This window comes from Achromobacter sp. ES-001 (assembly GCF_019448355.1).
GTDB lineage: Bacteria > Pseudomonadota > Gammaproteobacteria > Burkholderiales > Burkholderiaceae_B > Achromobacter > Achromobacter spanius_B.
Map to the genome: position 1 here is coordinate 4,179,888 of NZ_CP079940.1, position 57,671 is coordinate 4,237,558.

The 57,671-nt window shown below is 65.3% G+C and carries 45 protein-coding genes (2 of these 45 cut by a window edge); 27 read left to right on the forward strand and 18 right to left on the reverse strand.

Going from position 1 to position 57,671, the window contains the following annotated elements; translation table 11 throughout:
* From KYT87_RS18760 to KYT87_RS18790, 7 genes are all read right to left on the reverse strand, one after another.
* Positions 1-537, reverse strand: partial view of an ABC transporter ATP-binding protein gene (locus KYT87_RS18760; protein WP_219990569.1) — the start only. 1,152 nt of this gene lie to the left of the window's left edge; the window shows 537 of its 1,689 coding nt (coding positions 1-537); the start codon lies at positions 535-537; its stop codon lies off the left edge, out of view.
* The gene (locus tag KYT87_RS18765) at positions 534-2,042 is read right to left on the reverse strand and encodes an ABC transporter permease (protein WP_219990570.1); all 1,509 of its coding nucleotides are present in this window, start codon (positions 2,040-2,042) and stop codon (positions 534-536) included. Before KYT87_RS18765 ends, KYT87_RS18760 begins: the two co-directional genes overlap by 4 nt.
* Positions 2,043-2,047: 5 nt before the next feature.
* On the reverse strand, positions 2,048-3,025 hold the full coding sequence (locus KYT87_RS18770; protein WP_104144273.1) for an ABC transporter permease: 978 nt from the start codon (positions 3,023-3,025) through the stop codon (positions 2,048-2,050).
* Positions 3,022-5,256, reverse strand: coding sequence for an ABC transporter substrate-binding protein (locus tag KYT87_RS18775; RefSeq protein ID WP_219990571.1), 2,235 nt, complete (start codon positions 5,254-5,256; stop codon positions 3,022-3,024). Before KYT87_RS18775 ends, KYT87_RS18770 begins: the two co-directional genes overlap by 4 nt.
* A gap of 104 nt (positions 5,257-5,360) precedes the next feature.
* Positions 5,361-6,011 carry a thermonuclease family protein gene (locus KYT87_RS18780; RefSeq protein ID WP_219990572.1) on the reverse strand — a complete coding sequence of 217 codons (651 nt, stop codon included), beginning with the start codon at positions 6,009-6,011 and terminating at the stop codon, positions 5,361-5,363.
* 170 nt (positions 6,012-6,181) lie between these two features.
* A complete protein-coding gene (locus KYT87_RS18785) occupies positions 6,182-7,270 on the reverse strand; it encodes a magnesium and cobalt transport protein CorA (protein ID WP_120156364.1) in 1,089 nt (362 codons plus the stop codon).
* A gap of 64 nt (positions 7,271-7,334) precedes the next feature.
* Positions 7,335-9,458, reverse strand: coding sequence for an ATP-dependent helicase (locus KYT87_RS18790; RefSeq protein WP_219990573.1), 2,124 nt, complete (start codon positions 9,456-9,458; stop codon positions 7,335-7,337).
* Between the two features lie 91 nt (positions 9,459-9,549).
* On the opposite strand from KYT87_RS18790, the gene KYT87_RS18795 reads away from it, so the two are divergent.
* The gene (locus tag KYT87_RS18795) at positions 9,550-10,446 is read left to right on the forward strand and encodes a DUF72 domain-containing protein (protein ID WP_046804102.1); all 897 of its coding nucleotides are present in this window, start codon (positions 9,550-9,552) and stop codon (positions 10,444-10,446) included.
* 10 nt (positions 10,447-10,456) lie between these two features.
* Here the strand turns inward: KYT87_RS18795 and KYT87_RS18800 are convergent, their stop codons facing one another.
* A complete protein-coding gene (locus KYT87_RS18800) occupies positions 10,457-11,950 on the reverse strand; it encodes a PLP-dependent aminotransferase family protein (RefSeq protein WP_370638719.1) in 1,494 nt (497 codons plus the stop codon).
* A gap of 96 nt (positions 11,951-12,046) precedes the next feature.
* Between KYT87_RS18800 and KYT87_RS18805 the strand changes: the two genes are divergently transcribed.
* From KYT87_RS18805 to KYT87_RS18815, 3 genes are all read left to right on the forward strand, one after another.
* Positions 12,047-13,309 carry a 4-aminobutyrate--2-oxoglutarate transaminase gene (locus KYT87_RS18805; RefSeq protein ID WP_046804103.1) on the forward strand — a complete coding sequence of 421 codons (1,263 nt, stop codon included), beginning with the start codon at positions 12,047-12,049 and terminating at the stop codon, positions 13,307-13,309.
* A gap of 171 nt (positions 13,310-13,480) precedes the next feature.
* On the forward strand, positions 13,481-14,950 hold the full coding sequence (locus KYT87_RS18810; protein WP_219990574.1) for an NAD-dependent succinate-semialdehyde dehydrogenase: 1,470 nt from the start codon (positions 13,481-13,483) through the stop codon (positions 14,948-14,950).
* A gap of 197 nt (positions 14,951-15,147) precedes the next feature.
* Entirely contained in the window at positions 15,148-16,005 is an 858-nt protein-coding gene (locus KYT87_RS18815; RefSeq protein WP_104144270.1) for an inositol monophosphatase family protein, read from the forward strand.
* Positions 16,006-16,147: 142 nt separating this feature from the next.
* On the opposite strand, the gene KYT87_RS18820 is transcribed toward KYT87_RS18815, so the two are convergent.
* The 7 genes from KYT87_RS18820 to KYT87_RS18850 form a co-directional block, all read right to left on the reverse strand.
* On the reverse strand, positions 16,148-16,966 hold the full coding sequence (locus KYT87_RS18820; RefSeq protein ID WP_120156368.1) for an NAD-dependent protein deacetylase: 819 nt from the start codon (positions 16,964-16,966) through the stop codon (positions 16,148-16,150).
* A 19-nt stretch (positions 16,967-16,985) separates the two neighbouring features.
* Complete coding sequence (gene epsC, locus KYT87_RS18825) at positions 16,986-17,933, reverse strand: serine O-acetyltransferase EpsC (RefSeq protein WP_046804107.1); 948 nt, start codon at positions 17,931-17,933, stop codon at positions 16,986-16,988.
* A 148-nt stretch (positions 17,934-18,081) separates the two neighbouring features.
* On the reverse strand, positions 18,082-19,155 hold the full coding sequence (galE, locus tag KYT87_RS18830; RefSeq protein ID WP_219990575.1) for a UDP-glucose 4-epimerase GalE: 1,074 nt from the start codon (positions 19,153-19,155) through the stop codon (positions 18,082-18,084).
* Positions 19,156-19,166: 11 nt separating this feature from the next.
* On the reverse strand, positions 19,167-20,834 hold the full coding sequence (pgi, locus tag KYT87_RS18835; RefSeq protein ID WP_046804108.1) for a glucose-6-phosphate isomerase: 1,668 nt from the start codon (positions 20,832-20,834) through the stop codon (positions 19,167-19,169).
* A 13-nt stretch (positions 20,835-20,847) separates the two neighbouring features.
* A complete protein-coding gene (locus KYT87_RS18840) occupies positions 20,848-22,251 on the reverse strand; it encodes a phosphomannomutase/phosphoglucomutase (RefSeq protein ID WP_046804109.1) in 1,404 nt (467 codons plus the stop codon).
* Positions 22,252-22,271: 20 nt separating this feature from the next.
* Positions 22,272-24,533 carry a GNVR domain-containing protein gene (locus KYT87_RS18845; RefSeq protein ID WP_120156369.1) on the reverse strand — a complete coding sequence of 754 codons (2,262 nt, stop codon included), beginning with the start codon at positions 24,531-24,533 and terminating at the stop codon, positions 22,272-22,274.
* Between the two features lie 81 nt (positions 24,534-24,614).
* Positions 24,615-25,751, reverse strand: a complete 1,137-nt coding sequence (locus tag KYT87_RS18850; protein ID WP_046804111.1) for a polysaccharide biosynthesis/export family protein — start codon at positions 25,749-25,751, stop codon at positions 24,615-24,617.
* Between the two features lie 244 nt (positions 25,752-25,995).
* Here KYT87_RS18850 and KYT87_RS18855 point away from each other — a divergent pair, with 244 nt between their 5' ends.
* The 13 genes from KYT87_RS18855 (at position 25,996) to KYT87_RS18915 (ending at position 39,309) form a co-directional block, all read left to right on the forward strand.
* Complete coding sequence (locus KYT87_RS18855) at positions 25,996-27,405, forward strand: undecaprenyl-phosphate glucose phosphotransferase (protein ID WP_120156370.1); 1,410 nt, start codon at positions 25,996-25,998, stop codon at positions 27,403-27,405.
* A gap of 70 nt (positions 27,406-27,475) precedes the next feature.
* Complete coding sequence (locus tag KYT87_RS18860) at positions 27,476-27,928, forward strand: GDP-mannose mannosyl hydrolase (RefSeq protein WP_046804195.1); 453 nt, start codon at positions 27,476-27,478, stop codon at positions 27,926-27,928.
* 5 nt (positions 27,929-27,933) lie between these two features.
* Positions 27,934-29,364 carry a mannose-1-phosphate guanylyltransferase/mannose-6-phosphate isomerase gene (locus KYT87_RS18865; RefSeq protein WP_046804113.1) on the forward strand — a complete coding sequence of 477 codons (1,431 nt, stop codon included), beginning with the start codon at positions 27,934-27,936 and terminating at the stop codon, positions 29,362-29,364.
* Positions 29,351-29,761, forward strand: coding sequence for a VanZ family protein (locus tag KYT87_RS18870; RefSeq protein ID WP_219990576.1), 411 nt, complete (start codon positions 29,351-29,353; stop codon positions 29,759-29,761). The genes KYT87_RS18865 and KYT87_RS18870 overlap by 14 nt, the downstream gene beginning before the upstream one ends.
* Before the next feature lie 10 nt (positions 29,762-29,771).
* Entirely contained in the window at positions 29,772-30,881 is a 1,110-nt protein-coding gene (gene gmd, locus KYT87_RS18875) for a GDP-mannose 4,6-dehydratase (protein WP_046804114.1), read from the forward strand.
* A gap of 6 nt (positions 30,882-30,887) precedes the next feature.
* Positions 30,888-31,850 carry a GDP-L-fucose synthase gene (locus KYT87_RS18880; protein WP_104144265.1) on the forward strand — a complete coding sequence of 321 codons (963 nt, stop codon included), beginning with the start codon at positions 30,888-30,890 and terminating at the stop codon, positions 31,848-31,850.
* Positions 31,851-31,883: 33 nt separating this feature from the next.
* A complete protein-coding gene (locus KYT87_RS18885; protein ID WP_046804116.1) occupies positions 31,884-33,200 on the forward strand; it encodes an oligosaccharide flippase family protein in 1,317 nt (438 codons plus the stop codon).
* Between the two features lie 22 nt (positions 33,201-33,222).
* Positions 33,223-34,125 (forward strand): glycosyltransferase family 2 protein, encoded by a 903-nt coding sequence (locus KYT87_RS18890; RefSeq protein ID WP_046804117.1) that lies wholly within the window; start codon positions 33,223-33,225, stop codon positions 34,123-34,125.
* Positions 34,126-34,137: 12 nt separating this feature from the next.
* Positions 34,138-35,442 (forward strand): O-antigen ligase family protein, encoded by a 1,305-nt coding sequence (locus tag KYT87_RS18895; RefSeq protein WP_046804118.1) that lies wholly within the window; start codon positions 34,138-34,140, stop codon positions 35,440-35,442.
* The gene (locus KYT87_RS18900; protein ID WP_219990577.1) at positions 35,435-36,562 is read left to right on the forward strand and encodes a glycosyltransferase; all 1,128 of its coding nucleotides are present in this window, start codon (positions 35,435-35,437) and stop codon (positions 36,560-36,562) included. The genes KYT87_RS18895 and KYT87_RS18900 overlap by 8 nt, the downstream gene beginning before the upstream one ends.
* 13 nt (positions 36,563-36,575) lie before the next feature.
* Positions 36,576-37,463 (forward strand): glycosyltransferase family 2 protein, encoded by an 888-nt coding sequence (locus KYT87_RS18905; RefSeq protein WP_104144263.1) that lies wholly within the window; start codon positions 36,576-36,578, stop codon positions 37,461-37,463.
* Positions 37,460-38,020 carry a putative colanic acid biosynthesis acetyltransferase gene (locus KYT87_RS18910; RefSeq protein ID WP_219990578.1) on the forward strand — a complete coding sequence of 187 codons (561 nt, stop codon included), beginning with the start codon at positions 37,460-37,462 and terminating at the stop codon, positions 38,018-38,020. Before KYT87_RS18905 ends, KYT87_RS18910 begins: the two co-directional genes overlap by 4 nt.
* On the forward strand, positions 38,017-39,309 hold the full coding sequence (locus tag KYT87_RS18915) for a glycosyltransferase WbuB (RefSeq protein WP_219992721.1): 1,293 nt from the start codon (positions 38,017-38,019) through the stop codon (positions 39,307-39,309). Before KYT87_RS18910 ends, KYT87_RS18915 begins: the two co-directional genes overlap by 4 nt.
* Positions 39,310-39,544: 235 nt before the next feature.
* On the opposite strand, the gene KYT87_RS18920 is transcribed toward KYT87_RS18915, so the two are convergent.
* From KYT87_RS18920 to KYT87_RS18930, 3 genes are all read right to left on the reverse strand, one after another.
* The gene (locus KYT87_RS18920; RefSeq protein ID WP_046804123.1) at positions 39,545-40,210 is read right to left on the reverse strand and encodes a response regulator transcription factor; all 666 of its coding nucleotides are present in this window, start codon (positions 40,208-40,210) and stop codon (positions 39,545-39,547) included.
* A gap of 356 nt (positions 40,211-40,566) precedes the next feature.
* Complete coding sequence (locus KYT87_RS18925) at positions 40,567-41,316, reverse strand: response regulator transcription factor (protein WP_219990579.1); 750 nt, start codon at positions 41,314-41,316, stop codon at positions 40,567-40,569.
* Positions 41,317-41,878: 562 nt separating this feature from the next.
* Positions 41,879-43,483, reverse strand: a complete 1,605-nt coding sequence (locus tag KYT87_RS18930; protein WP_046804125.1) for a hypothetical protein — start codon at positions 43,481-43,483, stop codon at positions 41,879-41,881.
* 389 nt (positions 43,484-43,872) lie between these two features.
* On the opposite strand from KYT87_RS18930, the gene KYT87_RS18935 reads away from it, so the two are divergent.
* From KYT87_RS18935 to KYT87_RS18980, 10 genes are all read left to right on the forward strand, one after another.
* Positions 43,873-44,544 (forward strand): TetR/AcrR family transcriptional regulator, encoded by a 672-nt coding sequence (locus KYT87_RS18935; protein WP_046804126.1) that lies wholly within the window; start codon positions 43,873-43,875, stop codon positions 44,542-44,544.
* A gap of 76 nt (positions 44,545-44,620) precedes the next feature.
* Positions 44,621-46,969 (forward strand): acyl-CoA dehydrogenase, encoded by a 2,349-nt coding sequence (locus KYT87_RS18940; RefSeq protein WP_219990580.1) that lies wholly within the window; start codon positions 44,621-44,623, stop codon positions 46,967-46,969.
* 12 nt (positions 46,970-46,981) lie between these two features.
* On the forward strand, positions 46,982-48,277 hold the full coding sequence (locus KYT87_RS18945; protein ID WP_219990581.1) for an acetyl-CoA C-acetyltransferase: 1,296 nt from the start codon (positions 46,982-46,984) through the stop codon (positions 48,275-48,277).
* Positions 48,274-50,277, forward strand: a complete 2,004-nt coding sequence (locus KYT87_RS18950; RefSeq protein ID WP_219990582.1) for a 3-hydroxyacyl-CoA dehydrogenase NAD-binding domain-containing protein — start codon at positions 48,274-48,276, stop codon at positions 50,275-50,277. Before KYT87_RS18945 ends, KYT87_RS18950 begins: the two co-directional genes overlap by 4 nt.
* Positions 50,278-50,342: 65 nt before the next feature.
* Positions 50,343-51,665 carry an OmpP1/FadL family transporter gene (locus tag KYT87_RS18955; protein WP_104144256.1) on the forward strand — a complete coding sequence of 441 codons (1,323 nt, stop codon included), beginning with the start codon at positions 50,343-50,345 and terminating at the stop codon, positions 51,663-51,665.
* 56 nt (positions 51,666-51,721) lie between these two features.
* Positions 51,722-54,112 carry a 3-hydroxyacyl-CoA dehydrogenase/enoyl-CoA hydratase family protein gene (locus KYT87_RS18960; RefSeq protein WP_219990583.1) on the forward strand — a complete coding sequence of 797 codons (2,391 nt, stop codon included), beginning with the start codon at positions 51,722-51,724 and terminating at the stop codon, positions 54,110-54,112.
* 9 nt (positions 54,113-54,121) lie between these two features.
* The gene (locus KYT87_RS18965; protein WP_219990584.1) at positions 54,122-55,321 is read left to right on the forward strand and encodes an acetyl-CoA C-acyltransferase; all 1,200 of its coding nucleotides are present in this window, start codon (positions 54,122-54,124) and stop codon (positions 55,319-55,321) included.
* 31 nt (positions 55,322-55,352) lie between these two features.
* A complete protein-coding gene (locus KYT87_RS18970; protein WP_046804197.1) occupies positions 55,353-55,898 on the forward strand; it encodes a PaaI family thioesterase in 546 nt (181 codons plus the stop codon).
* A complete protein-coding gene (locus tag KYT87_RS18975) occupies positions 55,862-56,476 on the forward strand; it encodes a chalcone isomerase family protein (protein WP_052945977.1) in 615 nt (204 codons plus the stop codon). The genes KYT87_RS18970 and KYT87_RS18975 overlap by 37 nt, the downstream gene beginning before the upstream one ends.
* A gap of 16 nt (positions 56,477-56,492) precedes the next feature.
* Positions 56,493-57,671: the 5' portion of an AMP-binding protein gene (locus KYT87_RS18980; protein WP_219990585.1), read on the forward strand. It continues 519 nt past the right edge of the window; 1,179 of the gene's 1,698 nt are visible here — the first part of the coding sequence; it begins with the start codon at positions 56,493-56,495; its stop codon lies beyond the right edge, outside the window.

A 57,671-nucleotide genomic window follows, 5' to 3' on the forward strand; every position in this document is an offset into this window, starting at 1 on the left:
CAACAACAGCGGCTCGGCCGCCAAGGCGATGGCAATCATGACACGCTGTTTTTGCCCGCCCGAAAATTGAAACGGGTAGTCGTCCACGCGGCGCTCGGGCTCGGGGATGCCCACGCGGCGCAGCCAGTCGATGGCGCGCGCGCGCGCCGCCGCGCCGCGCAGGGGCGTATGCGCCGTCAGCGTTTCGATGATCTGGTCGCCCACGCGCATGACCGGGTTCAGGCTGGTGGACGGCTCCTGGAAAATGATGCCGATGCGGCCGCCGCGCACGCCGCGCATCGCGCTTTCGGGCAGGCGGTTCAGGTCCTGGCCATCCAGGTCGATCTGCCCACCCACGATGCGGCCCGCGTCGGGCAGCAAGCGCAACAGCGCCAGCGCCGTCATGCTCTTGCCGCAGCCCGATTCACCCACCAGCGCGAAGGTCTGGCGTTGGGAAATGGCCAGCTCAAGGCGCTTGACCGCATGCGTCATGCCGGATTCCCCGGCAATGTCCACATCCAGGCCGCGCACGTCCAGCAAGATGGAATCCTGGCTCATGGGGCTTCTCCGGACTTCGATGGGCGCGGCTCGGCGGCCAGCGTCTGGCGGCGGCCAAACCAGCCGCCCAGACGCGCCATGCGGCTGGGTTTGTAGCGGCGCGTGCGCGGGTCGAACGCATCCCGCACCGCATCGGCAAACAGGTTGGCCGCCAGCACCAGCGCCAGCATGAACAGGAATGCGGTCATCAGGCTCCACCAGATCATGGGATCGCGGGACATTTCCAGCCGCGCCCCGTCAATCATCGAACCAAAGGAATTCATGCTGGGGTCCACGCCGATGCCCAGGTAGGACAGCACGGCCTCGTACAGAACCAGCCCCGAAAATTCCAGCACTACCGTAATCAGCACCAGGTGCGCCACGTTGGGCAGCAGGTGGCGCGTCATGATGCGCCAGTGCGACACGCCAAAGGCACGCGCCGCCTGCACGTATTCCAGTTCGCGCAGCTTGAGGGTTTCGGCGCGCAGCAGGCGGCACAAGCCCGCCCAGCCGGTCAGCCCAAGAATCATGCAAAGCAGGAACAGGCGCAGGTCGGCGCGGGCGACGGAGGTGTCGAAAAGGTCGGCATGGTTGTCGATATACACCTGCATCATCAGTGCGCAGGCGGCCACCAGCAGCACGCCGGGAATCGACGTGATGGTGGTGTACAGGTACTGGATGGCGTCGTCGACCTTGCCCTTGAAATACCCGGCCGCGATGCCGAAGATGATGGCGGGCGGCAGCATGGCGAGGGTGGTCAGGCTGCCGATGACAAGCGCCGTGCGAATACTTTTAAGCGCCTGCCACAACACGTCGTTGCCGATGCGGTCGGTGCCCAGCGCGTGGTAGCCGCTGGACAGGCCGGCCAGCGCCCCGGCCGTCAGGCACAGCAGGGTAAAGGTGATGACCATGGCGCGCCAGGGCACGTCCGACTCTCCGCCCAGCAGGATATGCGCCGCCTGCCTGGCCCACTGCGCGCGCCGCGCCAGCAAGGCAAACAACACGGCGGCGGACAATAGCGCAACAGCCAAGCCGCCGGCCATGCCCCAGCCCAGGCGCTTCAACACGTCAGGCACGTGCTGGGTATCCGGATCGCTCACATGCGTGGCGGCGCCGCGCAACCGCGGAAAATCGCGCACCGGCTTGTCGTTGACCAGCATCGTTTCTTTCAGGAACAGCTTCACTGCCAACGGCTGCGAGTAATTTCTTTCGGGCTGCGTCAGCACCGTGCCGGCCAACAAGCCGTCCAGCGCCGACTTGACCACGGGCGCGTAGATGGGCGCGGCGTCGGCGGCGGCACCCGGCGCGGGCGGCAGTTGTGGCCGATAGTGCACGGAATCGAGAAGCCCCACCACGGTGAAGGCGGCAAGAATGACGGCCGAGCACATCGCCGGCGTGTCACGCGCAACGCACCCCCAGGTGGCGCGCAGGTTGGGGCTGCGGCGCACGTGCCAGACATAGGCCAGCGCACCCAGCACCATGAGCCACAGCGCGATGTCGGTCCAAAGGAAGACGATCTTGGGCATGGCGGCTACTCGAATCGAACGCGGGGGTCAGCCAGCGTGTAGGAAATGTCGGCCAGGATCAGCCCCACGATATAGAGCGCGGCGCCCAGGAACACCATGGCGCGCACCACGGAAAAATCCTGCGCGTTGATGGCGTCGATGGTGTAGCTGCCCAGGCCGGGGATGCCGAAGAAAGACTCGGCGATCAGGCTGCCCATGAACAGCAGCGGCAAGGCGGCCACCGTGCTGGTCAGGATGGGCAGCATCGCGTTGCGCAGCACGTGGCGAAACAGCACGACGCGTTCGGCCAGGCCCTTGGCGCGCGCGGTGCGCACGTAGTCCTTGCCGATCTCTTCCAGGAACAGCGTGCGGTAGAAGCGCGCCTCGGGACCCAGCCGCGACACGATGGCGATCAGCACCGGCAGCGCCAGGAACTTGACCACGTCCAGCCCGCCCGAAAACCCCGAGAACGGCACCAGCCGCATCAGCTTGGCGAACACCCACTGCCCCGCGATGATGTAGAACAGGCTGGAAATGGACAGCAGCAGCACGCACACCACGACGCCCCAGAAGTCCAGCCGCGTGGCGCGAAAATACACCAGCGTCAACGAAAACACGATGCTGACGAACAACCCCAGGATGAAGGTGGGCACGGCCAGCGCCAGGCTGGGGCCCATGCGCGTCTGGATCTCGCGGCCGATGTCGCGCCCGCTGTCCGATGCGCCGAATTCCATGGCCAGCAGCGGCACCGAGCGCTGGTAGAAGATGGTGTCGGTCAGTTGCGCCGTGCCTTGCGCGCGCTCGTTGAAGAACAGCGGCTTGTCGTAGCCGCGTTCGACCTTCCATTTTTCCACCGCGTCCTGGCTGGCGCGCTGCCCGCCGATGGCCAGGCGCGCCATGTCGTCGGGCGTGTTCACTGCAAAGAACAGGATGAAGGTGAACAGGTTGACGCCGATCAGGATCAGCACGCCATACAGCAGCCGGCGAATCACATAGCCGATCATGATTGATGCTCCTTGCGGACCGCCGGGCCGAAGGCGGTCTGGCGTTCGCGGCGCTTGAGCGCCACGTACGAAGGCCAGATCGCCAGCGCCAACAGCAGCACGAACAGGCCGATCGGCCACCATCTTGGGACGTTCCATTCATCGATCTTCTGCTGGCGCAGCGCGGGATCGATCTTCATGTATTGCAGCGTGTTGCGCACCATCTGCGTGGGCTTGGCGTTGCCGACCCACTGCTGATAGGCGCCGCCCGACATCGGGAAATAGCCGAACATCCACGGCGCATCCCGCTGCACCACCGCCACCATCTTGGCGATCAGCTGTTCTTTCTGGGGGCCGTCGTCCAGGAACTTCATCTGTTCGAACAGCTTGTCGAATTCCGGGCTTTGGTAGTTGGCTGCGTTCTCGCCGCCCCCCCGCGCCTTGGCGTTGGGGCCGTACAGCAGGAACAGGAAGTTTTCGGCGTCGGGGTAATCCGCGTTCCAGCCCCACAGGAAGATCTGCGCGGCGCCGCGCGTCATCTTGTCCTGGAAGCGGTTGTAGTCGGTGGAACGCACGTCCAGCTGCACGCCGATCTTGGCCATCTGCCTGCGCATCCAGTCAAAGCGCGGGTTCGACCCGCCGCCCTGCATGGCGTCGTAATACAGCACCAGCGGCGCGCCGGTCTTGGCGTTGCGGCCGTCGGGGTAACCGGCCTCGGCCAAGAGCCGCTTGGCCACGTCGACGGACTTGCGCACGGGCTTGCCGTCAACCAGGTCGTAGACCACCGGGTTCACGCCCTCAGGCGGATCGCGGTAGCCCAGCACGCCGGGAGGCACCGGGCCCTGGGCCACGGACGCCTGATCGTTTTCGAACACGGTGACGAATTCTTCCCAGTCGAACACGATGCTGATGGCTTGGCGCAGCTTGCGGTTCTTTTCCGCCTGCTCGGGCGTGTCGCCCTTGCCCACCACCGGGTCCAGCCAGTTAAAGCCCATGTACCAGTTGGCGGTTTCCACCGTGGTGGGCAGGCGAATGCCGTGTTCGCGGTACTGCTTGGCCTTGTCCTGGCTGTCGCCCGCCGCCACCAGCATGGCCACGCCGTATTCGCCGCGTTCGATTTGCGGCACGTCGTAATAGCCCTGCATGAATTTGCCGATCAGCGGGATGGCTTCTTTTTCCAGGCTGAACACGGCGCGGTCGATAAAGGGCGTGGGCTTGCCGCAGTCGGCCAGCATGCCGGCTTCCTTGTCGCCGGGTGCGCCCTCGCAGGGGTAGGCTTCGCCGTGGAAGTTGGGGTTGCGCACCAGCACGTGGCGACGGTTCTGCAACGATTCCGCCATCATGTACGGGCCGGTGCCGACCGGCCAGGTGTTCAACGACAGGTCATGCGCGGCCATGCCCGGCTGGCTGTAGAAGCGGTCGGCCTCCCAGGGGATGGGCGCCGTGAAGGTCATGGCCAGCCAGTATTTGAACTGCGGGTACTTGCCTTTGACGCGAATGCGCAGCGTGTGCGGGTCCAGCGCCTGGATGCCGGTAAAGCCGTCGGAATCGCGCAGGTCCAGCCACGAGGCGGCGCCACCGCCGGGCAGATCGCGGCGCAGGTCCCGGTCGCGTTTGCGCAGCCGGTCGCCGTATTCCTGCATGCCGACCACGTGGTCCGCCATCACCGAATAAATAGGCGACACCACGCGCGGGCTGGCCAGACGGCGAAACGCGTAGACGTAGTCGTCCGCCGTGAGTTCGCGCGTGCCGGTGCGCGGAAAATCGGGGATGTAGTACTTGTCTTTAAGGTCGTCTTCGGAAATCGGGAAGTAGTCGTAGCTGCCGTCGGTCTTGCGGGCGAACGCGGGGTGCGGCTGGTAGCGCACGCCCGGGCGTATCTTGATGTCGTAGATGCTTTCGGCGATTTGTTCGCCCGGCGCATCGGCGGGCAAGGGCTTGCCCTGGGCGTCCAGATACTGCGGCGGATCAATGGACTGCGCGGCGCGTGGCACCAGCTCGTACGGCCGCTTCAGGTAGTGATACCCGTACAACGGCTCGTAGATGTTGTAGGTATAAGGGGTTTCGTCGCCGGAATAAGAGCTTGCCGGGTCCAGGTATTTGGGCGAACGCTGCACAAACGCGGAATAAAGCGTGTTCTGGCTTTCGGCGCCGGACGGATACGGGCTGTTGATGGGGCTTTCTTGAGAGCAGCCCGCCAGCGCCAGCAACATCAGCATGGCTGTCGCCCTGAGCCGCTTCATTGCAAGCATGGAAACCTTCCCTTCAAAACGTTGCGACAGAGGATAGCAAAGGCGGGACGCAGCCAGTACCCAGGCATGCCCTAGCGGGTGCACGGGGCGGCGACCGCCTCTCATCACCCGCACTGGCGCTGGCGCCAGCAGTCATAGCGCCATTTCCAGGGCTGCATGGCGCCTTCTTTGGCCCATAGGCCGCGCTTGGCGTCCTGGGCTTGGCGTTGCAAGCTCGTCATGGCCTTGTCGCGCAGGTAATCGCCGCGCCTGGCGGTGTAGGCCCAGGCGTAGCCGGACTGCACCTGCAAACGGTTGGCCGAGCGGCCGTCATCCAGAATCAGCGCGCAGACGTCGCGGCCGTACTGGTCTTGTTCGTAGCATTGGGCGGTCAGCGTCTTGCCGGCGACCAGATCCGCCAGATTCTTGCGGGACGCTTCGGCAAAGGGTTGGCCGGGCTGGTCGGCGCCGTGGCCTTCTTCAGGCGCATCGATGCTGTCCATGCGGATGCGGCGCTGGCCATCGCGCGCGCGCAGCGTGACGGTGTCGCCATCGGCCACGTTGACGATCGCGCCGGTCAGCGTGTAGCTGCCGGGCGGAATGCCGTCGGCCGCAGGCGAGCGCCCATCGGCCGAGGGCGGACGCGACGGGCGGGGCGAATCGCCCTGCCCCGACGGCTGTAGCCAATTGACGATGGCGCCCGCCGCCGCAAGAATCAAGGCAACGATCAGGGCGGTCAGCTTGCCGCCGCCGCGAAATGGGGGTTTGCCACGCACCGGCCGGCCTCCAGGTAAGAAACGCGGCAAGTGTGCCACAGGCGGCCCGGTTTTTCGTTAATCGACCGTGCGGAAAATGTCCCGGTCGCTTGCCTTGCTGGACGTCTCGCCGCCCCTGCCGCGCCGGCTGGGTTGCCGGCCTGCGTTGCCCGCTGTTCCCCGCCTGCCTTTCATAGCCAGCCGGACTTGCGGAACCGCCAGTACAACACCGAACAGATCGACGCGATGACGCCCAGCGTGATGGGATAGCCCAGGGGCGACTTCAGTTCCGGCATGAATTCGAAGTTCATGCCATAGATGCCGGCAATCGCGGTGGGCACGGCCAGGATGGCGGCCCAGGACGCCAGCTTGCGCGTCGTGTCGTTCTGCGCCGCCTGGCCGATCATGAGGCTGGCTTCGAAGGCGAACGCCAGCGATTCGCGCAACGCGTTGAACAGCTCGTCCACGCGCAGCACGCGGTCGGCGACCTCGCCGAAGTACGGGCGAGCATGCTCGTCCACGGCCGACATTTCGACGCGCGCCAGCCGACGGCATATTTCCGCCATCGGCGACACCACGGTATGAATGCGCAGCAAGTCGCGGCGCTGGCGGTACAGCCTGCGGATATCGGAATCCTTGGCGCCACGGATCAGCAACTTCTGTTCGGCGCCTTCGACCACGCTTTCGATCTTGCCCGCCGCCGCCACGTAGCGGTCGACCAGCCAGTCCAGCACTTCGGAGGCCACGTAGTCGCTGCCGCGCTTGAGCAGGTCGGGCGACGCTTCCAGGCGTTCGCGCAGCGGGCTGTGCGCCGCCGTGGCGCCGCGCCGCACGGTGACCAGAAAGCCGTCGCCGATCAAGAGCTGGGTTTCGCCGAAGACAGGCCGTTCGGCCTCGACCTCGACGGTGATGGTCACGATAAGAACCATGTTGCCGTAATCGATGATCTTGGGCCGCCGGTGCGGTTCAAGCATCTCTTCCTGGTTCTTGCCACAAGCGCCCAATTCACCGGTGACACGGGCCAGCAATTCGGGCGTGGGGTTGCGCAGGCCGATCCACAGCATGCCGGGCGGTTGGCCGGGGCTTAATCCGCCTGATTGCCCGCCTGATTTGCCGTCTGATGGGCCGCCTAGTTGGTCGCTGTTCTGGCTGCTATACCGGCCGATGTGCTGGCCGACTTCATCGATGGGCACTTCGCGGTCGCGGCGGCCGTTCACATAGGCGATGGACGCCACCACCTCGCCCTTGTGGACGTCGGCGAAATTCTCTTCAGCAGACATGGATACCCTTTGGCAATGCGAGCCCTGCGGCACAACTTATGGCATCGGCTGATGATAGCGCAGGCTATGAGAACAGGTTGCGCACCCGCCGGGTCACGTCGATGGCCGGGGCCTGCGCCTCTTTGGGCGGCGCGCCGGCAGGCAGGTCGCCCAGCGCGGGCGGCCGAGGCAGGTGTTCAAACAGCGGCAGCATGGCGTTGGTGATGTAGCGCGTGCGCGAACCGTACACGTGGCGGTCGCCCATGCCCGTCTGCTGATGCACGTAAAAGCGCTGCGGCACGATCAGTTGCAGCCGTTCCTTGGCGCGTGTCATGGCCACATACAGCAGGCGCCGCTCTTCTTCGATCTCTTCGGCGGTGCCGGTGCTCATGTCGGACGGGATGCAGCCATCGACCACGTTCAGCACATAGACAGCCTTCCATTCCTGGCCCTTGGCCGAGTGGATGGTGGACAGGATCATGTAGTCCTCGTCGCGCGACGGCGCGCCGGATTCGTCACTGGTGGCGTCGGGCGGGTCCAGGGTCAGCTCGGTCAAAAAGCGTTCGCGCGACGGGTAGCCCGCCGCCAGCCGCACCAGCTGGTCCAGGTCGGTCTTGCGCACCCGCGCGTCGTCGTACAGGCGTTCAAGCTGGCCGGCGTACCAGCGCAGCGCCAGGTCCACGTCGGCGGGCCAACGCAGGCCCGGGTCGCACAGCGCCGCATAGGTGTCGGCGAACGCGCCCCATTCCTGTTGGGCCGCCGCGCCCGGCTTGAACTCGCGCAGCGCGCGCAGCGGTTCGGCGCTGGCCGCCATGGCGTCCATCAGCTTGCCGGCGGTGGCCGGGCCGATGCCGGGCATCAACTGCGCGACGCGAAAACCCGCCATGCGTCCGCGCGGGTTCTCGGCCCAGCGCAACAGCGACAGCAGATCCTTGACGTGCGCGGCTTCCAGAAAGCGCAGGCCGCCAAACTTGACGAAAGGAATGTTGCGCCGGGTCAGTTCCAGTTCCAACGCGGCGCTATGGCTGGCCGTGCGGAACAGCGCCGCTTGCGACTTGAGCGTGGCGCCGCCCTCGCGCTGCGCCAGCACCTGGTCGGCGACCCAGCGCGCCTGTCCGGCCTCGTCGCTGACGGTGACCAGTTCGGGCAGTTGCGACGAGACGCGATCGGTCCAGAGGTCTTTGGCGTAGCGTTCGGTGGCCAGGCCGATCACCGCGTTCGATGCGTTCAGGATGGGCTGGGTCGACCGGTAGTTGCGGTCCAGCGTGATGACGCGGGCGGGTTTGGGAAACTGCGACGGAAAATCCAGGATGTTGCGCACGGTGGCGGCGCGGAACGAATAGATGGATTGCGCGTCGTCGCCCACCACTGTCAGCCCGCGCCCGTCGGGCTTCATGGCCAGCAGAATGGCGGATTGCAGGCGGTTCGTGTCCTGGTATTCATCCACCAGCACGTGGTCAAAGCGCGCGCCGACATCGGCGGCGATGCCCGGGTCCGTCATCATCTCGGACCAATACAGCAGCAGGTCGTCGTAGTCGAGCACCTGCTGGTCCTGCTTGGCGGCCACATAGCCGCGAAACAACGTCTTCAATTCCTCTTCCCACTGCGCGCACCAGGGGAATGACGTTTTCAGCACGTCGGCCACCGGCGTCTGGCTATTGACCACGCGCGAATAAATCGCCAGGCAGGTGCCCTTCAAGGGAAAACGCGATTTGGTGGATGACAAGCCTTGTTCATGCCGGACCATGCCCATCAGGTCTTCGGCGTCGCCGCGATCGTGGATGGTGAAGGCTTCAGACAGGCCGATGCGCAGTGCGCAGTCGCGCAGCAGCCGCGCGCCGATGGCATGGAAGGTGCCTGCCCAAGGCAACGACGGCGCCTGCTGCGAGCCGCGCAGGTTCATCACGCGTTGCAGCACCGAGCCCACGCGCCGGTCCATTTCCTGTGCCGCGCGGCGCGAGAACGTCAGCAGCAGCATGCGCTGGGGGTCGGCGCCGTTCAGGATCAGGTGGGCCACGCGGTGCGCCAGCGTGTTGGTCTTGCCCGATCCCGCCCCCGCAATCACGAGCAGGGGGCCGTCATCGGAGGCCCCGGCCCCGGCCGAACTTGAGCCCGGCCGCACGCCGAATTCGGCGGCTTCGCGCTGGGCAGGGTTCAGATCGGCAAGGGGATCGGGGCGGGTGTTGGCAGTGGGATCGTGGTCGGGCATGGCGGCAAGTAGGCCAAATGACTGGCTATTTATCCAGCTATCATAGCAGCGTCGTCGCCCTGCCCCGCGCCCCATCCGCCACCCTTTTGCCATGCGTATCCTGACCGGCACCGCCTCCTGGACCGACCCCACCCTGCTCGCCTGCGGGCGGTTTTACCCACCCGACGTGCGGGGCGCCGAAGCGCGGCTGCGCTTTTACGCGTCGCGCTTTTCGATGGCGGAAATCGATTCCAGCTACTACGCGCTGCCCTCAGCTAACAACGCCTATCTGTGGGCGCAGCGCACGCCGGACGACTTCGTCTTCAACATCAAGGCGTTCCGCTTGTTCACCGGCCACCAGACGCCGCTGGCCGCCCTGCCCGGGGACATCGCACGCGAACTGGAAGATTGGCCGGACCCGATCATCTACCACCGCCAGATGCCCGAAGACCTGCGCGATGAAATGTGGCGCCGCTATCAACTGGCGCTGGAACCACTGCGGATGCCGGGCAAGCTGGGCGCGGTGCATTTTCAATTTCCCCCATGGATCCGGCGCGACGCGCGGGGACGCGCGCATGTGGCCGACTGCGCCGCGCGCATGCAAGAGCATTTGATTTCGGTGGAATTTCGCCATCGCAGCTGGTTCGACAGCCCGGGCGCCATCGCCGACACGCTGGCTTTCGAACGCGATCTGGGCGTGGTGCACACGGTGGTGGACGCACCGCAGGGCTTTGAAAATACCGTGCCCGCCATCTGGGAAAGCACGCATCCCGATCTGACGCTGCTGCGGCTGCACGGCCGCAATGCCGACGCATGGAACGCCTCGGGCAGCGCGTCGTCGGGCCGCTTTCAATATGAATATACCGAGCAGGAGCTTGCCGAACTGGTTGAACGCTTCACGCGGCTGGCCACGCAAAGCAGCCAGGCGCATGCCGTTTTCAACACCAACTTCGAAGACCAGGGCATGCGCAACGCGGCGGCATTCGGCGCGGCGCTGCCGCTTTTCTAGGCGGACCCGGTCAAGCCGCCGCGGGCTTGCGGGCGACGTCGGCCAGGCTTTCCAGCAGCACCTCGAACTTGCGCGCAATATCGTTTTCCGGCACGCAGGCATAGCCCAGCAGCAGGCCGGGCCGCCGCCCTTCGGCATTGACGTAATAGCGCGACAGCGCGCGGGTCAGCACGCCCTTGCTGCGCGCCACATCCACCACGCGCAGGTCGTCCATGTCCAGCGGCAAGGTCAGCACCAGATGCAACCCTGCCATGCTGGCGTCACGGTGCAGCCAGTCCGGGCCCAGCCGGCGTTCAATCAGGTTGACCAGCATCGCGCGGCGCCGCCCATACAGCATGCGCATGCGACGGATGTGCGCGGCGTAATGGCCTTCGGAAATGAACGTGGCCAGCGCCGCGTGCGTCATCAGATGGCCTTCGCGGTAGAGCTCGGCGTGCGCGGCCTGGAACGCGGCGGTCAGCGGCTTGGGCAAGACCAGATAGCCCACGCGCAGGCCGGGGTACAGCGTCTTGCTGAACGTGCCCATATAGATGACGGGCGCATCGGGCTCCAAGCCCAGCAACGAGGCGATGGGGCGGCCCGAGAAGCGGAATTCGCTGTCGTAATCGTCTTCGATGATCCAGCTGCCGCTTTGCCGCGCCACGGCCAGCAATTGCCGGCGGCGCGCCAGCGACATCACCGGCCCCAGGGGATATTGGTGCGATGGCGTGACGAAGATGAAGCGCGGCGGCGTGCCGCCGGGTTCGGGCAGGCGCATGCCCTCTTCGTCCACCGGCAGGTGCACGGTGTGCAGGCCGTTGGCTTGCAAGATGGTGCGCGCGCCCCAGTAGCCGGGGTCTTCGACCCAGGCGGTTTCGCCGGCTTCGCCCAGGATGCGCGTCGTCAGGTCGATGGCCTGGTGCGAGCCTTCGGTGATGATGATCTGGTCGGGGTCGCAGTCAATGGAACGCGTCAGCGCCAGATGCTGGGCCAGCGCTTCGCGCAGCGCCGGCAGGCCGCCGCCGTAGGCATAGGTCAACAGATCGGGCGACGGGTTGCGCCACAAATTGCTGACGATGCGGCCAAATTTCTTGTGGGGGAATTCGGTCAGGTCGGGCACGCCGGGCATGAACGCGCCCCACTGGTAGGGCGAGGCCGACACGCCTTCGACAATGGCCGCGCCGCGTGGTGACAGCGCGGGCCCCGGTTGCGCTTGCGCGGGCTGGCGCAGGCGCCGGCCGCTGGCCAGGTAAGAGTCGGGCACCGACGCGTTGACGAACGTGCCGTTGCCCTGCCGGCTGCGCGTATAGCCTTCGGCTAGCAACTGGCTGTAGACGTGGACCACGGTATTGCGGGCAATGCCCAGCTCTGTTGCCAGGTCGCGCGACGCAGGCAAACGCGTGTCGGCGGCGATGGCGCCATCCAGGATCGCTTCGCGTATGCCGCGATACAAGCGCTTGTTCATGGGCTCGCTAGATCCGTCCGCCAGACGCAGCAGCAGCAAGTCACCTACAATGGACCGCAATTGGTTCTACCTGTTTTATCAAAGTGGTTCCCACAAATGGGGCCATCGTAGCATTAAATAAGGTTTTTCCCGCCCACCCTGTTCATCGAGGCTGAGATGAAGAATCAAGACCTGAATACCCGCCGTTCTTTGGCCACGCCGCGCGGCGTTGGCGTCATGTGCGACTTCTACGCAGTGCGTGCCGAGAACGCCACGCTGTGGGACGCCAACGGCAAGGAATACATCGATTTCGCGGGCGGCATCGCGGTGCTCAACACCGGCCACCTGCACCCCAAGGTCAAGGCCGCCGTGGCCGCTCAGCTGGACAACTTCACGCACACGGCCTACCAGATCGTTCCGTACGAAAGCTACATCTCGCTGGCCGAACGCATCAACCGCCTGGCCCCCATCGACGGCCTGAAGAAAACCGCCTTCTTCACCACCGGCGTCGAAGCCGTTGAAAACGCCATCAAGATCGCGCGTTCGGCCACGGGCCGTTCGGGCGTCATCGCGTTCTCGGGTTCGTTCCATGGCCGCACCATGCTGGGCATGGCGCTGACCGGCAAGGTTGCCCCGTACAAGCTGTCGTTCGGCCCGATGCCCGGCGACATCTATCACGTGCCGTTCCCCAACGCCACGCAGTCGATCTCCGTTGCCGATTCGCTCAAGGCGCTGGACCTGCTGTTCAAGTGCGACATCGACCCCAAGCGCGTCGCCGCGATCATCATTGAACCGGTGCAAGGCGAAGGCGGCTTCAACATCACCCCGCCCGAACTGATGAGCGCGCTGCGCAAGCTCTGCGACGAGCACGGCATCCTGCTGATCGCCGACGAAGTGCAAACGGGCTTTGGCCGCACCGGCAAGCTCTACGCCATGGAACACCACTCGGTGCAAGCCGACCTGATCACCATGGCCAAGAGCCTGGGCGGCGGCTTCCCGATCTCGGGCGTGGTCGGCCGTGCCGACGTCATGGACGGCCCGGCAGCGGGCGGCCTGGGCGGCACCTACGCCGGCAACCCGCTGGCGGTAGCCGCGGCCCACGCCGTGCTGGACGTGATTGCCGAAGAAAAGCTGTGCGATCGCGCCAATGTACTGGGCGAAAAGCTGCGCGCCCACCTGGAAGGCCTGCGCGCCAAGGTGCCGGCTATTGCCGACGTGCGTGGCCTGGGTTCGATGGTGGCGCTGGAACTGAACGACGCCAACGGCAAGCCGGACGCTGAAGCCGTCAAGCGCGTGCAGGCCCGCGCGCTGGAACAAGGGCTTATCCTGTTGAGCTGCGGCGTTTACGGCAACGTGCTGCGTTTCCTGTACCCGCTGACCATCCCCGACGCGCAGTTCGACCGCGCGCTGGCGATTTTGTCCGACGCACTGGCAGCGTAACGTTCACGGCCTGAACCCTGTTCTTGGGCCACAGGCACGGTGATTGCGGGCGTTGCGGATCTTTCCGCCGCGCCCGCTGCGCTTTACTGTTGCGCATTGCTGTTGCGCATTGCTGTTGCGCTTTTTTCGCTGCCTTGGCCCCGTTGAATCCCAATCAAGGAGACTTCAATAATGACCGCATTGACCCATCCCCTGTCGCGCCCCGATCTGCTGCGCGACGCCTGCTACATCGACGGCAAGTGGGTTGGCGCCGGCAACGGCGCATCGATCCCGGTTGACAACCCGTCCACCGGCAAGACCATCGTGTCCGTGCCCAAGCTGGGCCGCAAGGAAACCGAACAGGCCATCGCGAGCGCGCAGGCCGCCCTGCCCGCCTGGAGCGCCAAGACCGGCAAGGAACGCGCCGCGATCCTGCTGAAGTGGTCGCAGCTGATGATGCAGAACCAGCAGGACCTGGCTGCCATCATGACGTCCGAGCAAGGCAAGCCGGTGACCGAGGCCGCGGGCGAAATCGCCTACGCCGCATCGTTCCTGGAGTGGTTTGCCGAAGAAGCCAAGCGCATCGACGGCGACGTGCTGCAAAGCCCGAAGGCCGGCCAACGCCTGTTGGCGCTGAAGCAACCCATTGGCGTCACCGCCGCCATCACGCCGTGGAACTTCCCGGCCGCCATGATCACGCGCAAGGTCGGTCCGGCACTGGCCGCCGGCTGCACGATGGTGGTCAAGCCCGCCCAGCAGACGCCGCTGACGGCGCTGGCGCTGGCCGTGCTGGCCGAAGAAGCGGGCGTTCCGGCGGGCGTGTTCCACGTCATCACCGGCAGCTCGCGCGATATCGGCGCAGCGCTGTGCGAAAGCGATGTGGTGCGCAAGCTGAGCTTCACCGGTTCCACCGAAGTGGGCCGCACGCTGATGGAGCAATGCGCGCCCACCATCAAGAAGCTGTCGCTGGAACTGGGCGGCAACGCGCCGTTCATCGTGTTCGACGACGCCGACCTGGACCGCGCGGTTGACGGCATCCTGGCCTCGAAGTACCGCAACGCCGGCCAGACCTGCGTGTGCGCCAACCGCATCTACGTGCAAGCCGGCGTGTACGAGGAAATCGCCACGCGCCTGGTCGCCAAGGTCAACGCCATGAAGGTCGGCGACGGCTTTGAAGACGGCGTGACGCAAGGCCCGCTGATCGACACGAACGCCATCGAAAAGGTGCAAGAGCACATCGCCGACGCCACCTCGCACGGCGCCAAGGTCATTGCCGGCGGCAAGCCGCATGCGCTGGGTGGCACGTTCTTCGAACCGACCGTGGTGCGCGACGTGACGCAATCGATGCGCTTTGCCACCGAAGAAACCTTCGGCCCGGTGGCCCCGCTGTTCCGCTTCGACACCGAAGAAGAAGTCATCGGCATGGCCAACGACACCATCTTCGGCTTGGCCGCGTACTTCTTCACGCGCGACTACGCCCGCATCTGGCGCGTGTCCGAAGCGCTGGAATACGGCATCGTCGGCATCAACACCGGCCTAATCTCCAACGAAGTCGGCCCGTTCGGCGGCGTCAAGCAGTCGGGTCTGGGACGCGAAGGTTCCAAGTACGGCATCGAGGAATACCTCGAAATCAAGTACCTGTGCGTGGACCTTGGCGCCTGAGGCCCCGGCCGGTGCGCGGCGCTCGCCGCGCACCGGGGATAAGCGGCTATCCCCGCCGCTTATCCCCAACAACTGTGGACAACCCGGCAGATAAGTCCTGCACAGCCCGGAAAAGTCCTTTCAATCCAGTCACTTGCGAAACGCGATCAAATGCCGCCCAGGCATGATAGATTTGCGCGTTCCCTGAATGGATCCGTATGAGCAGAACCTTTACCCTTGAGGACACCCGCAAGCTTGCCGCCGTGCTGGCCGAAACGGCCCTGGTGGAAGTCATGCCGCGCTTTCGCAACCTGCCCGAAGGCGCCGTGCGGGGCAAGAGTTCACCGCGCGACCTGGTCACGGATGCGGACGAGGCCGCCGAACGCATGATCGGCGCGCGCCTGTCCAAGCTGTACCCGGGCGCCGTGCTCATCGGCGAAGAGGCGTCCGCGCGCAACCCTTCGCTGCTGAACATGCTGGTCGACGCCGACCTGGCCTTTTTGATCGACCCCATCGACGGCACCCGCAACTACGTGGCGGGCCTGCCCCTGTTCGGCATGATGATCGCCGCCTGCCATCGCGGCGACGTGATCGCGGGGGTGATCTACGACCCGGTCAACCGCGACAGCGCGCTGGCCGTGCGGGGTGAAGGGGCGTGGATGGAATACGAAAATGGGCGCCGGGCGCCGTTGACCGTCGCCGGCCCCGCGCCGCTGGAAGACATGGACGGCCTGATCTCGACGGACGCCCTGCCCGAGCCGCTGCGCACTACCGTGAACAGCCACCTGTCGCGCCTGGGCAGTACCGCGTCGCTGCGCTGCGCCGCCCACGAATACCGCATGTTGGCGGCCGGCCATTGCCACGTTGCGCTGTACAACCAGCTGACGGCCTGGGACCACGCCGCGGGCTGGCTGCTGCACCGCGAGGCGGGCGGCTACGCCGCGCGCTTTGACGGATCGCCCTACAAGCCCACGCACCGCACCGGCGGCCTGCTGTATGCCCCGGATGCCGGCAGCTGGCACGCCGCCCGCCGCGCGTTGCTGGGCGAAGCGGTGGACATCGCGGACGCGGGATGATCGCAAAACCAGGGGTATTCCCTAGGAATTATCCACAGTTCCTGTGGACAACCCTATGGAAAGGTCTGTAACGGCGTCAAAAAACGCTTACAGGACAAGCACTTGCTTAAACCGGTCAAAAACCGGCCGCCGAAAACCGGTGTTACAAGGCTTCCAGCGCGACCGCGCAAGGTTGTTCCACCTTCAGGGTCAAGAGGCTGTCGGCACGCGTGCGGCCCAGGTTGATGGCGGCGATCGGCATGCCGTTGCGTGACGCGGCAGTCACGAAGCGGTAGCCCGAATACACCATCAAGGACGAGCCCACGACCAGCACCGCATCGGCGCTCATCAGGCCGGCGTTGGCGCGGTCGACCCGGTCGCGCGGCACCGTTTCGCCAAAGAACACCACGTCGGGCTTGACGATGCCGCCGCAGCGCGGGCACGGCGGCACGGTGAATTGAGAGAAGTCTTCGCCTTCCAGGTCCGCGTCGCCGTCCGGCGCGTCGGTGGCATCCAGCGACGTCCAGGCGGGGTTGCCGTTTTGCAGGCGGTCTTGCCAGTCGGCACGCCCGCCGCGCCAGTCGCAATTCATGCAGCGCACTTCGTCCAGGCGGCCGTGCAGGTCCACCACGTCGCGGCTGCCGGCCGCTTCGTGCAGGCCGTCCACATTCTGCGTGACCAGCACCGTGATCAAGCCGCGCGCTTGCAGCCGCGCCAGGGCACGATGCGACTCGTTCGGCTGAACATGGCCAAAGCGACGCCAGCCCACCATGCTGCGCGCCCAGTAGCGGGCGCGCGCCAGGTCGTCGCCCATGAACGTTTGCAGCGTCATGGGCGGCTTGCGCTTCCATTCGCCTTCGGTATCGCGGTAGTCGGGGATGCCGGAATCGGTGCTGACGCCCGCCCCCGTCAGCACGAACAGCCGCGGGTGGCGGTCGACAAAGCCGCGCAACGCGGCCAGATCCGAGACTTGGGTGTCCATCCTGATTCCTACGCTGCGTTCAGCCGCCCAGCCCACAATCGGGCATGTCGCTGACCAGGCTGGCCTGCGTGACGTTGCTGCCCGGCGGCACGCTGCGCGTCAGCCAGACGTTGCCGCCGATGGTCGAGCCCTTGCCGATGGTGACGCGGCCCAGAATGGTTGCGCCCGCGTAGATGACGACGTCGTCCTCGATCAGCGGATGGCGCGGCAGGCCTTTTTTAAGCTCGCCGTTTTCGCCGGGCGGAAAGCGCTTGGCGCCCAGCGTCACCATCTGATAGAGCCGCACGCGGTCGCCGATGATGGCCGTTTCGCCGATGACCACCCCCGTGCCGTGATCGATGAAAAAGCTGCGGCCGATGGTGGCGCCCGGGTGGATGTCGATGCCGGTATCCGCGTGCGCGATTTCCGCCACGATGCGGGCCAGCATCGGCACGTTCAGCCGGTACAGCACGTTGGCCAGGCGGTGGTGGATCATTGCCGCCACGCCGGGATAGCACAGCAGCACTTCGTCCACGCTGTGCGCGGCCGGGTCGCCCTGGTAGGCGGCAGTCACGTCCAGGTCCAGCGCGGCGCGCACGCGCGGCAGCTCGGCGCCGAACTGGCGCACGATTTCGATGGCGCGCCGCTGCGTCTCGGCGGGGTCGACGTGTTCGTGCCGGCCGACGTATTGCAGTTCAAGACAGACCTGATGCAGCAGCGCGTCCAGCGCGGCGCCAATGGTGTGGCCCACGTAGAAGTCTTCGACTTCTTCACGCAGATCGATCGGGCCAAGCCGCATGGGGAACAAGGCGCCGCAGAGGTCCTTGATGATCTGGCGCAGGCTTTCCTGCGACGGGAATTCGCGCAGGCCGGAATCTTCGCGCAGGCGGCCGCGCGGGCCGCGCCAGGCGACGCGCGCTTCGCGCAAGCCAGACACGATGCTGTCCAGATTCCAGTGGGCGGGGGGAATGTAGGTGGGCCCGTTCATCGCGACTGCCCCTGGGCGGGGCGGGTGGACCCGGGCTGAGAATGGATGTCAAACATGGGAATGCCTCATTGACGGTGCTACGCAATAGTCCCGTCAACTGTAACCGCTGGCGCCCCTTTTTCAACAGGCCTCCGATATGGCATAGGGGTTATGCCACGGCGGCCTGCACGCCCTGGCTGGCGTCGTCCGCCTCGTAGCCTTGTGGATTGCCCTGCTGCCAGCGCCAGCCGTCGGCGCACATCGCCGCCACGTCGTACGTGCTGCGCCAGCCCAGCAGCGACTCGGCCAGCGACGGGTCCGCCCAGGTGCGCGCCACGTCGCCCGGCCGGCGCGGCATGATCTGCACGGGTATGCGCAGACCGCTGGCGGCTTCAAAGGCGCGCACCAGTTCCAGCACGCTGGTGCCGTGCCCGGTTCCCAGGTTCACGGCGACAAAGCCGCTCTGGCCGGCGCCGTACGCCAGGGCCTGCACGTGCCCTTGCGCCAGGTCCATGACGTGCAGGTAGTCGCGCACGCCGGTGCCATCGACGGTGTCGTAGTCGTTGCCGAAGACGCGCAGGAACGGCTGGCGGCCTACCGCTACCTGGGTCAGATACGGGAACAGGTTGTTGGGCAGGTCACGCGGGCTTTCGCCGATCTGCCCGCTGGGATGCGCGCCGATCGGGTTGAAGTAGCGCAGCGTGACCGCGCTGAACGACGGGTCGGCCGTGCAGACATCGCGCAGCATCTCCTCGACCATCAGCTTGGTGCGCCCATACGGATTGGCCGGGGCCAACGGATGCGCTTCGGTAAACGGCAGGAATTGCGGTTCACCGTAGACGGTGGCCGACGAGCTGAACACCAGGCGGGACACGCCCGCCTCGCGCATGGCCCGCAGCAGCCCCATCGAACCCGTGACGTTGTTGTCGTAGTACTTGAGCGGGTCGGCCACCGATTCGCCGACGGCCTTGCAACCGGCCAGGTGCAACACCGCCTGCACCGGTTGCCCGCGCGCGGCGGCGTCCGACAGCACGCGCTCGATCAGGCCGGGGGTGCGGATATCGCCTTCTATCAGCGCTATCGGCTGGCCGCAAAGCCGTTCGACGCGGCGCACGGCCTCGCGGCTGCCGTTGCTGAAGTTATCCAGCACCAGCGGCCGCTGGCCCGCCGCCAGCATCGCAATCAGCGTGTGCGTGCCGATGTAGCCGGCCCCGCCCGTCACCAGTACGTGCATGCCTGACATGGCGGCGCTCGTCACAGATGCGCCGCCACGCCGGGCACCCACGCATGGCGCGGACGCGGCGCCTGCGTGTGGCTGCGATAGCGATCGATCCAGTACGAGGTGGACGCGTCATGGCCCCAGTCGACCACCCCGGCCGACACCGGCACGGCCAGTTCGCGGTCGATGCCCGTGGCCAGGCGCTTGCCCAGTTCCACGCCGAATTGGTCGAACGGGTTGATGCCCCACACCACGCTTTGTACGAACACCTTGTGTTCGTACAAGGCCAGCAAGGCGCCCAGGCCACGCGGGTCCAGCTGGCGCAGCACGATCAGCGTGGACGGCCGTCCGCCCGGGTGCACCATGTGCTGGGCAAGGCTCAACGCCTTTTCCTGATCGTCGATGTGCGCGACGTCCTGCAACGCTTGCTCCAGGTTCTTGCCGCGCAGCAACGCCTGACGCTGCGCCAGGCAGTTGGCCAGCAGATGGCGATGGGCGTCGGGGCTGTCGGCGTGGCCTTGCAGGCTGGCAATGAAGTCCACCGGCGCACCGTCTTCGCTTTGATGCAACCACTGGAAGAACGTGTGCTGGCCGTCGGTGCCCGGCATGCCCCAGATGATCGGGGCCGTGGGCACGCCCACCGCCGTGCCATCACCCGCCACTCGCTTGCCCAGCGATTCCATTTCCAGCTGCTGCAAATAGGTCACCAGGTGCAGCAGACGCGCGCTGTACGCGGCAATGTTCAGCGAGTTGTAGCCTAGCACGCTGCAGTTGACCAAGCCGGCCAAGGCCAGCTGGATCGGTGCGTTCGCGGCGAACGGGGCGTTCTGGAAATGCTGGTCCATCGCCTCGGCGCCCGCGCGCATGCCGATCAGCACGTCGGCGCCCACGGTCAGCGCAATCGACAGGCCGGCCACCGACCACACGGAATAACGGCCGCCTACCCAGTCGCACATTTTGAACGTGTGGCTGGCGGGCACGCCGAGCGCGCGCGCGGCCGACACGTTGGCGGTAACGGCCGCCAGGTGCTCGGACACGTCCGCCACCCCACCCTGCTTGAGCCACGCAATCGCGGCGCGGGCGTTGTGCATGGTTTCGGACGTGGTGAACGACTTGGACGAAATCACCACCAGGCAACGGCGCGGGTCCAGGCCCGCCACCGCGTCATGGAAGGCGTGGCCGTCGATGTTGGACACGAAGCGGATCTGGCGGCGTTGCGAGGGTCCGCCAAACGCCTGGACCGCCAGGCGCGGGCCCCAGTCGCTGCCGCCGATGCCAATATGGAGCACGGTTGAAAAATCTGCCGTCTGGTCCACCCGGCGCACGAAGTCGCTCATGCGCGAATATTCGCAGACGGAATCGGCGTCCAGCCCGTCCGGTTGCTCGGGCGTGCGCCCGGCGCGAACGGCCGTGTGCCAGGCGGGTCGGCCTTCGGTCCAGTTGACGGGTTCACCCGTGAACAGCGCATGGCGGGCGTCCGCCAGCCCGCGCGCTTGCAGCAGGTTCAGTGCGGCCGCTTCCAGCGCGGGCGATTGCCGTTGCATGGTCAGGTCCACGCACAAACCGGCAGCTTCAATGACTTTAAGCGTGTTGGCGTCAAGTTCGGCGGCCTCGGCAGCCTGCGCGAACGCCTGCCACTCAGGGCTCTGCGCCAGGCCGGAATCCGCCCTTAACGCCTCAATCGCAAAATTGGCCTTTCCCATCGCGTGATGCTCCTTAGAACGGTAAACGAACGAGAGGTGCAATGCGCCGGAACGCGTTGCGGAAATCCTCCTCGATCCGGGCCAGTGCGGCCACGGTGTCTCCTTCAAAACGCAAAACCACCGTCGGCGTGGTGTTCGATGGACGCGCCAGGCCAAAGCCATCGACGTAGTCCACCCGAACGCCGTCCAGATCGTTGATGGAGACCGCGCTGGGGAATTCCCCTTGCTCGCGCAGCAACTTCACCAGTTCGAACTGTTCGCCTTCGGCGGTGTCCAGCTTGATTTCGGGGGTCGCGCAGGACTGCGGCAAGCCTTCAAGAAGGGCAGACGGGTCCGGCGCAGCGGACAGGATCTCCAGCAGCCGGGCGGCGGCGTAGATCCCATCGTCAAAGCCGTACCAGCGCTCCTTGAAAAACATGTGACCGCTCATCTCTCCAGCAAGTAGCGCTCCCGACTCGCGCATCTTGGCTTTGATGAGGGAATGCCCGGTCTTGCACATGGTGGGTTTGCCCCCGGCCTCGAAGATGGCGCGGGCCACGTGGCGGCTGCATTTCACGTCGTAGAGGACCTCCGCGCCGGGGTTGCGGGACAGCACGTCGCGGGCGAACAAAATCAGCTGCCGGTCCGGCCAGATGATCTGTCCCGATTTTGTCACCACGCCCAGCCGGTCGCCGTCGCCGTCGAACGCCAGCCCAACCTCGCAATCGGAATAGCGCAGGCAATAAATCAGGTCTTGCAGGTTTTGCGGGTCGGCCGGGTCGGGGTGATGGCCGGGAAACGAGCCGTCTACCTCGCAGAACAGTTCGGTGACTTCGCAACCCAGCGCGCGAAACAGCGCCGGCGCCACCGCGCCCGCCACGCCGCTGCCGCAGTCGATGGCGATTTTCATCGGACGCGCCATGCGGATGTCGCCCACCAGGCGCGCCGCGTAGCAGGGCTGGATCTGCATCTGCGTGCGTCCGCCGGACACGCTGGCCGATTCGATCGGCAGGCGCATCGCATCGCGCAAGGCGGTGATGCCGTCGCCGTACAGCGACGCGCCGTCCAGCACGATCTTGAAGCCGTTGTGGGCCGGCGGGTTGTGGCTGCCCGTGACGGCGATGCCCGCGCCCGTGTCCATCAGGCGCGTGGCGAAATACACCATCGGCGTGGTGGCCATGCCGATGTCGATGACGTGCATGCCGGCCGAACGCAGCCCGGCCTGCAACGCGGCCGCCAGCTCGACGCTGCTCAAGCGGCCATCGCGCCCCACCACCATCGACCGCGCCCCCAGCTCGCGCGCCTTGGTGCCGGCCGCCATGCCCAGGCTGTGCGCAAAGCGCGCGTCAATTTCGTCCGGCACCGTGCCGCGTATGTCGTAAGCCTTGAAAACCGCATCCAGAATTTGCGGGGTATCCCAGCCAAAAGTTCCGTGCATGCCAGTTTCTCCGGGTGGCGTTACTTGGGACCGTTCTGTTTGAAATCGCCGTAATACGCCGCACGGGAGTATCGATAATTCCCATACTTGGACCGGAAGCCAAAGCGCTCCGGCATCAGTTTCAAGCCGTTGAACAGCACGCCGTCCACCGGCGCGCCGGCCTGGATCAGGCGCTTGGCCGTTTCACGGATTTCGCCCACGGTGTTCATGCCCGAGCGCACCACCACCATCACCGCGGCGGCATGCGTGCCGACCACCGCCGCATCGGGCGAGGACAACACCGGCGCGGTGTCCAGGATCACCATGTCGTACTGCGAGGACAGCTCGCGCAAGGTGGCGCCGAACACGGGCGAGGCCAGCAGCTCGGACGGATCGAAAGTGACCGCGCCGGTGGCAATGAAGTCCACGCCTTCGGACACGCTGTGCTTTCTGACGCGCGCCAGCGGAATCGTGCCGGACAGCACTTCGAACAAGCCGTCTTCCTTGGGCACGCCGAAATAGCGGTTCAGCTGACCCTTGCGGAAGTCGGCGTCGATCAGCAGCACGCGCTTGCCCACGCCGCCCTGGATGAAGGCAAAGTTGGCCGACAGGAACGACTTGCCCACGCCCGCCACCGGGCCGGTGAACATGACCATGTTGTTGGCGGACTGGCGCAGCGACGCTTGCAGCACGTTGCGAAACGATCGCAGGCTTTCGATAGGTGGCGCGTTGCCCTGGCTTTGCGCCAGCAACGCGGGCACCGTGGCGTTCTTGCGGCGGCTGCGGCGCCACAGCTTGTCCTGCATGTCGCTGTACGGAATGGCGGCCAACACCGGCAGGCCCGTGTAGCGTTCAACGTCGTCGGGTTCCGACAGGCCGCCGAACAGCGCGTTGCGCACAAAGGCGCACAGCATGCCGAAGATCAAACCGATGACCGTGGCCACGCCGATGATGATCGCGGCCTTGGGGCGCACGGGGCGGTCCGGTTGCACCGCCGCATCCAGGATGCGCACGTTGCCGACCTTGCCGGCGCGGATCAACCGCAGTTGCTGCGCGTTGTTCAGCAGGCCCGTGTACAGCTCGGTGTTGACGCGCACATCACGCACCAGGCGCACCACGTCCTGCTCCAGGTCGGGCAGCGCCTTGATGTTGTTGCCGATGCGGCTGACATCACCCGACAGCGACGCGATCTGGCGATCGATGGCGACGATGCTGGGGTGCGTGGGGGCAAAGCGCGTGATCAGTTCCTGGCGCTTGGAGCGCAGCTCCATCACCTTGGTCTGCGCGTCCACCGACTGCGCCAGGATCAGCTTGGCTTCTTCGGACAGGTCGATGGTGCCGCGCTTGTTGCGCAAGGCGTTGTACTTGGTTTCGGCCGCGTCCAGCTCGCCCTTCAGGATGGGCAGCTGCTGTTCCAGAAAGCCCAGCGATTTCTCGGCCTGCGCCGCTTTGCGGTTGACGTTCTGCTGCACGTATTCCTGGCCGATCTGGTTCAGCACGGCCGTGGTCAGCGCCGGGTCGTTGCCTTCCAGCGTGACGCCGATCACACCCGACGCGCGGCCTCGTTCAAAGATGCCCAGGTGCGATTGCACGTTTTCGATCGCCGCCAGGCGCGAGCTGCGCGAGATCGTGAACTCGGTGCCGGGCCGGCCCGTCAACGCGTCGATATGCACGTCCATCGCGCCCCCGCCGGGCAACAGGAAGTGTTCCGGCTTGCCCACCGCGCCGCTGAACGTGGCGCCCGTGAACTTGTCCGTCAGCGTGTAGCGGCCCTCGCCTTGCGTGGTCACGCGAAACGGCTTGCCCAGCCATTCGTTGGGCACGTCCAGCTGCGAGATCGCAATCTGTTCGCCGCCCCACGCATAGCCGCCGCGCGGCAGGCTGGACGGATATGGCAACGCTTCATAGCGCTGCGCAAGCCATTCGCCCACCACGGGGAAATAACGCGGCTTGGCGTGGATGTACAACAGGAACTTGTCCACGGCCGGCCCCACCACCATGCGCGAACGCAGCACTTCCATTTCGCCCGAGGTCTCTGCCTTGGTGTCGAACATGGCGGACACGTCGCCCAGCAGGCTGCGCGCCTGGCCGTTAGGCATTTCCTCTTCGACTTGCACGATGATGTCGGCCGAGTACACGGATGGGGTCACCATCACGTAGGCCAGCGCGCCCAGGAAGGCGAGCAACGTGATCCCAAGGATCATCCAACGATTCGAAATAATGGCGTCCACGTGCGAGGACAACGGGGTTTCCTGCTGGCGAGCCGGGACGTTCGGCTCGAATGCTTCGATGGGCAACGACATGCAGCTCTCCAGACGTGGGCGCCGCGGCGGATGCGGCGCCCCCAAAGGCGTTGTTTTGGGCCCGAAGGCCCGAAAGGCGGACTAGTTGATCGACTTGACGGTCTGTACCGTTTGCGCGCTCGGGAACAGATTGCTGATGAAGCGGTTCCACCGCACCAGCGCGGCCGTATCCACGAACACGACGTCTTTGGGTTCCAGCTCAAACTTCGCACCAACAGCCAGGGCTTGCGGCGACTTGGCGTTCAGGTGGAACACCTGCGGCGTCGCTTGCTCGGTACTGCGCACCACAAACACTTGCGACGCGTCGGCCGTCAACTGGTTCGGGCCACCCGCCATGCCCAGCGCCTCGGTCAACGACATGCGTCCATCGCGCATCACGACCGTGGTGGGCAAGAACACTTCACCCATCACGAAAATCTTGCTGTCGTCGCGCGGCGTAACGCGCACGATGTCGCCCGACTTCAGCATGACCTGATTCAAGTCCTGGCCACGTTCGATCAGCGCGGGCAGGTTCACACGGGTACGGCGGCCATCGCGAATGACATAGACGGCGCTGCGGTCAGCGGTGGGCAGCAAGCCACCCGCGCGGTTGACCGCTTCGAGCAGAGTCATCGGAATGTCGTTGATGGCAACCGTGCCCGGCAACTTGACTTCGCCTTCGACGTAGACACGCTTGCTTCGATAGCCCAGCACGCGTACCGTGATCTGCGGATCCTGGATGTACTTGCCGGAACTATTGACTATGAGATTGCGCGCCTGAAGTTCCGTCAACCCCGCCACTTTCAGCAGTCCCGTATACGGAAATTGGATATATCCAGTGGATGAGACGGTATACCCCGGTATGCCCGAGGCGGTATCCCCCATGACTAGTTCGGTCACCCCAGTCCCGATGGCATAGGTTTGCGTCGGAAGGACGAGTTCGGGGTGGTCCCACACCACGATGGAAAGGATGTCGCCCGGCCCGATGCGGTAGGGCTCGACGCTGCCGACCAGCTTTTCGACGCCGTCGTTATCGATCAACGCCTGGCGGTTGCGCAGGTCGTCGACGACCAGGCTGGGGGTGATTTCCTTGATCGGCGCCACGGAGTTCGGGTCCATGGGATCAACAAGGTGGCCGGAATTAAAGGTCATACCGGGAGACAGGGCGCAAGCGCCCAGCGAGGACACGAGCGCGATAGCGGCGATGGCTCGGCTCAACGTTCCGAAAAATGTCGTCATGGCAAATCCACTGTGAATGACTTCGTTGCTTGGAATGGAGCCCGATGCGTAACGGGTTGCGACATTCCACTCTCTTTTCGAAGCCCCGCACATTCGACGGATGTCCTAAGCCTTCTCCTACATCGTTTGGAGGTTTCGGGTACGCCCCGCACTCAATAAGATTTCGTCGGTAGCCACATGTTTTGCGGCAGTGCATCGTTTTTTTCTTCGCCGCAAGAAGACTCCCCACGAACAGGAGTGCGCGATGGACCCGTCCCACTCGGACACATCGGCAAGATTCAGCGGAGCAAGCTATCTGTACCGCCTGCTCGATGCCGCGATCGTGATCACCTGCGGCCTGACTGCCACCGGTTTGAAGTTCTCGGAAGATGCAATGGCGGACCCTCCGCAAATTCATCTATTCCTGATCTATCTGTGCGGCTTGGGCGTGATCGCCCTGTTCCCCGCATTCCGCCTGTATGTGTCATGGCGCGGGCGGCTATTGACCGATCTGGTCGTGCGCAGCCTGGCTGCGTGGGCCACGGTGTTTGCGCTGGGCATCCTTGTCAGTTTTCTCATGCATCAGACCGCCGCGATATCGCGCATGTGGGCGGCTACCTGGTTCGGCATGGCGGCGCTGACGCTGGCCGGCGTACGTATCGCGGTCTACGCCGCGCTGGGCGCCGCGCGCGATCGCGGGCTGAACAAGAAGAACGTGTTGCTGGTGGGGTTCGGCGCGCTGGGCCATGACCTGTGGCGCCGCGTTGAACGCTACCGGGGCGCGGGCTATGAAGTCGCGGGCATCTACGCCGAGCCGCACGAAAGCCTGCCGCCGCAAGTGCGCCGCTTGCACGATCTGGACAACCTGCATTCCTTCGTGCACGAAAACAATGTGCGCGAGATCTGGATCGTTCTTCCGATGGAGGCGGGCCAGGAATTGCGCGAAGTGCTGTACCACCTGCGCAACGACTTGGTGGATATCCGCTGGATTCCGGATGTGATGTCGATCCAGCTGCTGGGTCATCGCATCGGCGAATTCCTGGGCCTGCCCGCCATCCAGCTGAACAGCCTGCCCGCCGCCGGCGTGCGCGGCTGGGCGAAAGAAGTATTCGACCGCGGCTTTGCGTTCTTCGCGCTGATCGGCCTGGCGCCGCTGATGCTGTCGATTGCGCTGGCCATCAAGCTGACCTCGCGCGGGCCTGTGTTCTTTACGCAACCTCGCCTGGGCGTGGACGGCAAGGTGTTCCACGTCTACAAGTTCCGCACGATGACGGTGCACCAGGAACACGGCACGGTCACGCAGGCCACGCGCAACGATACGCGCATTACCCGCATCGGCGGCTTCCTGCGGCGTACCAGCCTGGACGAGCTGCCGCAGTTCCTGAATGTGCTGATGGGCGATATGTCGGTGGTCGGCCCGCGCCCGCACGCGCTGGAGCACAACGAAATGTACAAGGACCTGGTGCAGCGCTACATGATGCGCCACCGCGTCAAGCCCGGCATCACGGGGTGGGCGCAGGTCAATGGCTTTCGTGGGCAGACGGACACGCTGCGCAAGATGAGCGACCGCGTCGAGCACGACATCTATTACATCCAGCACTGGACGTTCCGGATGGACCTGCTGATCATCGCCCGCACGGCCGTGTCGGGATGGACGGGCCGAAATGTCTACTAGTCCATTGGGATGGCCCGGCGCGCCCGTGCCCGTGCCGACGGCCATGACGGCACATGCGGCATCCACCAGCGTGCTGCCGCGCGCCGACTTCCGCCAGGCGGTGGAGATGCTGCCGCTGGTGTCCATCGACCTGTTGTTGCGCGACGGCGCCGGACGCTACTTGACGGGGTTGCGCACCAACCCGCCGGCGCGTGGCGCCTGGTTCGTGCCGGGCGGGCGCATCCGCAAGAACGAACCGCTGCGCGCCGCGCTGGACCGTATCGCGCGTGAAGAACTGGGGCTGGCCATTGCCCCCGAATCGTGGACGCCGCGCGGCGTGTACGAGCACTTCTATGGCACCAATTTCGCGGGTGAAGCGGGACGCTCCACCCACTATGTCGTCCTCGCGTATGAGGCCGAGCTTTCGTTGGATACCGCAACCCTTCCGCGCGGCCAGCACCATGGCTACCGCTGGCTGCAAGCGGAAGAGATCGCCGCCGATCCCGGCGTGCATCCGTACACCCAGGCCTACTTCAAGGAGTGAGCGCCATGACGAATCCCCCTCCCGCCTACCGGGCTGTCATCCTTTGCGGCGGTTCCGGCTCGCGCCTGTGGCCGCTGTCGCGCGAACTGCTGCCCAAGCAGTTCATCCGTTTGACCGATTCGCGTAGCCTGTTGCAGAACACGCTGCTGCGGCTTGGGTCCGCCGGCGCGCAGGCCAAGCCGATGCTGGTCTGCAACGACGCGCACCAGTACATTGCCGCCGAGCAGGCGCAGGAGCTGGGCATCAAGGACGCGGAAGTGATCCTGGAGCCCTTTGCACGCAACACCGCGCCGGCGATTGCCGCCGCCACGCTGCGCGCCATGCGCGACGGCGAAGACCCGATCATGCTGATCATGCCGTCCGACCATGTGCTGGAAGACGGCGACGTGCTCCGGCAAGCCTTTGCGCAGGCGTACGAGGCGGCACGCCAGGGCGCGCTGGTCACGTTCGGCATCACGCCCACCGCGCCGCTTAGCGGCTATGGCTACATCCAGTCGGACGAACCCGGCGTGATGGCGCCGGCGCGGCGCGTGCGGCGCTTTGTGGAAAAGCCGTCGCCCGAAGTCGCGCAGCGGCTGATCGATGACGGCGGGTATTACTGGAACAGCGGCATGTTCGCGTTCCAGGCGTCGGTGTTCCTGTCCGAGATGGCGCGGCTGGCGCCCAAGATGCTGGAACAGGTGCAGGCGGCGGTGGCCACGGGGCATGGCGAAGCGGGCTTGTTTCATCTGGATGGGCCGTCGTTCGAGGCCTGCCCCAGCGATTCAATGGACTACGCCATCATGGAACGCACCGACAGCGCGGTGGTGATTCCGCTGGCGGCGTCCTGGAGCGACGTGGGCGCGTGGGACGCGGTCTGGGGCATCGCCCAGAAGACGGTGGAAGGCAACTCCACCACGGGCGACGTCATGGTGGAGGATTCGCGCAATTGCCTGATCCACTCGACCAGCCGGCTGGTGGCGTCCGTGGGGCTGGATGACATTGTGGTGATCGAAACCGCCGACGCGGTGCTGGTCGCGCACAAGTCGCGCTCGCAAGACGTCAAGCGCCTGGTCGAGATCTTCAAGACGCAGCACCGGTCGGAGCTGAACCATCACCGCGAGGTGCAGCGCCCGTGGGGGTCGTATGACTCGGTGGGCCACGGGCCGCGTTACCAGGTCAAGCGGATCACCGTGAAACCGGGCGCCAGGCTGTCGTCGCAGATGCATCACCACCGGGCGGAACACTGGATCGTGGTGTCGGGCACGGCGCGGATCTACAACGGCGACAAGCAGTACCTGCTGACGGAAAACCAGTCGACGTACATCCCGCTGGGCGAAACCCACAGCCTGGAAAACCCGGGAAAGATCCCCCTGGAAATCATCGAAGTGCAGTCAGGCGCGTATCTGGGCGAGGACGACATCGTGCGTTTCCAGGATATGTATGGCCGGGTCTGAACGGGGATCATCCATCCCCTTCTGGCGACCCGGCGTAGCCCGGCTTTGCCTGCCGGTCGCGGGGCTGTTCTTCGGGGTGTTGATCACCGTGGGGAACCTGCCCGGGCTGGCCGCCGAGATGTCCGATGCCTTTGGGGACAAGCGCCTGCATCTTCTGGCCTACGCCGTATTGACGGGATTGATCTACCTGTCGGTCAACCGGCGCCCTGCCCTGGTGGCCATGCTTGCCGTCACCGCGCTGGGTGCGCTGGATGAATCAATCCAATCCTTTTTTCCCTACCGACAGGCTGAACTCTTAGACCTTTTGGCCGATATCTTGGCGGCGGGTGCAACAGTAATCTCATTGCACATTGGTTCCGCAGCCTTCGGCTCCTTTCGTGCAGTCACTAAGTCTTAAGGATACAACCATGCCAAAACGGGCACTCATTACCGGCGTTACCGGACAAGACGGGGCCTATCTGGCCGAGTTTCTGTTGGCCAAGGGCTATGAAGTCCATGGCATCAAGCGGCGCGCTTCGCTGTTCAACACCGCCCGCATCGACCATCTGTACCAAGATCCGCATGACAAGCCGCGCAACTTCGTGCTGCATCACGGCGACATGACCGACTCTTGCAGCCTGATCCGCATCGTGCAATCGGTGCAGCCGGACGAAATCTATAACCTGGCCGCACAAAGCCATGTGGGCGTCTCGTTCGAAGAGCCGGAGTACACCGCCAACGCCGACGGCCTGGGTACCCTGCGCCTTTTGGAAGCCATCCGCATCCTGAAGCTGGAGAACAAGGCGCGCTTCTACCAGGCGTCCACCTCCGAGCTGTATGGCCTGGTGCAGGAAACGCCGCAGAAGGAAACCACCCCCTTCTACCCGCGCAGCCCGTACGCCGCCGCCAAGCTCTACGCCTATTGGATCAGCGTGAACTACCGCGAAGCCTATGGGATGTACGCCTGCAACGGCATCCTGTTCAACCACGAATCGCCCAAGCGCGGCGAAACGTTCGTAACGCGCAAGATCACGCGCGGCCTGGCTCGCATCGTGCTGGGCTTGCAGGAATGCCTGTACCTGGGCAACCTGTCCGCGCTGCGCGACTGGGGCCATGCGCGTGACTACGTCGAAATGCAATGGCTGATGCTGCAACAGGACACGCCCGAGGACTACGTCATCGCCACCGGCTTGCAATACAGCGTGCGCGAATTCATCAATACGGCGGCGCGCGAGCTGGGCATCCTCTTGGCATGGGAAGGCGAAGGCCTGGAAGAAACGGCCACCGTGCTGTTCTCGCCGGTACACGACGTCAAGCCCGGCCAGGTCATCGTGCGGGTCGACCCGCGCTACTTCCGCCCGACCGAAGTGGAAACCCTGCTGGGTGACCCGACCAAGGCGCGCGAAAAGCTGGGCTGGTCGCCGCGCACCACGTTCGCGGAGTTGGTCAAGGAAATGGTGGAAGCCGACCTGAAGGACGCGCGCCGCGATGCGCTGGTCGAACAGAACGGCTACGAAATCTACGCCTACAAGGAGTAGCGCGCCATGACGAACCTGGACCAACGCGTGTTCGTGGCGGGCCATCGCGGCATGGTGGGCGCGGCGATCACCCGCGAACTGCAACGCCGCGGCTACCCCAACGTGCTGACCCGCAGCCGGGCCGAGCTGGACCTGGAAAACCAGAACCAGGTGCACCGCTTTTTCTCGACCACGCCGGTCGATGTGGTGTACCTGGCCGCCGCCAAGGTCGGCGGCATCCTGGCCAACCAGAATCATCCGGTCGACTTTCTGTACAAGAACCTGATGATCCAGTGCAACGTCATCCGCGCCGCGTATGCGGCCGGCGTGCGCAAGTTGCTGTTCCTGGGTTCGTCCTGCATCTACCCGCGCGAGGCGCCCCAGCCGATCCGCGAAGACGCCTTGCTGACCGGCCCGCTGGAAGCCACCAACGAGCCCTACGCCATCGCCAAGATCGCCGGACTGAAGTTGTGCGAAGCCTACCAACGGGAATATGGCGCGCGCTTTATCTGCGCCATGCCAACCAACCTGTATGGCCCGCACGACAACTACGACCTGCACAGCAGCCACGTGCTGCCCGCGCTGATCCGCAAGTTCCATGAAGGCCGCGAAGCCGGTCAGGACAGCGTGACGATCTGGGGCACGGGCACGCCGCTGCGCGAGTTCCTGTACGTGGACGATCTGGCCAAAGCCAGCGTGATGCTGATGGAACACCCCGACGCCGAGGGCATCTACAACATCGGCGCGGGCAAGGACATCAGCATCGCGGACCTGGCGGCGCTGGTGGCGCGTGTGGTCGGCTACCAAGGCCGCATCGTCTACGACACCGGCAAGCCCGACGGCACGCCACGCAAGCTGATGGATTCGTCGCGCGTGACGGCGCTGGGCTGGCAACCCGCCGTGTCATTGACCGAAGGCATCGCGCTGGCCTACCAGCACTTCCTGCGTGAACGCGCGGATCAATCCCAATCGGCGCTGCCCGTGGCCTGACGGCCACGCCAGCACTCACCACAGGCTTCCCCGATGTTTGGATTCGTCAGGAAACACATCGCCGGCAACGCCTCCTTCTGGGGGCTGGTGGAATACGGCATCGGCCCGGTCGCGGCGCTGATCGCCCTGCCCCTCCTGTTTCGGCAGTTGGGCACGGTGGGCTTCGGCCAGTACTCGATGATCATCGCGCTGGCCGGCTTCGGCAACGCCGCCAACCTGGGCGCGGCCGTGACCGCCACCAAGCTGGTGTCCGAGCGGATGCACGAACCCGGCGGCGCCTATCGCGCGGCGGGGGTCAGCATGTCGCTGATCGGCTGCGCGCTGGGCGTGGTGACGCTGGCGGCCGTGTTGCTCTGGGCCGTGGTGGGGCTGGCCTGGCCCGCCGCCACGTTCGGCGGCGTGGCGGTCACGCTGCTGGCCTTGCCAGCGCTGGCCATCTACCTGACGCAGCAATACGACCAATTGTTTTCGGGCTGCCTGAAAGGCCGAGAGGACTTTCGCGCCACCGCGCTGTGCGAGGTTTTCAGCCGCAGCGGCACCATGGCGCTGGCCTGCGCCACCGCCTGGATGACCGCGTCGCCCACCTACACCGGCCTGGCGCAGGCGCTGGGACTGCTGGTGGCGGGCAGCGTGAAAATGCGCGTGTTTTCGCGCACCTACGGCCATGTGCTGGTGCGGCCGGTGCGCGATCGGGGCGCCATGATGGACGCCTTCAAGTTTTCACGCTGGTCATGGCTGAACAGCCTTAGCGCGCTGGCCTTCGGCTCGGTCGACCGCGTGCTGGTGGGCAGCATGATGGGGCCGGCCGCGCTGGCCATCTACACGGTGGGCGTGCAGGTTGGCCAGATCATCCATACCGCTTCGGTGGCCATCTTCCAGAAGGCCATGCCGCGCGTGACGCGCCTGTCGGTGTCGCCGCCCTACGCGGGCGCCGTCGAACGCGAGATTCGCCGCATGATGGGATGGAACCTGGTGCTGTCCGCCACCGCCACGCTGGCCGTGCTGGCCGTGAGCCATCCCTTGTTGAACCTGCTGCTAGGCGACAACGTGGCGGCCGGTCATCTGGGGACTTTCCAATTGTTGATCGTGGCCTCCGGGCTGCTGTCGTTGAACGCCGCGGCCCACTTTTCTTTGCTGGGGCTGGGCAATTCCCGCGCCGTCGCCATCCTGAACGGGTTGGGCGGACTGGCGATGCTGTGTGTCATGGCGGGCCTGGTGCACGCGGCGGGCGAACACGCCGCGGCGTGGGGCCGCATGGCGTATGCGGCGATCACGCTGGCCGGCGTGGCCCTCGCCATCCGTCAATCCCGCCCCGAATTTCCGGGCGCGTTGCCAGCGGCCACCCGATAACACCTACATGCTGAGGTCTTACATGCGCAAGCGTCATAACGAGTATTCACGTCAGCTCATCGACTTCGTCCGCGAGCTGCGCCCGCCCGCGCCGATCGCCGGCGGCCTGTTGCCCAAGGTGACCATCGTGACCCCCTCGTACAACCAGGCCAAGTTCCTGGAGCGCACCATCCTGTCGGTGCTGAACCAGGGCTATCCGCGTCTGGAATACATCATCATCGACGGCGGCTCGACCGATGGCAGCGTGGACATCATCCGCAAGTACGAGCGCTACCTGACGTACTGGGAAAGCACCCCGGACCGCGGCCAGTCCCATGCCATCAACAAGGGCTTTGAACGCGCCACGGGCGACTATGTCGGCTGGCAGAATTCCGATGACCTGTATTTCCCCGGCGCCTTGCGCAAGCTGGGTGCGGCGGCCGCGCGGGGCCGCGCGCCGATCGTCAGCGGCAACCTGTTCGTGGCCGACGCCAATAACCACATCTTCCGCAAGATCCACTACACGCCCGTCAATCGCGGCACGCTGACGGTGGTCAAGGCGTCCATACCCAACCAGTCGGCCATCTTCCGCCGCGACCTGCTGCGCAAGTACGGGCTGTTGCAGGAAAGCATGCGCTACTGCATGGACCTGGAGCTGTGGAGCCGGCTGCTGCGCGAAGGCAAGAACCTGATCGTGCCCGATGCGCTGGGCGTCTACACCGCGCATGACGAAACCAAGACCGCGCTGATGCAGGACGTGCTGCTGGAAGAACGCGAACAGATCGTCACGCGCATCCGGCGCACCGAACCAGGCCTGGGCAAGCTGTTCGAACTGTCGTGCCGCGCCTCCAAGGTGGCCGCGCACGCGCGCCAGGGCGACCTGTCGTACCTGTTCGAAAAGCTGACCACCAAGATTTTCGGACGCGACGACTGGGCCGCGCACTAGGACGACGCCGACATGAGCCCGCACCGCCGCTTATCCACTTTGCACCTGCTGGGCCTGTTCGCCTTCACCGCGCTGGCCCTGAACGACGACCGCTTCATCCTGGGCGTGGGCAGCTTCAAGCTGTCGCCCTTCGATGTGCTGTTCGTGGCCATGCTGGCCGTCAAGGCGCTGCGGCTGGCCGAGCCCAGCGCCTACGCCCTGCCGCGCGGCCTGCTTGGCGCGCTGCTGGGCTTGCAGGCCATGTCGGTGATCTATCTGCTGCTGGTATCGATGCACCACCCCGGCATTGAAACCGGCGACGTGGCGCGCGACCTGCGCATCGTCTTCTACTTCTTGTGCACGCCGTTCCTTTGCTACAAGGACATCGACAGCCCGGCCGCCTACGCGGTGTTGCAGAAGTACATCGTGGCGGCCTGCCTGGCGGTGGCCACGCTGATGCTGCTGGAACAGTTGCAGGGGTTCAGCGTGTCGAACCCGCTGCGCAACGTGCGGCTGGGCGTCTGGGCCATTCCGTTTGGCGTGGTGTCGCTGCTGACGTTCCGGCGCACGTTGAACGTGTCCGGACCCAAGGCCTACGCGTTGACGCTGTACATGCTGCTGGCGCTGGTGTTTTCGCTGAACCGCAGCCAGTACCTGCAACTGGCGATATCGGTGGTGATTGCCGTGCTGCTGGGCACCGGCCCCGAACTGCGCCGGCGTGCCGTGCTGATCTTCGCGCCCGCCGCCGTCGCGGGCGTGTTGGTGTTTGCCAGCATCGGCTACCTGGACGTGCTGAGCAACCGCATTTTCAGCGTGGAAAAGCTGGACGAAGATTCCAGCTACGGCGCGCGCATCCAGGAAATGCAGGGGCAGATGGACTACTTTGCCGAAAGCCCCGTGTTCGGCAAGGGCGCGGGCTTTCGCAGCTGGGTCATGGGCGAAAACGGCTTCGAGCTGAGCACGTTCGCGCATAACTCCTGGGCCTTTTACCTGATGAAGTTCGGCGTGGTCGGCACCATCATGATCATGCTTCCGCCCTTGCTGATATTGCTGCTGACGCTGCTGCGGCGATACGCGCACCCCGGCCTGGAAATGCACCGGCGCTACCTGCTGGCCACGGCGCCCATCTACATCTTCATCGATTCACTGTCCGGTGGGCTGGCCTACGCGCCCAAGACCGCGTTCACCGGCTTCCTGTTGTGCTATTGCCTGTCGTTGATGCGCAATGCGCAGATCATGCCCGTGCCCCGCGCGGACGCGCCCCGTGCGCCGCTATCCCCCAGCCACCGTCCGGATGCCGTGCGCCGGACGCCACCTCGAGTGATTCCTCATGCCTGATGTCTTGTTTGTCGCGCCAGACTTGCACGGCGGCGTCGGTAGATGCGTTGCCTTCATCGTGGATGCCCTGCCGGAACAGGGCGTTGATTCGGGCCTGTTCCTGCTGCGTTCGCGCAACCGCGAATACCCCGTCGCCAACCCGAAGGTGACGCGCGCCCTGCCCATCATTGAATCGCCCACCAAGCTGCGGCTGATGCTGCCCGTAGCCTTTATGCGCCTGCTGGCGCAGATCCGCCGCGACAAGCCGGCCATCGTGTGTTCGCACGGGCTGCTGTGCAACATGCTGGTGGTGCTGGCCCGCAAGATACTGGGCGGCACGTTTCGCACCGTGGCATTCGAGCACAGCAGCCCGGCCATCCACTACGGCGCCTCGCGCATGCGGCGGCTGAAATGCTGGCTGGTCAGCCAGACGTATCGGCGCCACGACGCGGTGGTGGGCGTGTCGCGCGGCGTCAAGGAAGATTTGGTCAGCATGTTTCCGCCGCTGCGCGGCAAGGTCCACACCATCTACAACGGCGTGCCGCTGGACAACGTGCGCCGCCAAGGCGCGCAGCGCACGCAAGGCGATGCTGCCGCGCCCTATCACGTGGTGGCGGTGGGCCGGCTGGAAGCCGTGAAGGACTACGCCACGCTGGTGGATGCGGCCGCCTTGCTGGACGACCCGGGCATCGCCTTCACCATCCTGGGCGAAGGGTCCGAACACGACGCGCTGCAAAAGCGCATCGACGAGCGCCCGTCCCGCAGCCCGGTCACGCTGGCCGGCCACATCGACAATCCGTTTCCCGTCATCGCCAGCGCCGGCGCGTTTGTGCTGACGTCCATCCGCGAGAGCTTCGGCAACGTGCTGGTGGAAGCCTTGTGCCTGGGCGTACCGGTGATTTCCACCGACTGTCCGCACGGACCCGCCGAGATTCTGGACGCCGGGCGCTACGGGCTGCTGGTGCCGGTGGGCGACGCGGCAGCCTTGGCGGACGCCGTGCGCCGGCTGGCCTACGACGCCAAGATGCGCGAACAGCTGGCCGCGCAAGGCCCCGAACGCGCCGACGCCTTTTCCCTAGAGCGGCACTGCCGCAACGTCATCGCGCTATTCCAGCCGCTGATGCAACGCGGCACGCCCTGAACAGGACAGCATCATGCAGAAAATACCGGTATCCGTGGTTGTCATGACGAAGAACGAAGAGCGCAACATCGCCAAGTGCCTGAAGGCGCTGGTGGAGTTCGATGAAGTGTTCGTGGTGGACTCAAACAGCACCGACGCCACCTGCGCGATGGCCACCGCCCTGGGCGCCCGCGTGTCCAATTTCCAGTGGAACGGCAAGTACCCGAAGAAAAAGCAGTGGTGCCTGGAGCAACTGCCCTTCTCGCATCCCGTGGTGTTGTACGTGGACGCGGACGAAGAAATGACGCCGCAGCTTGCCGCCGAAATTCGCGAGGTGCTGCCGCGCTTCGCGGCGGGCGCGGGCGGCGCGTTCGTGCCTTTTGATTACGTGTTCTGCGGCAAGAAACTGGTGCACGGCCACCGCGTCTACAAGCTGGCGCTGCTGGCGCGCGACCAATCGCGCTTTCTGGATTACGACGACCTGGACGTGGCGCATATGTGGGAAGTGGAAGGCCACTACCAGCCGCAGGTCAAGGGCGAGACCTTTGCGCTGCGCCAGCGCATGGTGCATAACGACCACGATTCCCTGTTCCACTATTTCGACAAGCACAACCGCTATTCGGATTGGGAAGCCAACCTGCGCACCAAGGGGCTGATGAACGATCCGCGTGAGGCCAACGTGGGCGCGCGCGCGTTGCTCAAGCGCATTTTCCAGGCCATGCCGTTCAAGGCGCCCATCTCGTTCCTGCATTCGTACGTGTTCCGCCTGGGATTCCTGGACGGCAAGGCGGGCTACGACTACGCGGTGGCGCGTGCCATGTACTACTGGCAGATCCGCATCAAGACCGAAGAGTTGCAAAAGGCCCGTCTGGCGCGCGCCAACGGAACCCAGGCGGACGCCGTGCCGGGGGCCGCCAAATGAGCGCGCTTCAGCAATTGGACCGCTTTGCGCTGGCTCCCGGCCAGCGCGGCCGCTCGGCGCTGACGGTGCAACTGTGGTGGACGGTGCAGGCCACGCTGTTTCGATGGTCGCCCCAGGTGGCGTATGGCTTTCGGCGCTGGCTGCTGCGCTGCTTTGGCGCGCAGGTGGGCAAGAAGGTTTTGGTTCGCCCGTCCGCCACGGTGACCTACCCGTGGAAGGTGCAGATTGGCGATTACGCCTGGATCGGCGATGACGCGGTGCTGTACAGCCTGGGCCCCATCCACATCGGCGCCCACGCCGTGGTGTCGCAGCGCAGCTACCTGTGCGCCGCAGACCACGACGCCGGCCAGCCCGACTTTCCCTTGCGCGAACGCGCGGTGCGCGTGGAAGACGGCGCCTGGGTCGCCACCGATGTCTTCGTGGGGCCGGGCGTGACCATCGGCCGTGAAGCGGTGGTGGGCGCGCGCAGCTCCGTGTTTCGCAATATGCCGGCGGCGATGGTGTGCCATGGCAACCCCTGCCGCCCGGTGCGCCCACGCATGGCGACGGCGCCATGAAGATCCTGATCTACGGGATCAACTACGCGCCCGAACTGACCGGCATCGGCAAGTACAGCGCCGAGCTGGCCGAGTGGCTGGCCGCGCACGGGCACCAGGTCAGCGTGGTGACCGCCCCGCCCTACTATCCGCAATGGCAGGTGCACGACGGCTACCACGCCGGCCGCTATCGCAAAGAAGAGCGGCGCGGCGTGACCGTGCGGCGCGCGCCGCTGTGGGTGCCCGCGCGCCCCGGTGGCCTGAAGCGGTTGATCCATCTGGCCAGCTTCGCGGTGTCCAGCCTGCCCTCGCTGCTACGCGCGGCAGCCGGCCGGCCGGACCTGATCCTGGTGGTGGAACCGGCGCTGTTCTGCGCGCCCGCGGCATGGATCACGGCGCGGCTGTGCGGCGCGCGCGCGTGGTTGCATATTCAGGACTACGAGGTCGACGCGGCCTTTGAACTGGGCCTGCTCAAGGGAGCGGGCCTGCGCGCATTGGTCAAGCGGGGCGAGCGCTGGCTGATGCGGCGCTTTGACCGCGTATCGACCATTTCGAATCGCATGCTGGACCTGGCCATCGCCAAGGGTGTCGAGCCCGACCGCGCCGTGCTGCTGCCCAACTGGATCGACGTCAACGCCATCACGCCGCGCACGGAGGGTGGCGATTACCGTGCCCAACTGGGCATACCCGCCAATGCGATCGTGGCGCTGTATTCGGGCAACATGGGCGGCAAGCAAGGCTTGCAGACGCTGGCCGACGTGGCGCGGCGCCTGAGCCGCGAAAGCCGCCTGTGGTTCATCTTTTGCGGTCAGGGACCCGAGCGCGCGCCATTGGAAGCAGCGTGCCAGGGTTTGCCCCGCGTACGCTTCCTGGACTTGCAGCCGGCCGATCGGCTGGGCGCGTTGCTGAATACGGCCGACATCCACCTGCTGCCGCAACGCGCGGGCGCGGCCGACCTGGTGATGCCGTCCAAGCTGACCGGCATGCTGGCCAGCGGCCGCCCGGTGGTGTGCGGCGCGGCGCCGGGCACCGAGCTTGCCGGCGTGGTGGCGCGCTGCGGGCTGCTGACGCCGCCCGAAGACGCCGAGGCCATGGCCGAGGCGGTGCGCAAGCTAAGCTACAACGCGCAGATCCGCGAAACGCTGGGCGCCGCCGCGCGCCAGTATGCGTTGAACCACCTGCACGTGGATGCCGTGCTGGCGGCGGCGGAACGCGAATTCGCCAAGGTGGTGGGCAAGCGTGCAACGAAGGGGGCAGCGGCAACGGCAGCGGCAGCGGTGGATGCAGTCCCGCGCGAGGGCGAACGGTAGCGGCTGGCTGGGCGGGAGATTCAAGCGTTTAAGGAGCGGTAGAGATCGACGGATCTCTACCGTTTTTTTTATGGTTTCGGTTCTGGCCTTTCGGTTTTGCCCTTTTGGTTTTGGCCTTTTGGTTTTTCCTTTGGGCCCCTGCTTGCTTTGCGCTTGCCGGCCGCAGTCAAAAGCAATCGGCCGGGCGCAACCCCGGCCGACAGGCGTGGTGAGCAAGAGACCGCCCCCCTTCCCCTTAGCCCAGCACATCCTTCTTCGGGGTGGGCGGCGGGCCGCCGCTACGCACCAGGCCCATCTGCACCGCGATGTAAGCGGCCTCGGCCTGGTTGCGCGCGTTCAACTTCCAGTACAACGTGCGCGCGTGGCTCTTGACCGTCGCCACGGATATGCCGACATGCTGGCCGATCTCGCGCATGGTCTTGCCTTGCACCAACAGCTGAAGAATCTCTTCCTGGCGTTGTGTCAGTTCACGCAGTTCCTGCATGGGCGCCTGGGCGACGCCTTGGGGCCGCCCGGCCGGTTGCGGATAGCATTCGCCGCCCGCCACGACCAGGCTTACGGCAGCGGCCAGCGCGTCGGGGCTGGAAGCCTTGGGCAGATAGCCCGCCACGCCTGCCCGCGCACACGCCCCCATCACGGCGGGGTCCAGCACGGAATACAGCACCAGCACCAGCCTGGGCATGAAGAAGGCCATGGCCTGCGAGATAAGCCCCATGTCCTGTTCGGCAATGCCGCTGCAACCGATCACCAGCAACTCGACCGGGCGGTTGATCGAACTGGACATGTTGAGTAGATGAGCTGGCGATATAGCCAGGATGTCGTCGGCGTTCCGTACACGCTCCAGCACATGCTGGATCGCGACGCGAAGCAGAGCGTAGTCTTCGATCAGTACGGTTGTCATCCCGGGGAGAACCTTGTGACACATGGCCCATGCACGGTTCCCATGACGTCGGCGCATCACACTGCGATGGCAGGTTCTGTGCGGCGCCAACCCCAAGGGAATCTTGCCCGCGCTATTGGATCGCGATGGCGAGGCGTGGTGGTTCGCGCTCTCGACCCATGCTTGCGGACACAACCCATGCTATCAGCGGCACCGTTCGCTGAATCTCGTTCAGGAGGATGAATGGTGGGGGAAAGCCGCATCCGAAAGGGCCGCGGCAACTGCGATGTATGACTTAGGCGGGATGGTGGGGCGACCCCGGCAGCAACAGAACAGACCTGTTCCTGGCTGCCGGGCAGGCGGCGCGCCCGTTCTTGCTAGCCGAGCTTGCGCCCATAGATCTGCCCGGCGTCCGATTCCCTGCCATTGGGTTCATGCCATTCCAAGGTTGCGCCGCGTTGCAGCGCTGCGTATACGGCTTCGCCCTTGTTCTTGACATGCAGACGCTGATACAGCGTGCAAGCATGCGTCTTTGCGGTAGCGACCGAGATGTTCAGCATGCGGCTGACCGTCTTGATCGGATACCCCCGAGCCAGCAACACCAGCACTTCGTACTGACGCGGCGTTATCTGAAGCAGCTGCGCACCGGCGCTGACCGGCATGGAGCCCTTGCTGGAAGCGTCGTCACCATCACGTGCCGGCAACGCGCAGACCGCCGCGGCAGGCGCTTGCATTGCCTGTTCGCTGGGGAAGCACTGCCCGCCGGCCATGACCAGGCGAATCGCGGCTTCCAGGATTTCGACCGAAGCCGTCTTCATCAAGCAGCCATACACGCTGGCGCCAGGCAAACCTTGCACCGGCATCGGCAACGGCATCACATCGGTCAGCAGCAGAATCCGCTTGGGCGTCAAAACGCGCTGAATTTCGTGCAGCGCGCTCCATGCTTCATCGGTATCCACCGGCAACCCATAGATCAAGAGATCGGCGCCAGCGTGCGCGCCATCGGCCTTGGACAAGTCCGCCAAGCCCATACCCTCGATTTCCCACACATCGTCCAACTTGCTAAGTATCTGCCACAACCCCAACCGCAGTAGCGGATGGGCTTCAATCAGGACCATCTTGGCCATGGTGTCCTCCCGGTTTTTCGACGGGCCTAGAAGGGATCTTCGCTGTGCTGAAGACTATTTTTTTTCCAGCCCCGCGGGGGTGGTCCGCAATATCCCGGAATATCTAATGAAGCTGGACCGGGGCATTTGGGCTGGGCAACTTTGGTAGCCAACATAACGGATGGCATGAACCCATCTTATGGTTCGAAACCTTCAAAATCAAGACGTTTCAGGGCGATATAATCCGATAAAAACAGAAATCATTCGTTAGCCTTAATCACTCTCGTAAATACGGATGAGAGCGCCCTCTCCGCCTTTTTACCGCTAGGGTTTTCACTGACTTCCCTGGGGCGATGACGGCTTTCCCCCTATGGGGAGCCGCGCCAAGAGGCTTGATTCGTAACGCTGTCGGCCAAATTGGGGCCATAAAAAAGCCGCGACCGGGCGCAAGCCCCTCACGGCCGATATGCCGAAATTTGGACCAAATAACTTTCGATATGTTTCCGCAGACACACCCCTGCCCGCTGCGGATCGCCGAATCGCAATATAGGTAACATTTTTATTTTGGAACGCTATGCTCCATTTACTCCATATAGGCGAAGTCAAATACGGTATGACCCCCCTGATGGTGCCAATGGTGCATTGAAGCATGACGCTTGCGCAAAAAGCTGGCGTAGTGGATTTCGCCATCCGTTTCCACATACGTGGACGGCGTCAGCTCTTCGATGCGGTTCAGGGACACGCCCTTGCCGTAGTGGCAAAAGCCTTGGTACTGGGCGCAGCGGATCACCTCTCCGCTAGGCGACACAACGATTCCGGCGTTGCGGGCGCGCATGGGGTTGCGCACGATGGGGTTGCAGGCGTGCGGCGTCCACTCGGTCGAGCGCGGCGAATCCGAGAAAAACGCAAACAGCTCGTCGCAATGGCTTTGGCCGTCCGTTCGGTCGATGTTCGTTAATAACCACCAATATTCTCCGTGTTTAAAAATAATGGTATCCACGGCGGATATATTGGTCATCAACGTGACATCAAGCTCCCATTTCAACGGGAATTCAGTGCATTTCCATAATTCAATACTGCGATTTCCGCACGTTTCCGGAACCATATACGTCACACCTTCGTGTTCAAAAATATATGGAAACGACAGGTGATAAGGCAGGTTCAAGGCAGTGCCCAACAGCCGGAAAGCCCCGTCGGAGTAGGTCGCGACCGAAATCGTACCCTTCCGGGAAGTGAAGTCGTAATCTTCAAAAAATATATATGGTTTTTTATCGTGCGTATAAACAAACGGATCTGCGAAGAACCTACCTTTGGGAGGTTGCAGCACCATGGCTTCCGATACCACCGCCTGTTGCCGGGATGACGGAAACATACCAATCCGCCAGCGCACATTGCGCTTCATGATGCGCCGCACAATCAAATCAGACATTAACCACGCCTGGCGCGCAATATACGCCGCGCTATCCCACTCCGCCGGGTCGGCCCGGCGCGGGCCGCTCATGATCTGCATGTCGGGCGCCGGCTCGCTCTGGCGCGCGCGCGCCAGGGCCTGCAAGGCGTCGTAGAGCATGAAATTTCCCAGGCTGAACGCGCGCGCCTGGTTCTTCAACCAGAACACTTCGGTATTGAAACTGCGCTGGTCCAGCAGCTCGTCCTGTTCGGACTTGGCTCCCATGCGCCAGAGTTTTACGGTTGTGTGATCCTCGCGATGAAACACCTCCCAGAATCCGGCGTAGCGGCTGGTCGACACGGCGATATCGGAGTAGCTCAATTGCCATACCCCCATCCTCGCCCAGTCGGCCATTTGCGCGCGAGTGGCGCACGACGCGCCCAGCGTGATGACCAGATCCAGGCCCAGGGCAGTGACCGCGTCCTGCGCGCCGGGCGTGGTCACGCCCGCTTCCAGCGGCAGCACCGGCACTGAGGGCGACGGCATGCTTTTGCGCAGGTCCGCGCAAGACAGCATCTGGCGTTGCTTGGCCGGCAGCATCCGGGCCTCGAAGCGCGACAACGTGCCGAACAGCGCCTTGACCGCCAGGCGCGGCGCCTTCTCGGCCCCCTCGCCGCTCATCACCAATAAGGCCGAGATGTCGAAATCCTGACTATGGACCAGCCAATCCACCATCTCATGCATCCAGCCGGGTTGCTCATACCCGTCAACCAACAGTCCCACTCGGTAGGTTTTCATATGTCCCGCTCCTGTGTCAGGGCGTCTAGGGCGAGCGCACCGGCCTGGTGCGCGGGCTAGCCCCTTGCATCGCCGGTACAACGCAATTGAGTCCTCGCGCTGATACTGCGGCGTTTTTCCCCCGCCTTCCAGACCACATTCATCCTAGGCCGGCCGTCCGAGGACGAACGGTTCAAGCTCGTGCCGGCGGCCGATCCGGGCTCATGCAAGCGCGCCTGCCGGCTCATCCTTCTGGTCTAGCTGACCCGGTATGAAAAGCCCCTTGCCTAGTGCACAAAGGATGCTGCGTCCGTACGTTAGGGGTAAACCCTATTGGGGATAGCCGAGGCTCGCTTCTCGTTCTTCCCTGCCGCATAATGATTTTTAAACGAACGTTTGAATTCAACCTTATGCAAGAAATCAGAACTCCCACTACCCGCGAATCCATCCTGGACACCGCCGAAGCGCTCTTTGCGCAGCAAGGCCACGAGGGCACCTCGATGCGCCAGATCACCGGCGCGGCCGGCGTCAATCTGGCTTCGGTGAACTATCACTTCGGCTCTAAAGAGTCACTCGTGCAAGCGGTGCTGAAACGGCGGCTGGAAGTGCTGAACCGCGAGCGCCTGCGCCTGTTGGACGAACTTGAGGCGCAATCCGAAGGCAAGCCGCTCAAGCCGTCGCAGATCGTCGACGCCTTTTTCGGCACGCTGCTGCGCCTGGCCGCCGACCCGGCCCAGGCCGGCAGCACCTTCCTGCCGCTGCTTGAACGCACCATGACCGAGCCGTCCGATTTCATTCGCGCGCTGTTCGCGGAGGAATACGCCGACGTGCTGGAGCGCTATCGCAATGCCCTGTTCGCCGCCCTGCCCGATGTGCCCAAGGCTGAAATCGTGTGGCGCTTCCAGTTCATGCTGGGCGCCACGTCGTACGCCATCATCGGCACCGACCTGCTGCGTTCCGTCACGGGCTGGCAGCTGGACGAAGCCGAACAACCCGACAACCCCGAACTGCTGCTGCCCCGCCTGATGAGCTTCCTGCTGGGCGGCCTGCGCGCCCCGCTGCCACCGGTGGCCGGCGCCTAGCCGACATCGGCATCAGCATCGGCATCCCCAGAACCAGAACCAGACCGACCAGACCCCCCATTACGGAGACAAAGACATGTCCGCAGTCATCCTCACGCTAGTCGTCATCGCGGTGCTAGCCGCCATCGTGCTGGGCGTGCGGCCACTGCGGCGGGCGCTGTTGTCGGCGCCCATCTTCAACCTGTATCGCAAGGTGCTGCCGCAGATGTCCGACACCGAGCGCGACGCGCTGGAAGCCGGCACCGTATGGTGGGAAGGCGAACTGTTTCGGGGCCGCCCGGACTGGAGCCGTCTGCTGGCCTACCCGCGCCCGCGTCTGACCGACGCCGAACAACAGTTCCTGGACAACCAGGCCGAGCAGGCCTGCCGCATGGTCAATGACTGGAGCGTCACGCAGGAACGCTACGACCTGCCGGCGGACGTGTGGACCTATCTGAAGACCCAGGGTTTCCTGGGCATGATCATCCCGAAGGAATACGGCGGCCTGGGATTTTCGGCCTATGCGCATTCCGAAATCGTGACCAAGCTGTCCACGCGCTCGTCCGCGCTGGCCGTGTCGGTGATGGTGCCGAACTCGCTGGGCCCGGCCGAACTGCTGCTGCACTACGGCACCGACGAACAGAAGAACCACTACCTGCCGCGCCTGGCGCGTGGCGACGAGGTGCCGGCCTTTGCGTTGACCAGCCCGTGGGCCGGTTCCGACGCCGCGGCCATTCCCGACAGCGGCATCGTCTGCAAGGGCGAATGGCAAGGCCGCGAAGTGATCGGCATGCGCGTCACCTGGGACAAGCGCTACATCACGCTGGCCCCGGTCTGCACGCTGCTGGGGCTGGCGTTCCGCCTGTACGACCCCGATGGCCTGCTGGGCGGCAAGAAAGACCTGGGCATCACCTGCGCGCTGGTGCCGCACGACCATCCCGGCGTGGACACCGGCCGCCGCCACTTCCCGCTGAACGCCATGTTCATGAACGGCCCGACGCGCGGTACCGACGTCTTCATGCCGCTGGACTTCATCATCGGCGGCCCGGCCATGGCGGGCCAAGGCTGGCGCATGCTGATGGAATGCCTGGCCGCCGGCCGGTCCATATCGCTGCCCTCGTCCAACACCGGCATGTCCAAGCTCACGGCGCGCGCCGTGGGCGGCTATGCCCGCGTGCGCAGCCAGTTCCGCATGCCCGTGGGCAAGTTTGAAGGCGTGGAAGAAGCGCTGGCGCGTATCGGCGGCCACACCTACATGATGGATGCCGCGCGCAGCATGACGGCGGGCGCCGTTGACCTGGGCGAGAAGCCGTCTGTCGTGTCCGCCATCGTCAAATACCATGTGACCGAACGCGCCCGCCAGGTCGTCAACGACGGCATGGACGTGATTGGCGGCAAGGGCATCTGCCTGGGCCCCAACAACTTCCTGGGCCGCGCGTATCAGCAGATTCCCATCGGCATCACTGTTGAAGGCGCCAACATCCTGACGCGCAGCCTGATCATCTTCGGACAAGGCGCGATTCGCTGCCATCCCTACGTGCTGGCGGAAATGCAGGCGGCGCAATCGCCCAACGCCAAACAAGGGCTGGACGATTTTGATCGCGCGTTCTGGGGTCACGTGGGGTTCGTGGCCAAGAACACGTTGCGCACCCTGGGCACTGCGCTGACCGGCGCGCGCTTTGTTGCCGTGAACGCCGACGTGGCGCCCGACATGAAGGCCTACTACCAGCTGCTTAGCCGGTATTCCGCCGCCTTCGCGCTGCTGGCCGACTCGATGATGCTGGTGCTGGGCGGCAGCCTGAAACGCCGCGAACGCCTGTCGGCGCGCTTGGGCGACGTGCTGTCGCAGATGTACCTGATCAGCGCCACGCTCAAGCGCTTTGAAGACGAAGGCCGCCAGGCCGCCGATGCGCCGCTGGCGCACTGGTCGATCCAGGACGCGCTCTTCAAGTTGCAGGAAGCCTTTGACGGCGTGCTGGCAAACACGCCCAACCGTTTCGTGGCCTGGACCTTGGCGCGTCTGATCTTCCCGTGGGGCCGCACGCAGACGCCGCCGTCCGACGCGCTGGGCCAGGACGTGGCGCGGCTGTTGATCAAGCCCAGCGCCACGCGCGACCGCCTGACCTCGGGCTGCCACCTGCCCGCCACCGCTGATGAGCCCGTGGGCGCCATCGAACTGGCGCTGGCCGCCACGCTTGCCGCCGAGCCCATCGAAGCCAAGATCCGCGAACTTGAAAAGCGCGGCGCCCTGCAAGGCAACCCGCAAGCCAACGTGCGCGATATCGCCGACGCCGCCTACGCGGCAGGCGGCATCACCGCCGAAGAGTACGCCGTGGTCAAGCAACGCAACAGCTTGCGCGATACCGTGGTGCACGTGGATGATTTCCCCTTTGACCTGGGCAAGGCGCAGGCCGACCGGCCCGCCGCCGAACGCAAGGTCGCCTGACGGAGGAAACCGATGGCATTCAAACCGGTTTACGTCATTGACGGGACTCGCACGCCCTTCCTGAAAGCGCGCACCGGCCCCGGCCCATTCTCGGCCGGGGACCTGGCCGTACAAGCCGGCCGCGCCCTGCTGCTGCGCCAACCCTATGCCCCCACGGATCTGGACGAAGTCATCATCGGCTGCGCCGCGCCGTCGCCGGATGAAGTCAACATCGGCCGCGTGATTGCGCTGCGCCTGGGTTGCGGCAACCACGTGCCCGGATGGACCGTGATGCGCAATTGCGCGTCCGGCATGCAGGCCCTGGATTCCGGCATCGCCAATATTCAAACCGGCCGGTCGCAGCTGGTGCTGGCGGGCGGCACCGACGCCTTGTCCCGCGCCCCGCTGCTGTTTTCCGACGACATGGTGCGCTGGCTGTCCGGCTGGTATGCGGCGCGCGGCATCGGCGCCAAGCTGGCGGCGCTGCGCGGCTTCAGGCTGAAGAACCTGGCGCCCGTCATTGGCTTGCTCAAGGGGTTGACCGACCCGGTGGTGGGCCTGTCGATGGGCCAGACGGCGGAAAACGTAGCCACCCGTTTCGGCATCGACCGCGCCGCCATGGACGCCTATGCGGCGAGCAGCCACCAGCGCGTCCTGGCCGCGCGCGCGGCCGGTGCGCTCAATGAAATCACGCCGCTGATCGATAACAAAGGCAAGCTCTACCCCGACGATGACGGCGTGCGCGAGGATTCCACGCCCGAGAAACTGGCCAAGCTGCGGCCGGTGTTCGACAAACCCTGGGGCAACATCACGGCGGGCAATAGTTCGCAGGTGACCGACGGCGCCGCCATGCTGGTGTTGGCGTCCGAAGAAGCGGTGGCCAAGTGGAACCTGCGCCCCCTTGGCCGCATTGTGGACAGCCAGTGGGCCGGCCTGGACCCCGCGCAAATGGGCCTGGGGCCGGTACATGCGGCCACGCCCATCCTGCAACGCCATGGCCTGGGCTTGAATGACCTGGACTTGTGGGAGATCAACGAAGCCTTCGCCGCGCAGGTGCTAGGGTGCCTGGCGGCATGGCGTGACGATGCCTATTGCCAAGCGCATTTCGGTACGCCAGCATGGGGGCCGCTGGACCCGGCCAAGCTGAATGTGGACGGCGGTGCCATCGCCATCGGCCACCCCGTGGGTGCGTCCGGCGCGCGCATCGTGCTGCATCTGCTTGAAGCGTTGAAGCGCCGTGGCGCCAAGCGCGGCATGGCCGCCATCTGCATCGGCGGCGGCCAAGGCGGCGCGATGCTGGTTGAAACCCTGGACGAGGACCGCCCATGACGACCATGGACACGCTTTCCCACTGGCGCCTGGACCGCGACCCCGACGGCCTGGCCCGCCTGACGTTCGACCGCGCAGGCAGCGCCGTGAACGCGCTGTCGGCCGACACCATGGCCGAACTGGCCGTGGTGCTGGACGCGTTGGACGCCGCGCCGCCGGCGGGCCTGATCATTCAGTCGGGCAAGGCCACCGGTTTCATCGTGGGCGCCGACGTCAACGAATTCGCCAGCCTGGACACGCCCGAACAGGCGCGCGGCCTGATCGCACGTGGTTGGAACCTGTTCAACCGCCTGGCCGCCGTGCGCTACCCCACCCTTGCCCTGATCCAGGGCCACTGCCTGGGCGGCGGGCTTGAATTGGCGCTGGCGTGCCGCTACCGCCTAGTCGCCGATCAGCCCGGCACGTCGTTGGCGCTGCCCGAAGTCATGCTGGGCATCTTCCCGGGCTGGGGCGGCATGCTGCGCTTGCCGCAGGTGATCGGCGCGCCCGCCGCGCTGGACATGATGCTGACCGGCCGGGGCGCGGATGCGCGACGCGCCGCCGCGCTGGGCCTGGCCGACGCCCGTGTGCCGCCGCGTTTGCTACAGGCTGCGGCGCGCCAGTTGGTGCTGTCGAAAAAGCCGCCGCGCCGCGCGCGTGGTATCGGCGCCTGGGCCAACCGCTGGCCCTTCAAGGCCCTGGTCGCCAACCGCGCACGCAAGCAGATTGCCGCCAAGGACCCACTGGGCCACTACCCCGCCGCGCCCGCCATCGTCATGCTATGGGAAAAGCATGGCGGCAACGCCTTGCAGGCGCCTGACCTGATCGACGCGATCATTTCGTCAGACACCGCGCGCAACCTGTTGCGCGTGTTCCGTCTGCAAGAGCGCCTGAAGGCCAACGGCAAGCAGACCGGCGTCACGCCGGCCCGCCATGTGCACGTGGTGGGCGCCGGCACCATGGGCGGCGACATCGCGGCCTGGTGCGCGTACAAGGGCTTGACGGTGACGCTGCAAGACCAGGACATGGCGCGCATCGCACCGGCCATCGAACGCGCCGCCACGCTGTATGCGCGCCGCCTGAAAGACCCGCGCCTGGTTCGCGCCGCGCTGGACCGCCTGATACCCGATCCCACCGGCGGCGGCGTGCCGCGCGCCGACATCATCATCGAAGCCATCAGCGAACAGCCCGAGGCCAAGCGCGCGTTGTACGCGTCGCTGGAACCGCGCATGCAGGCCGACGCGCTGCTAGCCACCAATACGTCCAGCCTGTCGCTGGAAACGCTGCGCAGCGGGCTGGCTCGCCCCGAGCGTCTGGTGGGCATCCACTTCTTCAACCCCGTGGCCAAGATGCCGCTGGTGGAAGTGGTGCATGCCGAGGGCGATTCGGGCGAGGCCACGGCGCGCGCCTGCGCTTTCGTGGGCCAGATCGACAAACTGGCGCTTCCCGTCAAGAGCGCGCCGGGATTCCTCGTCAACGCCGTGCTGGCGCCCTATATGCTGCAAGCCATGCGCAGCGTGGACGACGGCATGGCGCCGGAAACGGTGGATGCCGCCATGGTCGAATTCGGCATGCCGATGGGGCCGCTGGAACTGGCCGACACCGTCGGCCTGGACATTGCGCGCGCGGCAGGCGAGCAACTGGCCGGTGGCGCCGAGCCGCCGCGCTGCCTGGCCGAACGCCTGGCGCGCGGCGACCTGGGCAAGAAAAGCGGCAAGGGCTTCTATACGTGGCGCGACGGCAAACCGGTCAAGCAAGGCAAAGGCGCCGCCGGACACGGCAGCAGCAGCAGCAGCAGCACCACCACCACCACGGCCGCCCCCGCCGGGCTGGCACAGCGCCTGATCCAGCCCTTGGTGGACGCCACCCTGGAGCGCGTGCAGTCCGGCGTGGTCGCCGATGCAGACTCGGCCGATGCCGGGGTAATTTTTGGAACGGGGTTCGCGCCTTTCACGGGCGGACCTCTGCATTACCAGGCGAGCCATGCCTGGCGCAGCAGCAAACCGGCTAACGCCGAATAGACCGGGGTCACAACCAGACCGGCAGTGCAAGTAGAGACATACATCCAACTCGAGGAGGCAGTACCATGCGCAGACGTTCATTGTCCCTGAGCACCTTGTCGGCCCTTGTGGTCGGCCTGGGCGCGTCCGCAACGTCCTACGCCGCCGGCTTTCAGCTTTTAGAGCAGAACGCCAGTGGCCTGGGCAACGCTTACGCAGGCTCGGCGGCAAATCCGGAAAACGCCAGCATCATTTACTTCAACCCGGCCGGCATGACGTACCTGCCCGGCGTGAACTTTTCGGGCGGGGTCAATTTGATCAAGCCCTCGTTCAAGTTCAAGGACAACGGCAACAGCCGTAATCCCAGCGTTCCCGGCCTGCCCGGCTCGGGCCTGAACGGGTCGGCCCCCACCGGCGGCAACGGCGGCGATGCGGGCAACCTGGGCGTGGTGCCCAACCTCTACGCCTCCTGGCAATTGAACGAGCAGTGGTACATCGGCCTGGGCGTCGGCGCGCCGTTCGGCCTGATGACCGAATACGACGACGGCTGGGTCGGCCAATACCATTCGAACAAATTCGAGATCAAGACAATCAACGTGAACCCGTCGATTGCCTACAAGGTCAACGAAAAGTTCTCGATGGGCTTCGGGCTGAACTGGCAACACATCGACGCCAACTACAAGAAGAAAACGGTGGTGCCGATTGCGGGCCTGCCGGTCGCCACCAACGGCGACGCCGACCTGAACCTGAAGGGGGACGCGTGGGGCTGGAACGTGGGCTTCATGCTGCAACCCACCGAAGACACGCGCATCGGCCTGTCGTACCGCTCCAAGATCAAGCACACCGCCAAGGGCGACACCGACATCACCAGCATCGGCCCCACCAAGCAATCGGTGTCGTTTGACGCCAAGGCATCGGTGGACCTGCCCGACACGTTGATCCTGAGCGCCGCGCATCAGTTGAACGAGCGCTGGGAACTGCTGGGCGACGTGTCCTGGACGGGCTGGAGCAGCATCCCCGAACTGAAGATCCGCAACTCCGGCCCCGGCGCGCGCGATGACGAACTGCCGCTGAACTTCCGCGACACCTGGCGCGTCGCGCTGGGCGCGAACTACAAGTTCGCCCCCGACTGGAAGTGGAAGTTCGGCCTGGCGTACGACCAGTCGCCGGTGCATGACAAGGCCGACCGCCCCACCTCCCTGCCCGATAACGACCGCTACTGGTTCTCGACCGGCGTGCAGTGGGCGGCCACCAAGAACACCACGCTGGATCTGGGCTACACCTATCTGTACCTGCGCAAGACGGACATCGACACGACGTCCGGCAGCCAGGCGACCAAGGGCCGCGTGGCGGGCACCTATGACAGCAGCGGCCACATCGTCGGCCTGCAACTGTCGTCCCGCTTCTAGCCTTGCGCGGGAGGGCGGCCGCGCGCCGCCCGCCCGCTTTACACAGGAGAATCCCCTTGAGCAAGTTCGTCGTCAAACACGTTGCCGTCCTGGGCGCCGGCGTCATGGGCGCGCAGATCGCCGCCCACCTGGCCAATGCCGGCGTGCCGGTCACGCTGTTCGATCTGGCCGCCCGTGAAGGCGATCGCAACGGCATCGTCAACAAGGCGCTGGCCGGACTGAAAAAACTGGAACCCGCACCGCTGGCCGGCGCGGCCCGCCTTGCCCTGATCACCCCCGCGAACTACGACGACCACCTGGATGCGCTGCGCGGCTGCGACCTGGTCATCGAGGCCATCGCCGAACGCATGGACTGGAAGACGGCGCTCTACGAGCGGATCGCTCCGCATGTGTCGCCCGACGCCATCATCGCGTCCAACACGTCCGGCCTGTCGATCGACGCGCTGGCCAACGCCCTGCCCGCAAGCCTGCGCGAGCGCTTCTGCGGCATCCATTTTTTCAACCCGCCCCGCTACATGCGGCTGGTGGAGATCATTGCCACGTCGCATACACAGCCGGCCGTGCTGGACCAGTTGGAAACCTGGCTGACGTCAACGCTGGGCAAGGGCGTGATCCGCGCACTGGACACGCCCAACTTCGTGGCGAACCGCATCGGCGTGTTTTCCATCCTGGCCGCCATGCACCACACCGCGCGGCTGGGCCTGGGCTTTGACGAAGTCGACGCGTTGACCGGCCCGAAGATCGGCCGGCCCAAAAGCGCCACCTACCGCACGGCGGACGTAGTGGGCCTGGATACGCTGGCCCACGTGGTCGGCACCATGGAAAAGAACCTGCCCGATGACCCCTGGCACCGCTACTTCGCGTTGCCCGACTGGCTGTCGGCGCTGATCCAAAAGGGCGCGCTGGGCCAGAAAACCGGCGCCGGCGTCTACCGCAAACAGGGCCGCGACATCCTGGTGCTGGACCTGAACGCGCAAGACTATGTGCCCAGCGCCGGCAAGCTGGCCGACGAAGTGGCCGCGCTGTTGAAAGAACGCGACCCGGCCAAGCGCTTTGCCGCCCTGCGCGCCAGCACCCACCCGCAGGCGCAGTTCCTGTGGGGCCTGTTCCGCGACATCTTCCACTACAGCGCCGTGCAGCTTGAACACGTGGCCGACAACGCGCGCGACCTGGACCTGGCCATGCGCTGGGGGTTCGGCTGGTCGCAAGGCCCGTTTGAAACCTGGCAGGCCGCGGGCTGGCAGGCCATTGCCGCCGCCGTGGCGGACGACATCGCCGCCGGCCGCGCCATGAGCAACGCGCCCCTGCCCGCCTGGGTGCAGGAAGCCGACCGCCAGGGCGTGCACGCGCCGCAGGGTTCGTATTCCGCGCGCACGGGCAAGCTGCATCCGCGTTCGTCCTTGCCGGTGTATCGCCGCCAGCTGTTCCCCGAACGCGTGTTTGGCGAAGGCCCCGACGACCGTGGCGTTACCGTCTGGGACAACGAAGGCGTGCGCCTGTGGAACCTGCCGGACGTGGACCCCGGCATCGCCATCCTGTCCGTCACGTCCAAGAACCACACGCTGGGCGGTGAAGTGCTGGAAGGCGTGCTGCAAGCCGTCGCCCGCGCCGAACGCGATTTCGACGGCCTGGTGATCTGGCACGAACCGCCCTTTGCCGTGGGCGCCAACTTGCAGCAGGTGGTGCAGGCTTGCGCCGAGGGCAAGTTCGACATGCTGGAAGCGATGGTTGAGAAATTCCAACGCGCCTCGCAATCGTTCAAGTACGCCCGCATTCCCACAGTGGCCGCCGTGCAGGGCATGGCGCTGGGCGGGGGCTGCGAATTCCTGATGCATGCCTCGCACCGCGTGTTGGCGCTGGAAAGCTATATCGGCCTGGTGGAAGCCGGTGTCGGGTTGATCCCGGCCGGCGGCGGCAGCAAGGAATTCGCCGGCCGTGCGGCGGCGCTTGCCGCCAAGACCGCCACGCCCGGTGAAGTCTTCCCGTACCTGCAACCGGTCTTCCAGACCATCGCCATGGCGCAGGTGGCCAAGAGCGCGCTGGAAGCCATCGACGCCGGGTTCGCGCGCGAGCACGACGTGGTGCTGTTCCATCCCGACGAGCTGCTGTTCGTGGCCATTGGCCAGGCCCGCGCCGCCGCCGAAGCGGGCTACACGCCGCCGCCACGCCTGTCGAACATCCCCGTCGCGGGACGCAATGGCATCGCCAACTTCGAGATGGTGCTGGTCAACATGCGCGAAGGCGGCATGATCAGCGCGCACGATTACCGCGTGGCGCGCAGCGCCGCCGTGGCCCTGTGCGGAGGCGAGGTCGAGACCGGCACGAAGGTGGACGAAGAATGGCTGCTGGCGGTCGAGCGCCGCGAGTTCGTGGCTCTGTTGCGCACGCCTGAAACCCAGGCCCGCATCCGCCACACACTCGAAACCGGCAAGCCGTTGCGCAACTGAGGAACGATCATGACCAAGCAGATTCAAGACGCTTACATCGTCGCCGCCACGCGCCTGCCGGTAGGCAAGCGCAACGGCGCCTATATCACCACGCGGCCCGATGACATGCTGGCCGCCGCGCTGAACGGCGCGCTGGCGCAGGTGCCGTCGCTGGACACCGCGCGCATCGAAGACGTCATTGCCGGCTGCGCCATGCCCGAGGCCGAACAAGGCATGAACGTGGCGCGCATCGGCTTGCTGCTGGCGGGCCTGCCGCAAAGCGTCGCGGGCGTCACCGTGAACCGCTTCTGCGCGTCCGGCTTGCAGGCGGTGGCCGACGCCGCCGCGCGCATCCGCATGGGCGAAGCCGACATCATGATTGGCGCGGGCACCGAATCCATGAGCGCAATGCCGCAGATCATGGGCAACAAGGTGTCGATGAACCCCGAGATCTTTGCCCATGACGAGAACATCGGCATGGCGTTCGGCATGGGGCTGACGGGCGAAAAGGTGGCGGAACGCTGGAAGGTGTCGCGCGAAGACCAGGACGCCTTCGCACTGGCCTCGCATCAGAAGGCGTGCGCGGCGATTGCGGCCGGCCATTTCCGCGCCGAGACCACGCCTTATGAAGTGGTATCGCATCTGCCCGACGGCGCCAGCGGCGCGGTGCGGGTGGTGCGCAGGCTGGTCGAGGTGGACGAAGGCCCGCGCCCGGACAGCAGCGCCGAAGCCTTGGCGCGGTTGCGCCCGGTGTTCTCGACGCGCGGCAGCGTCACGGCGGGCAATAGCTCGCAGATGTCCGACGGTGCGGCTGCCGTGGTGCTGGTGTCCGACCGCATCCTGCGCGAATTCAACCTGAGCCCGCTGGCGCGCTTCGTCAGCTTCTCGGTCGCCGGCGTGCCGCCCGAAGTGATGGGCATCGGCCCAGTTGCCGCCATCCCCAAGGTGCTGCAACGCGCCGGCATCACGCAGGACGCGCTGGACTGGATCGAGCTGAACGAGGCCTTCGCCGCGCAATCGCTGGCCGTGATCCGCGAACTGAAGCTGGACCCGGCCAAGGTCAACCCGCTGGGCGGCGCCATCGCGCTGGGCCACCCACTGGGCGCCACCGGCGCGATCCGCACGGCGACCATCACGCACGGGCTGCGCCGCACGGGCGGCAAGTACGGGTTGGTCACCATGTGCATCGGCACCGGCATGGGCGCGGCCGGGCTGTTTGAAGCGATGTAGGCCCATTGCGGAATCGACCGGCATGCCCAGCCTGAAGCCCTATTGGCTTAAAAGCCTGTCACCGCAATGGCGCGCGCGCCTGATGCGGGTGGGCTTCAACCTGCATCCGGCGTTTCGCGCCACCGGCGGCCGTGTGATGTTTGTGTCGCCGGATTTCCTGCACATCCGCATCAAGCTGCCGCTGCTTCGCCGCACGCGCAACATCGTGGGGTCCATGTACGGCGGGTCGCTGTTTGCGGTAACGGACGGCGCCCACCCGACGATGTTGATGTCGGCATTGGGACCGGATCACATCGTGTGGGACAAGGCCGCCTCGATCCGCTTTCGCAAGCCCGCCTACACGACCCTGTATGTCGACTTCCGGCTGCCGCCCGGGGAAATCGCGGACATCCGCGCCGACCTCGCGCGCGACCACGAAACCACCCGCACGTACACGGTGGAATTGAAGGACAAGGACGGCGTGGTGTACGCCGTCGTGGAACGCACGATCTATATCGCCGACAAGAAGTTCTACAAGCGAAAGACCACAGGAGGAGACACATGCAACGTATCCCTGGAGGGCGATCCACCGCCCTGAGCCGACTTCAGGCAGGCGTTCTGGCCGGCACGCTGGCGGCCGGCCTGGTGGGTGCGCCGGCCTTTGCCGCCGACCTCGACGTGGCGGGCAGGCGCGTGCCGGAACAGCTGTCCGCGGGCAGCCATGCGCTGGTGCTCAACGGCGCCGGCGTGCGCACGAAAATCGTGGTGAAGGTGTACGTGGCGTCGCTGTACGTCACCACGAAAAGCCACGACGCGGCGGCGCTGATCAACAGCACCGAGCCGCGCCGCATCCGTCTGCAATTGCTGCGCGACGTAGACAGCAAAAGCCTGGACGAGGCCTTGCAGGAAGGCCTGCGCGACAATACGCCCAAGGCAGAGCTGGCCGCCATGAAAGCGCCGGCCGACCAGTTGGCCGGCATGATGGCCGACATCGGCGCCCTCAAGGAAGGCGATGTGGTCGACCTGGATTTCGATGCCCGTGGCGTGACCGGGTCACATAACGGCAAGCAGCGCGGCCGCATCGACAGCCCCGACTTCGCGCGCGCGCTGCTGCGCGTGTGGCTGGGCGAGAAGCCGGCGCAGGCCTCCCTGAAAAAAGCCCTGTTGGGCAACTAGGCGGAAATCCTCAAAGATGGAACCTATCTGGCACAAGAGCTACCCCGCCGGCGTCCCCGCACGAATCGACATGGACGGCGTCACCACGCTGGTCTCGATCGTGCGAGACAGCTGCCGCCGCTACGCGGATAAAACCGCGTACATCAGCATGGGCAAATCCATCAGCTACGCCCAACTGGACGCACTGACGCGCGACTTCGCCGCGTGGCTGCACGCGCAAGGCCTGGGCCGTGGCGACCGTGTCGCGCTCATGATGCCCAACCTGCTGCAATACCCCGTGTGCCTGTTCGGCGCCTTGCGCGCCGGCTGCGTCGTGGTCAATTGCAACCCGCTCTACACCCCGCATGAACTGGAACACCAGCTGGTGGATTCGGGCGCGCGCGCCATCGTGGTGGCCGACAACTTCGCGGCCACGGTGCAAAAGGCGTTACCCAACAGCGCGGTGGAACAGGTGCTGGTCACCTCCATCGGCCAGATGCTGGGGCCGGTCAAAGGGCGCTTGGTGGACCTCGCGATCCGCCACGTCAAGCGCATGGTGCCGGCGTGGTCCCTGCCCGGGCATGTGCGCCTGGCCGACGCGCTGCTTGCCGGCCGCGCCCAGCCGTTTACCGACGTGCAGCTGGACCAGCGTGACCTGGCCTGCCTGCAATACACGGGCGGCACGACGGGCGTAGCCAAGGCGGCAATGCTGTCGCACGGCAACCTGGTGGCCAATGTCAGCCAGGCCCACGCCTGGATCAAGCCGCTGGTTACTGATGGCGAGGAATGCGTCGTGACGGCCTTGCCGCTGTATCACATCTTTGCGCTGACGGCGAACTGCCTGACGTTCATGAAAATCGGCGCCAGCAACCTGCTGATCATCAACCCGCGCGACATCCCCGGCCTGATCAAAGAGATGGGCAAGGTGCCGTTTTCGGCGTTTACCGGCGTCAATACCTTGTTCAACGCGCTGCTGAATCATCCCGATTTCGCCAAGCTGGATTTTTCTCGCCTGCGCCTGACGATGGGCGGCGGCATGGCGGTGCAACGCGCCGTGGCGGACCGCTGGCGCGCCGTCACAGGCAAGTCGCTGGCGCAGGCCTATGGGCTGACCGAGACGTCGCCCGCCGTTACCGTCAACCCGCTGGACGTCACGACGTTCACCGGGTCCATCGGCCTGCCCGTGCCGTCCACCGAGATTTCGATCCGCAATGAC

Excerpts from the sequence above, each read along its gene's own strand:
- KYT87_RS18765 (WP_219990570.1), bottom strand. The coding sequence starts at position 2,042 with ATGCCCAAGATCGTCTTCCTTTGGACCGACATCGCGCTGTGGCTCATG.
- KYT87_RS18770 (WP_104144273.1), bottom strand. The coding sequence starts at position 3,025 with ATGATCGGCTATGTGATTCGCCGGCTGCTGTATGGCGTGCTGATCCTG.
- KYT87_RS18775 (WP_219990571.1), bottom strand. The coding sequence starts at position 5,256 with ATGCTTGCAATGAAGCGGCTCAGGGCGACAGCCATGCTGATGTTGCTG.
- KYT87_RS18785 (WP_120156364.1), bottom strand. The coding sequence starts at position 7,270 with ATGTCTGCTGAAGAGAATTTCGCCGACGTCCACAAGGGCGAGGTGGTG.
- KYT87_RS18790 (WP_219990573.1), bottom strand. The coding sequence starts at position 9,458 with ATGCCCGACCACGATCCCACTGCCAACACCCGCCCCGATCCCCTTGCC.
- KYT87_RS18795 (WP_046804102.1), top strand. The coding sequence starts at position 9,550 with ATGCGTATCCTGACCGGCACCGCCTCCTGGACCGACCCCACCCTGCTC.
- KYT87_RS18805 (WP_046804103.1), top strand. The coding sequence starts at position 12,047 with ATGAAGAATCAAGACCTGAATACCCGCCGTTCTTTGGCCACGCCGCGC.
- KYT87_RS18810 (WP_219990574.1), top strand. The coding sequence starts at position 13,481 with ATGACCGCATTGACCCATCCCCTGTCGCGCCCCGATCTGCTGCGCGAC.
- KYT87_RS18815 (WP_104144270.1), top strand. The coding sequence starts at position 15,148 with ATGAGCAGAACCTTTACCCTTGAGGACACCCGCAAGCTTGCCGCCGTG.
- KYT87_RS18820 (WP_120156368.1), bottom strand. The coding sequence starts at position 16,966 with ATGGACACCCAAGTCTCGGATCTGGCCGCGTTGCGCGGCTTTGTCGAC.
- epsC (WP_046804107.1), bottom strand. The coding sequence starts at position 17,933 with ATGAACGGGCCCACCTACATTCCCCCCGCCCACTGGAATCTGGACAGC.
- galE (WP_219990575.1), bottom strand. The coding sequence starts at position 19,155 with ATGTCAGGCATGCACGTACTGGTGACGGGCGGGGCCGGCTACATCGGC.
- pgi (WP_046804108.1), bottom strand. The coding sequence starts at position 20,834 with ATGGGAAAGGCCAATTTTGCGATTGAGGCGTTAAGGGCGGATTCCGGC.
- KYT87_RS18840 (WP_046804109.1), bottom strand. The coding sequence starts at position 22,251 with ATGCACGGAACTTTTGGCTGGGATACCCCGCAAATTCTGGATGCGGTT.
- KYT87_RS18845 (WP_120156369.1), bottom strand. The coding sequence starts at position 24,533 with ATGTCGTTGCCCATCGAAGCATTCGAGCCGAACGTCCCGGCTCGCCAG.
- KYT87_RS18850 (WP_046804111.1), bottom strand. The coding sequence starts at position 25,751 with ATGACGACATTTTTCGGAACGTTGAGCCGAGCCATCGCCGCTATCGCG.
- KYT87_RS18855 (WP_120156370.1), top strand. The coding sequence starts at position 25,996 with ATGGACCCGTCCCACTCGGACACATCGGCAAGATTCAGCGGAGCAAGC.
- KYT87_RS18865 (WP_046804113.1), top strand. The coding sequence starts at position 27,934 with ATGACGAATCCCCCTCCCGCCTACCGGGCTGTCATCCTTTGCGGCGGT.
- KYT87_RS18870 (WP_219990576.1), top strand. The coding sequence starts at position 29,351 with ATGGCCGGGTCTGAACGGGGATCATCCATCCCCTTCTGGCGACCCGGC.
- gmd (WP_046804114.1), top strand. The coding sequence starts at position 29,772 with ATGCCAAAACGGGCACTCATTACCGGCGTTACCGGACAAGACGGGGCC.
- KYT87_RS18880 (WP_104144265.1), top strand. The coding sequence starts at position 30,888 with ATGACGAACCTGGACCAACGCGTGTTCGTGGCGGGCCATCGCGGCATG.
- KYT87_RS18885 (WP_046804116.1), top strand. The coding sequence starts at position 31,884 with ATGTTTGGATTCGTCAGGAAACACATCGCCGGCAACGCCTCCTTCTGG.
- KYT87_RS18890 (WP_046804117.1), top strand. The coding sequence starts at position 33,223 with ATGCGCAAGCGTCATAACGAGTATTCACGTCAGCTCATCGACTTCGTC.
- KYT87_RS18895 (WP_046804118.1), top strand. The coding sequence starts at position 34,138 with ATGAGCCCGCACCGCCGCTTATCCACTTTGCACCTGCTGGGCCTGTTC.
- KYT87_RS18900 (WP_219990577.1), top strand. The coding sequence starts at position 35,435 with ATGCCTGATGTCTTGTTTGTCGCGCCAGACTTGCACGGCGGCGTCGGT.
- KYT87_RS18905 (WP_104144263.1), top strand. The coding sequence starts at position 36,576 with ATGCAGAAAATACCGGTATCCGTGGTTGTCATGACGAAGAACGAAGAG.
- KYT87_RS18910 (WP_219990578.1), top strand. The coding sequence starts at position 37,460 with ATGAGCGCGCTTCAGCAATTGGACCGCTTTGCGCTGGCTCCCGGCCAG.
- KYT87_RS18915 (WP_219992721.1), top strand. The coding sequence starts at position 38,017 with ATGAAGATCCTGATCTACGGGATCAACTACGCGCCCGAACTGACCGGC.
- KYT87_RS18920 (WP_046804123.1), bottom strand. The coding sequence starts at position 40,210 with ATGACAACCGTACTGATCGAAGACTACGCTCTGCTTCGCGTCGCGATC.
- KYT87_RS18925 (WP_219990579.1), bottom strand. The coding sequence starts at position 41,316 with ATGGCCAAGATGGTCCTGATTGAAGCCCATCCGCTACTGCGGTTGGGG.
- KYT87_RS18930 (WP_046804125.1), bottom strand. The coding sequence starts at position 43,483 with ATGAAAACCTACCGAGTGGGACTGTTGGTTGACGGGTATGAGCAACCC.
- KYT87_RS18935 (WP_046804126.1), top strand. The coding sequence starts at position 43,873 with ATGCAAGAAATCAGAACTCCCACTACCCGCGAATCCATCCTGGACACC.
- KYT87_RS18940 (WP_219990580.1), top strand. The coding sequence starts at position 44,621 with ATGTCCGCAGTCATCCTCACGCTAGTCGTCATCGCGGTGCTAGCCGCC.
- KYT87_RS18945 (WP_219990581.1), top strand. The coding sequence starts at position 46,982 with ATGGCATTCAAACCGGTTTACGTCATTGACGGGACTCGCACGCCCTTC.
- KYT87_RS18950 (WP_219990582.1), top strand. The coding sequence starts at position 48,274 with ATGACGACCATGGACACGCTTTCCCACTGGCGCCTGGACCGCGACCCC.
- KYT87_RS18955 (WP_104144256.1), top strand. The coding sequence starts at position 50,343 with ATGCGCAGACGTTCATTGTCCCTGAGCACCTTGTCGGCCCTTGTGGTC.
- KYT87_RS18965 (WP_219990584.1), top strand. The coding sequence starts at position 54,122 with ATGACCAAGCAGATTCAAGACGCTTACATCGTCGCCGCCACGCGCCTG.
- KYT87_RS18975 (WP_052945977.1), top strand. The coding sequence starts at position 55,862 with ATGCAACGTATCCCTGGAGGGCGATCCACCGCCCTGAGCCGACTTCAG.